The organism is Stenotrophomonas sp. STEN038 (genome assembly GCF_056759895.1).
In genome coordinates this window covers 1-41911 of the sequence record NZ_JBRRDW010000042.1, presented here as the reverse complement: position 1 = coordinate 41911, position 41911 = coordinate 1, and the positions used below count along the sequence as shown (strand labels likewise).

31 protein-coding genes are annotated in these 41911 nt (G+C 63.9%); 17 read left to right on the top strand and 14 right to left on the bottom strand.

From position 1 onward, the window contains the following. Positions 1-174: 174 nt before the first annotated feature. The 6 genes from ACVOLS_RS16030 to ACVOLS_RS16005 all read right to left on the bottom strand — a co-directional run bounded on the left by ACVOLS_RS16030 (position 175) and on the right by ACVOLS_RS16005 (position 10069). The gene (locus ACVOLS_RS16030) at positions 175-1251 is read right to left on the bottom strand and encodes an alpha/beta fold hydrolase (RefSeq protein WP_481546441.1); all 1077 of its coding nucleotides are present in this window, start codon (positions 1249-1251) and stop codon (positions 175-177) included. A 479-nt stretch (positions 1252-1730) separates the two neighbouring features. Next, entirely contained in the window at positions 1731-4583 is a 2853-nt protein-coding gene (locus ACVOLS_RS16025) for a TonB-dependent receptor plug domain-containing protein (protein ID WP_481546440.1), read from the bottom strand. Between the two features lie 239 nt (positions 4584-4822). Next, complete coding sequence (locus ACVOLS_RS16020) at positions 4823-6130, bottom strand: ABC transporter permease (protein WP_481546439.1); 1308 nt, start codon at positions 6128-6130, stop codon at positions 4823-4825. Between the two features lie 10 nt (positions 6131-6140). Next, on the bottom strand, positions 6141-7301 hold the full coding sequence (locus tag ACVOLS_RS16015) for an ABC transporter permease (RefSeq protein WP_481546438.1): 1161 nt from the start codon (positions 7299-7301) through the stop codon (positions 6141-6143). A gap of 11 nt (positions 7302-7312) precedes the next feature. Further along, on the bottom strand, positions 7313-7999 hold the full coding sequence (locus ACVOLS_RS16010; RefSeq protein ID WP_481546437.1) for an ABC transporter ATP-binding protein: 687 nt from the start codon (positions 7997-7999) through the stop codon (positions 7313-7315). Between the two features lie 819 nt (positions 8000-8818). Beyond that, positions 8819-10069, bottom strand: coding sequence for an efflux RND transporter periplasmic adaptor subunit (locus tag ACVOLS_RS16005; RefSeq protein WP_481546436.1), 1251 nt, complete (start codon positions 10067-10069; stop codon positions 8819-8821). 210 nt (positions 10070-10279) lie between these two features. Here ACVOLS_RS16005 and ACVOLS_RS16000 point away from each other — a divergent pair, with 210 nt between their 5' ends. From ACVOLS_RS16000 to ACVOLS_RS15980, 5 genes are all read left to right on the top strand, one after another. Further along, positions 10280-11200, top strand: a complete 921-nt coding sequence (locus ACVOLS_RS16000; RefSeq protein WP_481546443.1) for an ABC transporter ATP-binding protein — start codon at positions 10280-10282, stop codon at positions 11198-11200. Positions 11201-11232: 32 nt separating this feature from the next. Beyond that, positions 11233-11979 (top strand): ABC transporter permease, encoded by a 747-nt coding sequence (locus ACVOLS_RS15995; RefSeq protein WP_481546435.1) that lies wholly within the window; start codon positions 11233-11235, stop codon positions 11977-11979. A gap of 35 nt (positions 11980-12014) precedes the next feature. Then, positions 12015-13220, top strand: coding sequence for a sensor histidine kinase (locus ACVOLS_RS15990; protein ID WP_481546434.1), 1206 nt, complete (start codon positions 12015-12017; stop codon positions 13218-13220). After that, on the top strand, positions 13217-13819 hold the full coding sequence (locus tag ACVOLS_RS15985) for a response regulator transcription factor (RefSeq protein ID WP_481537225.1): 603 nt from the start codon (positions 13217-13219) through the stop codon (positions 13817-13819). Before ACVOLS_RS15990 ends, ACVOLS_RS15985 begins: the two co-directional genes overlap by 4 nt. Positions 13820-14139: 320 nt before the next feature. Next, positions 14140-14892 (top strand): ThuA domain-containing protein, encoded by a 753-nt coding sequence (locus tag ACVOLS_RS15980; RefSeq protein ID WP_481546442.1) that lies wholly within the window; start codon positions 14140-14142, stop codon positions 14890-14892. A 5-nt stretch (positions 14893-14897) separates the two neighbouring features. Here ACVOLS_RS15980 and ACVOLS_RS15975 read toward each other — a convergent pair whose 3' ends face one another. The 5 genes from ACVOLS_RS15975 to ACVOLS_RS15955 form a co-directional block, all read right to left on the bottom strand. After that, a complete protein-coding gene (locus tag ACVOLS_RS15975) occupies positions 14898-15434 on the bottom strand; it encodes a cytochrome b (protein ID WP_481546433.1) in 537 nt (178 codons plus the stop codon). Then, positions 15431-16540 carry a catalase family peroxidase gene (locus tag ACVOLS_RS15970; RefSeq protein ID WP_481546432.1) on the bottom strand — a complete coding sequence of 370 codons (1110 nt, stop codon included), beginning with the start codon at positions 16538-16540 and terminating at the stop codon, positions 15431-15433. The genes ACVOLS_RS15975 and ACVOLS_RS15970 overlap by 4 nt, the downstream gene beginning before the upstream one ends. A gap of 413 nt (positions 16541-16953) precedes the next feature. After that, positions 16954-20073 carry an efflux RND transporter permease subunit gene (locus ACVOLS_RS15965; RefSeq protein ID WP_481546431.1) on the bottom strand — a complete coding sequence of 1040 codons (3120 nt, stop codon included), beginning with the start codon at positions 20071-20073 and terminating at the stop codon, positions 16954-16956. A 6-nt stretch (positions 20074-20079) separates the two neighbouring features. Continuing rightward, positions 20080-23304, bottom strand: coding sequence for an efflux RND transporter permease subunit (locus ACVOLS_RS15960; RefSeq protein WP_481546430.1), 3225 nt, complete (start codon positions 23302-23304; stop codon positions 20080-20082). Between the two features lie 47 nt (positions 23305-23351). Next, positions 23352-24593, bottom strand: coding sequence for an efflux RND transporter periplasmic adaptor subunit (locus ACVOLS_RS15955; protein ID WP_481546429.1), 1242 nt, complete (start codon positions 24591-24593; stop codon positions 23352-23354). 524 nt (positions 24594-25117) lie between these two features. Here ACVOLS_RS15955 and ACVOLS_RS15950 point away from each other — a divergent pair. The 9 genes from ACVOLS_RS15950 (at position 25118) to ACVOLS_RS15910 (ending at position 34157) form a co-directional block, all read left to right on the top strand. Further along, complete coding sequence (locus tag ACVOLS_RS15950; protein ID WP_481546428.1) at positions 25118-26437, top strand: amidohydrolase; 1320 nt, start codon at positions 25118-25120, stop codon at positions 26435-26437. A 45-nt stretch (positions 26438-26482) separates the two neighbouring features. Then, complete coding sequence (locus ACVOLS_RS15945) at positions 26483-27346, top strand: DUF4261 domain-containing protein (protein WP_481546427.1); 864 nt, start codon at positions 26483-26485, stop codon at positions 27344-27346. A gap of 82 nt (positions 27347-27428) precedes the next feature. Next, on the top strand, positions 27429-28238 hold the full coding sequence (gene queF / locus ACVOLS_RS15940) for an NADPH-dependent 7-cyano-7-deazaguanine reductase QueF (RefSeq protein ID WP_481546426.1): 810 nt from the start codon (positions 27429-27431) through the stop codon (positions 28236-28238). 99 nt (positions 28239-28337) lie between these two features. After that, positions 28338-28640, top strand: a complete 303-nt coding sequence (locus ACVOLS_RS15935; protein WP_481546425.1) for a LysM peptidoglycan-binding domain-containing protein — start codon at positions 28338-28340, stop codon at positions 28638-28640. 49 nt (positions 28641-28689) lie between these two features. Continuing rightward, positions 28690-29169, top strand: coding sequence for a hypothetical protein (locus tag ACVOLS_RS15930; protein ID WP_481546424.1), 480 nt, complete (start codon positions 28690-28692; stop codon positions 29167-29169). Between the two features lie 583 nt (positions 29170-29752). After that, on the top strand, positions 29753-31984 hold the full coding sequence (locus ACVOLS_RS15925; protein ID WP_481546423.1) for an NADP-dependent isocitrate dehydrogenase: 2232 nt from the start codon (positions 29753-29755) through the stop codon (positions 31982-31984). 250 nt (positions 31985-32234) lie between these two features. After that, positions 32235-33203 (top strand): hypothetical protein, encoded by a 969-nt coding sequence (locus ACVOLS_RS15920; protein ID WP_481546422.1) that lies wholly within the window; start codon positions 32235-32237, stop codon positions 33201-33203. Next, positions 33200-33748: a GTP-binding protein gene (locus ACVOLS_RS15915; RefSeq protein WP_481546421.1), complete on the top strand. Its 549-nt coding sequence runs from the start codon at positions 33200-33202 to the stop codon at positions 33746-33748. Before ACVOLS_RS15920 ends, ACVOLS_RS15915 begins: the two co-directional genes overlap by 4 nt. Continuing rightward, complete coding sequence (locus ACVOLS_RS15910) at positions 33741-34157, top strand: roadblock/LC7 domain-containing protein (RefSeq protein ID WP_481508298.1); 417 nt, start codon at positions 33741-33743, stop codon at positions 34155-34157. Before ACVOLS_RS15915 ends, ACVOLS_RS15910 begins: the two co-directional genes overlap by 8 nt. Before the next feature lie 88 nt (positions 34158-34245). On the opposite strand, the gene ACVOLS_RS15905 is transcribed toward ACVOLS_RS15910, so the two are convergent. Further along, a complete protein-coding gene (locus tag ACVOLS_RS15905; RefSeq protein WP_481546420.1) occupies positions 34246-34497 on the bottom strand; it encodes a hypothetical protein in 252 nt (83 codons plus the stop codon). Between the two features lie 299 nt (positions 34498-34796). Here ACVOLS_RS15905 and aceK point away from each other — a divergent pair, with 299 nt between their 5' ends. Together aceK and ACVOLS_RS15895 are read left to right on the top strand one after the other, a co-directional pair. Further along, complete coding sequence (gene aceK / locus ACVOLS_RS15900) at positions 34797-36527, top strand: bifunctional isocitrate dehydrogenase kinase/phosphatase (RefSeq protein WP_481546419.1); 1731 nt, start codon at positions 34797-34799, stop codon at positions 36525-36527. A gap of 60 nt (positions 36528-36587) precedes the next feature. Further along, positions 36588-37463, top strand: a complete 876-nt coding sequence (locus ACVOLS_RS15895; RefSeq protein WP_481546418.1) for an energy transducer TonB — start codon at positions 36588-36590, stop codon at positions 37461-37463. A gap of 180 nt (positions 37464-37643) precedes the next feature. Here the strand turns inward: ACVOLS_RS15895 and rho are convergent, their stop codons facing one another. Together rho and trxA are read right to left on the bottom strand one after the other, a co-directional pair. After that, the gene (rho, locus tag ACVOLS_RS15890) at positions 37644-39395 is read right to left on the bottom strand and encodes a transcription termination factor Rho (protein ID WP_481546417.1); all 1752 of its coding nucleotides are present in this window, start codon (positions 39393-39395) and stop codon (positions 37644-37646) included. Between the two features lie 225 nt (positions 39396-39620). After that, a complete protein-coding gene (gene trxA / locus ACVOLS_RS15885; RefSeq protein ID WP_057628040.1) occupies positions 39621-39950 on the bottom strand; it encodes a thioredoxin TrxA in 330 nt (109 codons plus the stop codon). A 196-nt stretch (positions 39951-40146) separates the two neighbouring features. Here trxA and rhlB point away from each other — a divergent pair, with 196 nt between their 5' ends. Then, positions 40147-41811 carry an ATP-dependent RNA helicase RhlB gene (gene rhlB, locus ACVOLS_RS15880; RefSeq protein WP_481546416.1) on the top strand — a complete coding sequence of 555 codons (1665 nt, stop codon included), beginning with the start codon at positions 40147-40149 and terminating at the stop codon, positions 41809-41811. Positions 41812-41911 lie beyond the last annotated feature (100 nt).

The window sequence follows — 41911 nt, the reverse complement described above, 5'->3', positions numbered from 1 at the left end:
GCCACAGCCAGCGCCCGAGCCAGAGCCACAGCCACAGCCACAGCCACAGCCACAGCCACAGCCACAGCCAAAGCATTGGTATTGCCGGCGCTACCAGGAATGCCCCTGCCGAACATGGTTCGGCACTACGGGGTCGCGGGGCCTTGGTGAACCGTCACGAAAACCGTCGGTGACTCAACGACTCGCTGTCACCGTTGATGCACAGCGGCCATTGTCGTCAGCCTGCTCGAACCAGCTGTTCACCGCGCCCGATAGACGATCCAGACGCATCGGTAATGTCAGGTGGTCTTCGGCGGCGACTTCAAGATAGTGCGCGTGCGGCGCGGCCGCGGCCAATGCGCGGCCCTGTGCCACTGGAATGTGCTCGTCGTCGCGGCCGTGTATCAACAGCACGCAGGCGGGAACCTGTGCCAAGGCCTGACCGACGTCCACGCGGTCCAGATTGAGGCCCAGTTTGCGATCAGTGGTGGCGATGGCTTCATCCAAGCCGCGGCCACCGTATTGCCAGCGCGCCAGCGGCAAGGCGACATAGTCGCTCCAGCGTTCCGGTGGCTTGGCCAGCATATGTGGCACCATCGTGCGGATTGCTTCGCCGGCGTTGTCGAAGGATTCCATCGCCACGACGCTGCGCAGCTGCGGGCCCAGTTCACGCGCGGCGAAGATCGCGGTTGCGGCACCGTAGGAAACACCGAGCAGGTGCACCGGGCCGCTGATCTTGCCTTCGCTCTTCAGCGCTTTCAGTGCCGCGACCACATCCTCGCCTTCGCGCGTGCCATAGCCGGACAGTGCATGACCCGAACGACCGTGATTGCGTAGATCCAGCGCGATAGTGCGGTAGCCCTGTTGCGCCAGCTCCAGTGACCAGGGCATCAACGAGCCGCCATCCATCATCCAGCCATGCAGCAGGATCACCGTGCCGCGTGGCTGGATGTGGTTCCCGATGCTTGGCGCCGATGCTTCCAGCGAAAATTCCGGGAACCGTTCGCCTTTGCCTAGATAACGGTAGTCCAACCGGTAATCGCCCGGTTCAAACGACACCCAATGCAGGGCAACGCCATCGCTGCCGACAACGCTGCCCTGCTGATGCGGCAGGCGGGTGAGCAGGGCGTCGATACGTTCGGTGGGGACCAGCGGTGATGTGCCGCCAGGTGCGGCCAGGCGCTCGCTGAGCGACAGCGGGGGGACAGGAGAGGAGAGGGCAAAGCCGGCCAGCATCACGCAGACGCCAGCCAGCGCCAGCGAACGAAGCATGGCGGGATCCGGTTTGGGGAGCCTGCCACGGTAGCCACAAGGATGCGCTGCATCTACCGCGTGGCGATGACAGGTAGATGACCGTTGTGTGGTGTTTGGGTTGCTTGGTGTGCCGGTGTCGGCCGGACCTGGGATCTTGCCCTGATCGAAGCTGGTGAACGTGGAAAACTGCGGCGGTTTGTGGGAGCGGCGTGAGCCGCGAAGCAGACCGTGTACCCGTGATCAACGATTGTGCAATTGCAGCCTGTTCTGTCTTCCGAGCAGTAATGCTGGATTATCTGGTGAAGCGGGTAGAGCTGCCCTCACCCCAACCCCCGCTAAGCGCCCCGGCCCTTGCGCTGGCGCAAGGGCGCTCGAGTGACCGCGAACCTGTGGTTCGCAAGCGGCCCCTCTCCCCCCGCAGGCGGGAGAGGGGCTTCAAGCGCAGCGTGGCGGATGGCTGACTATGTCATCGCCATCCGACGCTGTTGTTACTTGGATCAGAAGCGCTGCTGGTACTTCATGTACATGAAACGACCGATGTCGAAGCCACCGTAGTAGGTGAAGCTGCTATTCGGCTGGCTGTACATGATCGGGCCTTCGTGCTTGAACACGTTGTTGACGCCCAGCGACACGGTGCCGTTCCACGGCATGGCATAACGCACCTGCAGGTCGTGGAAGGTGTTGGAACCCAGCTTGCGGCTCGGCTGCATGTCGGTGTAAGCCGACTGGAAGTCCGGCATGTTGCACTCCGGGCCACCGTCCAGGTCGTAGGAGCACTTCTCCTTCATGCTGGAGTAGTAACGGGTAGTCCAGCTCGCGCCGAAGTTGCCGTTCTGCCAATCCAGCGTCAGGTTGGAGCGCACGCGGAAGTTGCCTTCCCAGCCAGTGAACTGTTCGACCGGGGTGGTCTCGACGTTATCGCTCTTGCGCGACAGGTAGTCCACATACGTGGTGTTCCAACGCAGCGACAGCTGGCCGTACGCCATTTCCGGCAGACGGTAGCGGACACCGAGGTCGTAGCCGGCGGTTTCCTGGAAACCGGCGTTGTTCAACGAACGGTTCATGCCACTCACCTGGCCCTTGTTGGCGCCGGAGCTGTAGCGGGTGAAGCGGTCGCAGGCCGAGCTGATGTTCTGCACGTAGCACTGGTTGAGGATGTCAGTGGCCGACTCGCCGACGATCACGTCATCGATGCGGATCTTCCACCAGTCCAGGCTCAGGTCCAGGCCGCTGACGAAGTCCGGGCTGTAGACCAGGCCGACGGTCCAGGTCTTGGCGGTTTCCGGCTTCAGCGCGGCGTTGGAGCCGGAGGTGAAGTCGGTGACGGCCTGTACGCCGGAGATGGTAGCCAGTTCGCCGTCGCCGGTCTTCTGGCGGAAGTCGGCGCCAAGGCCGGCGGCGCTGCAGCGTGCAGCTACTTCAGCATTGCGTGCGGCTGCACCGAACGAGCGATCGCAGGGATCGGTGACGCGGTCACGGGTGGTGACGGTGCCGCCGTACAGGTCGTCCACGGTCGGCGCACGGAAGCCGGTGCCGTAGGTGGCGCGGACCAACAAGGTGTCGATCGGCTTCCACTTCAGGCCGAACTTGCCGTTGGTGGTGCCACCGAAGTTGTTGTAGTCCGAGTAACGGCCGGCCAGGTCCAGCGACAGTTCACGTGCGAACGGCAGGTCGGCCAGCAACGGTACCTGCACTTCCAGGTAGACCTCGTCCAGCTTGTAATCGCCACGCGTCGGTGCGCCACTGGTGCCGGCGATCTGGCCGTTCTGCACCATCAGGTCCGGGGTGTAGCTGGCCTCTTCGCTGCGGTGCTCCACGCCCATCGCCGCCATGATGTCACCGGCCGGCAGGCTTGCCAGCGAGCCGGAGATGTTGGCGCTGACCACCTTGGTGGTGCTTCGCATTTCATCGGTGAAGCGGGTGAAGATGTAGTCGCGCACCGCCTTGTCGCTGAGCGAGCCGGGGGTGTTGCTGCCTGCCGGTGCCAGCGGATTCCACGGCACGCAACCTTCGATCACGTTGCCGAGGCTGCCGCAGCGGGCAACGCCGCTGGCATCGATGAAGGACGGGCCGACGGCCAGGTTGACGTTCGGCTGGTACATGCTCTGCAGGCTCTGGCGCTCGCCTTCATTGCGGTTGTACATGTAGCTCACGTTCCAGTCCCAGAAGCGGGAGCCGGTCTCGAAGCTGCCTTCCAGGCCAAGGCTGGCGCGCTTGGTGGTCAGCGCGTTGTTGGTCACACGCGGGTATTCCTCGGTGCGACGCGAGAACAGCACGTCCTTGCCCCAATGGTTGAATGCGCTCTCGGCCGAGAGTGCGGCACGTGCGCCGCTGGCTGCCTGTGCAGCCGACACCGAGTACGGGTAACCGGCGAGTTGCTTGGCCGACTCGCGCTCGCTGTACAGAACGTCGGCGACAACGCGCAGATCGTCGGTGATCTGGAAACCACCATTGGCAAAGGCCGACTTGCGCTCCAGCGAGGAGAGCAGCGTCATGTTGGTCTTGGTGTTGGCGTAGGTCGCCGGGTCCGGCTTGTGGAAGTTGGCGACATCGGACGGATCGCCGCCCGGGCCGACGGTGAGCGGCTTGCCGTCGACGGTGACCGAACCCCACTGGGTATTGCCGTTCAGGCCATCGGTCGGATGGTAGGGGCCGTTGGGATAGGCGGTGAATTCGCGGGCGCCACCCAGGACCGGATCTTCCTTGGTCTTTTCGGCGCCAATGCTGAACCAGCCGCGGTCGAAGGTCTTGCCGAAATTGGCGCTGTAGGAGCGCTTCTGGCCGTCGCCTTCGCCGTACTGGCCGACATAGGCGCTGGCGTTGCCGCCGTCGAAGTTCTTGCGGGTGATGACGTTGACGACGCCGGCGATGGCGTCCGAGCCGTACAGTGCCGAAGCACCGTCGGTCAGCACTTCAACGCGCTCGACGATGGCCGAGGGAATCGAACCGACGTCGGAGAAGCCGCCGGCGCTGACGCCCATGCGGCGGCCGTCGATCAGCACCAGGGTGCGTTCCGGGCCAAGGTTGCGCAGGCTGACATACATGCCGCCGTAGTCACGGCCCGACGACAGCGCCGAGGCGCGGCTCAGCGACGGTGCGCCGGCGGCGGTGACGTCCTGCAGGATGTCGGCGACGTTGACGTAGCCCTTCTTCTCGATTTCCGCACGGCTCAAGGCGATGACCGGCTGGGCGGTCTCAACGCTGGCTTGGCGGATGCGTGAACCGGTGATCTCGATGCGGTCCAGGGTGGTGGTGGTCTCGCCCGCATCCTGTGCGAACGCGGTGAGGCTGGAGCTGCCGAGCAACGCGAGGGTGATCGCGGAGCACAGTTTGGTCGACTTCAAATACATCTCTTTCGGTTTTCCTTTATACCAACTACAAAAAAAGCGCCCTTTTTGGGGCGCCGTCACAGATGCATCACCGTTGGGGGAGGGACACAGCATCTGCCATCACAGCTCCGCTGGCCGCCGGGACTTGGGCGGGGGCGCATGATGACCTAAACGGATAGATGCGTGAAGGTAGACTTTCCGCCAACCCACCTGCACGAGGGCAGGTGGGTTGTTTTTTGTGCGGGCTACGCCGTATTCAGTCAGGTTTCGCGCAGTGCTGTTGTGATCGGCAGGCGCGCTGCACGCAATGCGGGAAACAGGCCGCCAATCAGGCCAATTCCCAATGCCCACTTCAATCCGCTCCACAACAGTGGTGGCGAGACCTTGAACTGGAACACCACCTGACTGAAGTTGTTGCCCAACGTGGAAACAGTGAAGTTGTTGAATGCCAACCAGGCGATCGCCCCGCCCAGCAAGCCGCCCAGCAAGGCCAGCAGCATGGTTTCCAGCATCACCGCGGTCACCACCGGCACCCCACGGAAACCAATTGCACGCAGCGTTGCGATCTCGCGCGCACGTGTGGCGACGGCGGCATACATGGTGTTGAGTGCGCCGAACACCGCGCCCACCGCCATGATCGCGCCGATCACCGTGCCCAGCACCTTGAGCAGCTTGTTCAAGCCGCCGCCCTGCTTGCGGTAATACTCGGCCGTGCTTTCGACATCGAGCTTGAGCCGCGGATCGCTGGCGACGGCTGCCTTGAAGCTCTCAAAGCCCTGCTTGCCCTCGGTGCGCACGCTGATCGATTGCCAGGCACTGCGGTTGTAGGTGGTGGCCAGCGTCTGCGCATCGGTCCACAACTCCGAATCATGCGCATCGCCGGACTCGAAGATACCGACCACCGTCCACGCTTGATTGCCAAGCATCAACTCCTTGCCAACCTCCAGGCCCTGGAACTGCTTCTGCGCACCACGGCCGGCGACGATTTCACGCAGGCCGGCACCGAACTTGCGGCCTTCGACCAGCTTTACCTTGTCGTGCACTGCCCAGGCCTGCTCACCGACACCACGGAACTGTGCGTTGACATCGGTGCCGTCGCTGCGTGAGGTGAGGTTGACCACCTGCGAGACCTCAGCAGATACCAACGGCCGGCCATCTTCGCCGCGCTTCACACCTGGCAGGGTTTCCAGCAAGGGCACCTGATCGCGGGTGATCACCGAGTTGGTCTCGGCCTGCGAGCCGCCGCGCAGGACGATTGCGGTGCTGTCATCACCGGTGCTTTCCAGCGTGGCCTGGAAGCCCTGGCCCATCGCCAGCATCGCTACCAGCACGCCGACCACTCCGGCAATACCAATCACGATCACCGAGGAGGACCCCCAGCGTTGCGGCAGACTGGCAAGACCAATCCGGGTTGCAGCCAGTGCCAGCCGCCCGGTGCGTGTGAGCATCAGCCACAGTGCGATCGCCACCGCGAGCACCGCCACCCCTATCCATGGCAGCGCGATCCACACGCCAAGGCCAACCACCAACAGCACGATCACCAGCGCATTCGAAAGAAAATTCTTCATGTCGTTGTCCTCAGCGCCCGGCCAGTGCGTCGACGATCTTCAGGCGCTTGGCCCGCAGTGCCGGCAACACGCCCACCACTAAACCGATCACCACGATCAGCACCAGGCCCACGATCCAGGTCTGTGCCGGCACGTGCGGCGGCAGCAGGCCCATGGTCTGTGGCGCCATCACCGGCAGCGCCAGCGCGGCGAGTCCCAAGCCGATCGCACCTCCCAGGCCGACCAGCACGATGGATTCCACCATCACCAGCATCAGCATGGTGCCGTCCTTGAAGCCCAGTGTTTTCAGCGTGGCAAGTTCGGGTACGCGTTCACGCACGGCCTGGGCCATGGTGTTGCCGGTGAGCAGCAGCAAGGTAAAGAACACCGCACCCATGATCGAGGTGACGATCATGCCGATGTCGGCGAACTGCTTGATGAAGGCCTGCTGGAAGGCAGACTCGGTCTGGCTCTTGGTTTCGTGGTCGGAATTGGCCGAGATCGCATCGATGGCCTGTGCCACGCGTGAGGCGTGATCGGGGTTGTCGAGGCGCACGGTGTACCAACTGACCTGGTTCTTGATGTAGTCATTGGATTCATCGAAGTACTTCCAGTTCATCATCAACTGGCGCTCTTCGTTGGCAGCGGTGGCGGTGTTCTTGGATTTGAAGGTGCCGACCAGCTGCAACGGCCAATCGTTGCTGCCGCCACGCGGGAAGATGGTGGCCTGCAGCGGAATGGTGTCGCCTATCTTCCAACCGAACTGCTTGGCCAGCGATTCACCGACGATGGCACCGGTACGCGTGTTGCGGAACGCGTCCACCTGCTCCTTGGAGATGTCGAACTCGGTCATCAGGTCGAAGTAGTTCGGTGCGACCGAGAAGTTCGGGAAGAAATTCTTCTGGTCCTGGTAGATGCCACCGAACCACATGGCATAGGTGACGTCGTCAACGCCCTCGATCTGGCGGATCTGCGATTCCAGTCGGATAGGCAGTGACTGGGTGATGGACAGACGCGAGGCCACCACCAGTCGGTTGGCTCCGGCCACGGTGCTGCCACCGCTGGCAAAGGCCACGCGTACCGAGTCCAGCATGCCGAACAACAGGAAGGCTGTAACGATGGAGAGCAGGGTGAACAACGTACGCGTGCGGCTGCGGAACAGCTGCGCCCAGATCAATGAGAAGTACTTCATGGCCGTGCTCCTCAGTGCACCGGGGCGTCGACCAGCTCGCCCTTGTCCAGATGCACGGTATGGGTGGCGTACTCGGCGGCCTTGGGATCATGGGTGACCATGATGATGGTCTTGCCGTGTTCGCGGTTGAGCAGCTGCAGCAGTCCCAGCACTTCCTCGGCGCTTTGGCGGTCGAGGTCACCGGTGGGCTCGTCGCAGATCAGGAAAGTGGGGTCGGAGACGATGGCGCGGGCAATCGCAACGCGTTGCTGCTGGCCGCCGGACAGCTCATTGGGCCGATGATCGCGGCGATCCGCCAGGCCGACCAGGGTCAATGCGATCTGCGCGCGGCGCTTGCGCTCACCGGCGTTGAGGTTGGTCAGCAGCAGCGGCAGCTCGACGTTCTTCTGCGCGCTGAGCATGGGCATCAGGTTGTAGAACTGGAACACGAAGCCGACGTGGTGACTGCGCCAGGTGGAGAGCTGGCCGGCGCTGAGCTGGTCGATGCGCTGGTCTTCGATGTTGATCTCACCGCCGCTGGGGGTATCCAGCCCGCCGATCAGGTTGAGCAGGGTGGTCTTGCCCGAACCCGAGGGGCCCATCAGCGCGACAAAGTCGCCGCGGTCGATGTCGAGGTTGATGCCGTGCAGTACCTGCACTTTTTCCGGGCCACGCTGGTAGGTCTTGGTGATGTTGCGCAGGGAGACGAGGGTGCTCATGGATGATCCTCAGCAGTGACGCGGTGGTGTGTAGTGTGTGATTCGTGATGTTGGAATGGTTGGCTTTGCTTCTGGCCCCCTCTCTTTGCTGAAGGCAAGGGGACGGGTTGGGTGGGGGCTTTGGCCGTAGTTTTGGCTCTGGCTCTGGCTCTGGCTCTGGCTGTGGCTCTGGCTCTGGCTGTGGCTGTGGCTTTGGCCGTTGCTGTGTTGTGGTTTTTGTTGTGGCTTTTGCTTTCCCCTCTCCCGCCAGCGGGAGAGGGGTAGGGGTGAGGGCAGCTTTTGCTCCTGCCGTTGGCTTCTGCAGTGCCTTTGCTTCATGTGATGCCGTGGTCGCCAAGAACAGCAACGGTTTTCACTCCCCTGCGGGGAGCGAGTCACTTTGACCAGCCATTCGGCTGTTAAAGAGCTCTTCTTTGCTTGTGCATAGAACAAGTAACCAAAAGAAACACACCCTGCCTCCGCGCCCACGATGCTCCGCATCGCGGGTCCACTCCGCTGCCGGGATTTTTCGACGAGACATCCCTGTCTCGTGGAAAAACGACGTGCATCCATGCACGTCGCCCCGTTGGGGTCTTATCCGTCAGCTCCGTCGCTGCGGAAGGGGCCCCGATAAGGCAAGAGCTAAAGCTGCCCTCATCCCAACCCTTCTCCCGCAGGCGGGAGAAGGGCTAAAGCAACAGCTGAAGCAATGGCTAGAGCAACAGCAAAAGCAAAAGCAAAAGCAAAAGCAGCAGCAGCAACAGCAACAGCAACAGCAACAGCGCTACTTCAGTGCATCAGGTGGTTCGTGCCAGCGCAGCAAAGATCACAAGCCCGCGCTTACTTCTCTGCGCCTTCCAATGCCACCTTGTCGCCATCCTTCAATTCAGCAGCTGGGCTGAGCACTACCGTCTGTCCGGCACTCAATCCCGATAGCACCTGCTTGTCCTTGGCCAATACCTGGCCTACTTCCAGTGCCTGCTGTTTCACCTTGTCATCGGCCTGCACCACAAAGGCGACCGGCTTGCCCTCACGTTCGAAAATCGCAGCAGCCGGTACGCGCACACCCTTGGGTCCTTCAGTGCCAGCAGCAGCGGCCTTTTCAAGGAAGCTCACGCGTACGCCCATCTCCGGCACGATGCGCGGATCCTTGGTCTCCAGTGCAACGCGCACCTTTACCGTGGCCTTGCCGCGATCAGCAGTGGGAATGATGGCGATCACATGGCCCGGAATCTTCCAGTCCGGATAGGCGTTGAGCACGGTTTCTACCGGCATCTGCGGCTGTACGCGGCCGATGAAGGCTTCGCCTACTTCCACTTCCACTTCCAGTGAATCCATGTCGACGATGGTGCCGATACCGGTACGGGTGAAGCCACCGCCGGCCGACAGCGGCGACACGATCTCGCCCGGCTGTGCGGCCTTGGCCGTCACCACGCCGGAGAACGGCGCGCGCACCACGTTGTTGTCCACGCCCAGGTCGGCGATGGCCAGTGCGTCCAGCGCCACCTTGGCGTTGTGACGGGCGGTCTGCAGCTGCGCGCGCAGGCTGTCACGTGCGGCCACAGCCTGGTCGTACTGCGAGCGGGAGACAAGTTGCTGGCCTACCAGCGATTGCAGACGGCTGGCCTCAGCCTCGGCCTGGCGCAGCTGCGCCTGCAGGCCTTCGGTCTGGCTGCGGGCGGCGTCGAGCTGGGCGGCGTTGAGGCTGCGCTGTGCATTGGCGTCGATCGGGTCCAGTGTCGCCATGATCTGGCCTTCTTCGACCCGCATGCCTTCCTCGATCATCACCTCGCGGACTTTGCCGGTGATCTTGGCCGACACGGTTGCCATGCGCCGGGCCACCACGTAGCCACTGGCGTCCAGCACCGAACTGTTACCGGCACCGGCCTGGTTCATCGCCACTACCGGCGCGGTCTGCACCGTCATCGGCGGTTTACCGCCCACCATGGCGCCAATACCAAGCGCTACCAGCAGGGCCACTACCAGCCCGATCACCAACCACAGCCAGCGCCGCGACGGCGTAGGGCCGCGCGGCGGCGGGGCGGAGCGGTCGATGCGGAGTTCCTTCAGCAGTTCAGCAGATGCATTCATGGGTAGCAGGACGGCGTGGGAGGGAGAATGTGACCGCAACTTACCGCAATCCGTCGCGGTCGGCAGCGATGGTTCGGCTTGGACGAATCATAGGCAGCGCCTGCCCGGCGCGCAGGTGACGGCTGTCATGCGCTTTGCCTGATCGCCTGCACTGCGGGAATCGGCGTCAGCGGCCTAACGTGGCGCCATCCCCGGAAGGAAGCGATGGCAATGGAACGATACGGCGAGGTACTGGCAAGCCTGCAGGGCGTGCACAAGCATTACGGCGCGGTGCGCGCACTGGACGGCGTCGATCTGGAGCTGAAGGCGGGGCAGGTGCTGGCCTTGCTCGGCCCCAATGGCGCGGGCAAGACCACGGCCATCGGCCTGCTGCTTGGCCTGCTGCGTGCTGATGCTGGCCAGGTGCAGCTGTTCGGGCAGGATCCACAGCGGCTGTGCGCACGTCGCGGCATCGGTGTGATGCTGCAGAGCGCGGCGCTGCCGGAGACGTTGAGCGTGTCCGAACTGATACGGCTCTCGGCCAGCTATTACCCGGCCCCGCGTGTCCTGTCGGAGACTGCTGCACTGGCTGGTATCGAGGATCTGCTGCAGCGCCGCTACGGCAAGCTGTCCGGCGGGCAGCAGCGGCGGGTGCAGTTCGCCCTCGCCATCTGCGGGCGGCCACGGCTGCTGTTCCTGGACGAGCCGACGGTTGGCCTGGACCTGCCGGCCCGGCAGCAGCTGTGGGCGACGGTGCGCGCCCTGGTCGGCGAGGGCGCGGCGGTGGTGCTGACCACGCACTACCTGGAGGAAGCCGAGCGTCTGGCCGATCGTGTCTGCGTGTTGTTGCGTGGTCGCATCGTCAGCGACGGCAGCGTCGATGCACTGCGTGCGCGGGTCGTCCATCGCAGCATCCGCTGCGTCAGCACCTTGGATGTGGCGGTGCTGGCGTCCTGGCCGGGGGTGGTGCAGATCAGCCGGGACGGCGACTACCTGCAGCTGCGCAGCGACCGCGTCGAAAGCGTGGTGCGGCAACTATTGCAGGCAGACCCTGCGCTATCCGGACTGGAGGTGCAGCCGGCTGGCCTGGGCGAAGCCTTCACCGATCTGACTGCGGCCGATGCTGCGCAAACACAACGTGAGGCAGCCTGATGAACAGCCAATACGAATCCATGCTGCCTGTGATGTCGTCCCGCCAAGTGCTGGGTGCCTATCTGCAGGAGAGCCGTGCCGAATGCCTGCGCTATCTGCGCTACCCCGGTTTCGTGTTGCCGACATTACTTTTCCCGGCGGTGTTCTATCTGCTGTTCGCGGTGCTGCTCGGCCACACGCAGCCTGCCCAGGCCGCCCGCTTCCTGCTGGGCAGCTATGTCACCTTCGGGGTGATGGCGCCGGGCCTGTTCGGCTTTGGCATCGCGCTGGCGTTGGAGCGTGACAACGGCCTGCTCACCCTCAAGCGCGCGATGCCGATGCCACCGCTGGCCTATCTGCTCGGCAAGATGGTGATGGCGATGCTGACCGCGCTGGCCATCGTGGTGATTCTGCAGCTGTTGGCCACCACCGTGGCCGGGGTGCAGCTCAATGCCTCGCAGATGCTGCGGCTGACCGCGGTGGCAACCCTGGGCACATTGCCGTTCTGCGCGCTGGGTTTGCTGCTGGGCACGTTGGCCAAAGGCAATGGTGCCGCTGCGGTGATCAACCTGGTCTACCTGCCGATGGCGGTGCTGTCGGGGCTGTGGTTCCCGCTGAAGGTGCTCCCGCCGCTGCTGCGCGACCTGGCGGTGATCTGGCCCAGTCATCATCTGAACATGCTGGCGCAGGGCGCGCTCGACTTCGAGGTGGGCAGCGCCTGGCCGCATGTGCTGTGGTTGCTCGCATTCACCGTGGCCGTCACAGCGGTGGCTGGTTGGCGACTGCGCCGCCACGGCTGATGGCATCATTACCGCATTGCATAGGATGAACGCCGATGGGATTGCAGCGCCCTGAATGGTTGAAGCCGGCACCGGATTCGGTGGTGGCCGACAACATCAAGCTCGGCAAATGGCCATGGGTCGACGCCGTGCATCTGCTGTGGACGGTATGGGTGTTCATCACACCGATGTTCGGTGCGGGCTACACCCTGCGCTGGGCGCTGATCACACTGTGGTCGTTCCCGCTGTTCATCCTGTTCTACATGTTGACGCTGACAAGCGCGCGGCGGCATGCGCCGATCTTCGCGCTGGCGATGATCGTGTTGTCGATGGCCTTGCTGCCGATCTATCCCTCCGGCATGAACTACTTCGTGTTTGGTTGCGTGATGCTGCGGACCAACCGTTGCATCAGCACGCGGCAGTACATGTTCGAACTGGCGCTGCTGAACCTGGCGTTCCTGTCGCTTGCCTGGTGGATTGGCTACCCGTGGCAGGTGATTGCATGGATTCCGGCATTGGCGGTGATCATCGGTTTGATCGTCAATGTAGAGCGCTCGAGCAGCGAGAAGGACGCCGCGCTACGGCTCTCGCACGAAGAAGTGCGGCGCTTGGCGGCAACCGCGGAGCGCGAGCGCATTGGGCGTGATCTGCATGACTTGTTGGGTCATACGCTTTCACTGATCACCTTGAAGATGGAGTTGTCGCGCAAGCTGTTCGAGCGTGACCCGCAGCGTTCGCAGCGGGAGCTGGCCGAGGCCGAGCAGATCGCGCGCGATGCACTGGCCCAGGTACGCAGCGCGGTTACCGGCTTCCGCGCTGCGGATCTGGCAGCCGAGCTGGCGTCTGCACATCTGCTGCTGGAATCCTCGCGGGTGCACCTGCGCTATGCACCGCCGCCGGCGATGCCCGCGTGGATCGAGGCTGGCTTGTCGATGGTGCTGCGCGAGGCAGCCACCAACATCGCCCGCCATGCGCAAGCCAATGAGTCACTGATCAGCATCAACGTATTGCCGGAGGCGGTGCTGATGGAGGTCGTCGACGATGGTCGCGGTGGCGTTTCGGCCAATGGCAACGGATTGGCTGGAATGCGCGAGCGCGTCTTGGCATTGGGTGGTGAACTGCAGATCGAGTCGCCGAAGGGGCAAGGCACCCGGTTGAAGGTTCGCATTCCGATACAGGAACAACGGATGGTCTACGAATCCGTGCCGAACACCGCGCAGCTTGATTCGGCAAACCTGCCGGCGCAGGGAGCGGGCGCATGATCCGTATCCTGCTGGCCGAGGATCAGGCGATGGTGCGCGGTGCACTGTCGGCCTTGCTCAATCTTGAAACCGATATCGAAGTGATAGGCACCGCCGCCGATGGTGAGATCGCCTGGCGCGAACTGCAGCGGCTGAAGCCGGACATCCTGGTCACCGATATTGAAATGCCATTGCTGACCGGGTTGGAATTGGCGCAACGCGTGCAACGTCATCAGCTGCCAATCAAGGTGGTGATAGTCACCACGTTTGCCCGCAGCGGCTTCCTGCGACGCGCATTGGATGCGGGCGTGCAGGGCTACCTGCTCAAGGACGCGCCAGCTGAAAAACTCGCCGATGCCCTGCGTCAGGTGCAGCGCGGTGGTCGCGCGATCGATCCGCAGTTGGCGGTGGAAGCCTGGTCCGAGGCCGATCCGTTGAATGACCGTGAGCGGCAGGTGTTGCGACTGGCAGGTGAGGGCCGCTCGGCCAATGAGATCGCCGAGCAGCTCGGCCTGTCGCACGGCACCGTGCGTAATTATCTTTCCGAATGCATCGGCAAGCTCGGCGTTGCCAACCGCATCGAAGCGCACCGCGTAGCACGCCAAAAGGGCTGGCTGTAGTGCCGAGCCATGCTCGGCAGGGGCTTCCCCAACAAATCCAACCTACGTAGTGCCGAGCCATGCTCGGCAGATGCTTTCCCAACAAAGCCAACCAACGTAGCGCCGAGCCATGCTCGGCAGACTGGTTACGCGCGAGCCGGATCCCATTGCATCGGGCACGTTGCGTGCTTCGCGGCTTACGCCGCTCCTACAAACGGGTGGCGGTATGCCTTTATCCGCAGGAGCTATGAAATTTCAGCAACGCCGCCGCTGGCGCATCGACAGCACACTATGCTCGCCGCAACCCCGGGCAGGAACTGGACATGCGACGTAGATGCTGGATGTTGGTGGTAATGCTGTTTGCCTGCAGCCCGGCCTGGGCGCAGCAGTTCAAGGTACTGGTCGCTGCAATCCCCAATCAGTACCACCATGACTACATCCCGGTGGCCAAGCCGCAGTTCGAGGCGCTGGCGCGGCAACACTACTTCGCGCTGACCTGGGCGTGGAACACCAGTGCGTTCGATCAGGATCTGGCGCAGTACGACGCCATCGTGCTGCTCAACACCCCGGCCACCGAGCTGTCGCCCGCGCAGCGCGAGAAATTCCAGCAGTACGTGCGCAATGGTGGTGGTGTGGTCGCCGTGCACAAGGCGTTCGCGATACGGCGCGGTGAGTGGGCGTGGTACGACCGCATGATCGGCCGCTCATTCCGCACTCATCCCTACCTGCAGACCGCCATGGTCGATGTGGTCAACCGTGATTTCCCGGCGACCGCAGGTCTTCCGCAGCGCTGGCTGTGGAGTGATGAGTGGTACGAGTACGACCCGCCGTACAGCGATGAACTGGTCACGCTGCTGGCGGTCGATGAGCGCAGCTACGATCCCACGCTGATCTGGCCGGGCCAGGTTGCCAAGGGCATGGGCAGGGATCATCCAGTGGCCTGGTATCACCGTTTCGAAGGCGGCCGCATATTCGCCACCGCGTTGGGTCATCAGGCCGAGGCCTATAACGATCCACGCTATCTGGAGCACCTGTACGGCGGCATCTATTGGGCCGCTACCGGCAAGGGCGAGGGCAAGCCGCCCGCGCCCTGAATGCATCAGCGGCGTGGGCCGCGCGCCATCGCCTGGAACACGCCATCGCGGCGCACCCAGGCGTGGAACAAGGCGGCACCCACATGCATCAGCACCGTGGCGAACAGCAGGTAAGCGAGCAGACTGTGTGCATTGCGCAGCAGCGCATACAGCGATGGCGTATGCGGCGCGATAGCCGGCAGCTGCACGCCGCCCCACAGCACGATGGGATAGCCGCCTGCTGACAGCATGGCCCAGCCGATCAGCGGCATCGCCAGCATCAATGCATACAACAGCCAATGCGATGCGGTGGCTGCCCATGCCTGCCATGCGGGCAGATCAGCGGGTAGCGGCGGTGGTCGGTGACGCAGGCGGTTGTACAGGCGCAACAGGACCAGCACGAAGATCAGGATGCCGAGCGGTCGATGCAGGTTGATCAGACCAGGACGCAGATGCACCGAGGAAACCATGGTCACGCCGATGAACAGCATCGCCAGGATAAGCAGAGCCATGCTCCAGTGCAGCACGCGCGCCAGCAGGTTGAAGTGTCCGTTGCTGCTCATGGCTGCACCTGTGCGTTGTCACGCGCAGCTTCGCCGGTCGCGCGCTCGCGTTCGCGGCGATTGAAGGATTGCGAGTACACCGCCGAACGGGCGGCGAGGATAGGGTCGTCGCTGCCTTCGACGCCGTCGGGCAGGATCAGCGGATCGAAGTTGAGGTCGTTGCAGCTGCCTTGTTCCTGCGGTTGCATCCGGTCGATGCTGAGTACGCCAGCGACGACTTGTTCGCGCTCGGCCGGCCATGGCACCGACGGGTCATTGATCGCGTCCTGTGAGCTGGCAAGCGTTACCACCAGATTCCAACGAACCGGGCCCAGTGCGAGCCGCTGCTGCAGATCCTGGCTGAGGAAATCCACGTCGGCCTGTTCGCGGCTGGCGGCATCCAGTTCACGCGGCGTGACCTGTGGCTGCCAGCGCCAACGCACTGCACGGCGTTGCCCCTGCGCGTTCGTGAACCAGAAGCTGTTGACGCTGTTGAACTCGGTGCTGGCCCAGCTGTCGGTCCACGGCGCGGTCTTGGCCCATTGGGTGAAGGCACGGGCGCTCGGATATTTTTCCTGGATCGCGGCCAGCTTGGCCGGGTCCGGCTTGCCGGTGGCCGGGTCGGGGATCTGCGCGCGGGTCTGCTCGTAGAAGGCTTCCGGTGTGGCCACGGCGAGGAACGGGAAGCTGTTCATGGCCATGCGCCATTGCTGGCCGTCGTCGCTGCTCAGCTGCACGGCAATGCTGCGAACCCGGGCATTGTTGTCGGCGCCATGTGGGTTGCCGCCGCCTATCGACAAACGGCCGAGCACTGGCACGCGTTGTTGTTCGAACATGCGGGCGTGTGACAGCTGTGATGCCTGTGCGCTGGGTTCGAACCAACCGCTGACGCATACGCCTTTGCTGTGGGCGCGACGAAAGCCGGGGTGGTTGGCGCCGGTGGCTTCGATAGCGTTGGTGAGGTTCTGCGCGGTCAGCCGATCGCGACCGATCCAACCGGCAAGCCAGGCAAAGCCGAGTGCGACTGCGCCGAGGATCAGCGCGATCAATGCGATCCAGGGCAGGGGAGAGTGCGGCTGGCTGCCGCGCGCTTGCCCGCCGTGGCGGGTGAATTTGAATAGGGGCATTGCGGTACCAGTCGTGTCTGACGGGAGCGTGGTGCCGCTATACGGTGGCAGAAGTGGCTGCGGAGGGCCAGCTTTGCGCTTTGCTCCCTTCCTTGCGCGTAGCGCAGAGGCTTTCAGCTCCCTCCCTTGCACGCAGTGCAGGGGAGGGTTGGGGAGGGGTGAGCTTTTGCGCTATTTCTTTCGCTTTTTTCGCTTAGATCGCAGTGCGCAAAAAAGCCAAAGCCAAAGCCAAAGCTCCCCTCATCCCAACCCTTCTCCCGCAGGCGGGAGAAGGGCTAAGGCAACGGCTGAAGCCAGAGCAACAGCCAAAGCCAAAGCCAAAGCCAAAGCCAAAGCCAAAGCCAAAGCCAAAGCCAAAGCCAAAGCACCCCTCCCCAGCCCTCCCCTGCGCTGCGCGCAAGGGAGGGGCAGGATCACGCGCGGGCCAGCTTACGTAGGCGCTTGCGCTCTTTGCTGCGTGCGCGCCAGTTGCGCCAATGCTGCTGCAGGCAGGAGAAGATCACATACAGCGCCGGCGTGCTGAGCAGGGTCAGGCTCTGCGAGATCAGCAGGCCGCCGATCATCGCGATGCCCAAGGGGCGACGCAGTTCCGAGCCTTCACCCAGACCAATCGCCAGCGGCAGCGCGGCAAGGATGGCGACCATCGTGGTCATCATGATCGGGCGGAACCGCACGATGCAGGCTTCACGTACTGCATCGGCCGGCGATTTGCCGTGCACGCGCTGCGCGACCAGCGCGAAGTCGATCATCATGATCGCGTTCTTCTTGACGATGCCGATCAGCAACACCAACGCGATCATCGAGATGATCGATAGATCTGTATTGGTTACCCACAAAGCCAGCAGTGCGCCCATGCCCGCCGCCGGCAACGTCGACAGGATCGTCACCGGATGCACCAGGTTCTCGTAGAGCATGCCGAGCACGATGTAGACCGTGGCGATGGCGGCGATTATCAGCATCAGCATCGCGACCGGGTCCATTGCCTGACGGAAGCCGCCGGGTGCGGCCTGGCGGATATCGCCGGGCATGCGCAGGCCTTCGATCACCGATTTCACGATGGCATCGCCTTCGCCGCTGCTTACGCCCGGTGCCAGGTTGTAGCTCAGGTCCATCACCGTGTACTGGTTCTGGTGGGTGACCTGCGACGGCGCCAAACCGGGCTCCTGATGGGCGAGTGCGGTCAGCGGAATCATCTGCCCGCTCTTGGACGGCACGTACAGGTCTTCGATCGCGGCCGGGCTGCCGGTCTGGCTGGGCAGTGCGTTGACCACGACGCCATATTGGTTGAGGTCGGCGTAGATGGTGGAGATCTGGCGTTGGCCGAAGGCACCGTATAACGCGCCGTCGATGGCACCAATGGTCACGCCCAGACGAGACGCCTTCTCGCGGTCGATGACGATCTTCTGCATCAGCCCGCCCTTGTCCACGTCCGAGCCCACATCACGGAGCTGCGGATGTTGCTTCAATGCGGTGACCAGCTTGGGCAGCCACTCGGCCAGCTGTTCGGCGTCGTTGCCCTGCAGGGTGACGCGGTTCTGCGCGCCCTGCGAGCCGCCACCGCCGCCATCGGACGGCAAGTCCTGGATTGCGCGCAAGCGCACATCCAGATCCGGGAACTGCGCGGCTTTGGCGCTGAGCCGGCTGACCACCACATTGGTGGGCTCCTTGCGGCCTTCCTTCTCGGTATGCAGTTCGATGTTGAACTGTGCGCTGCTGCCCTGACGGCTGGAACCCAGTCGCGAGCCAACCATCTTCACCGCCGGGTCGGCCAGGAAGGTATCGCTGAGTCGGCGCTGACGTTCGGCCATTTCCTGGAACGAGACGGTGGCGCTGGAGCTGGCGCGGCCCCAGATCAGGCCGGTGTCCTGCTCGGGGAACTGGCCCTTGCTGACCGAGCCGGCCAGGTAGAACGTGGCCACGATCAGCAGCAATGGCGTCAGTGACAGCAGCAGGGCGTGGCGCAGCGAGAAATCCAGTGCGACCGTGTAAACCTTGAGCATCCCCTCATGCACGCGGTCCAGCATGCGGTTGGTGCGGGTGTCGCGTGCGCCTTCGGCATGCGGATGCAGGAAGCGTGCGCACAGTGCCGGGGTCAGGGTCAGCGAGACCACTGCCGAGACCATGATCGCCGCAACCAGGGTAAGCGTGAACTCGCGGAAGAACGCACCGATCATGCCCTGGGCGAAGATGATCGGCAGGAACACCGCGATCAGCGAGGCGGTGATCGAGACGATGGTGAAGCCGATCTCGCGCGCACCCGCCATCGCCGCTTCACGCCGTGGCATGCCCTCGTCGAGGTGGCGCATGACGTTCTCGATCACCACGATGGCATCGTCGACGACGAAGCCAATCGCGATCACCAGCGCCAGCAAGGTGAGGTTGTTGAGGGTGAAGTCCAGCGCATACATCACCAGTGCGGCACCGGCCAGCGACAGCGGGACGGTCACTGCGGCAATCAGCGTCGGCGCCAGCCGGCGCAGGAACAGCGCCATGGTCAGGATCACCATCAGCAGGCTGATCATCAAGGTGATCTGTACTTCGGCCAGCGAGGCGCGGATGGTCGGCGTGCGGTCGAAGTAAGGCGTCAGCGTGCTGCCGGCATCCAGATAACCGGTGAGCGAGGGAATGGCCGCCTTTACCCGATCAACCGTGGCGACAAGGTTGTCACCGCTGCGCAGGTAGACATACATCAGCACGCCGCGCTTGCCGTTGAACCACGCGGCTTGATACGCGTCCTGCTGGCCATCGTAGACCGTGGCCACGTCTTTCAGCCGGACGACTGCGCCGTCATGGGTTGAGATGGCGACGTTGGCGAAATCCGAGGCCTTGCGGATCTGGTCGTTGAGGATGATCGCGGTCTGGTTGCTGCCATCGCTGAGGAAGCCCAGCGGCGAAGCAACGTTGGCCGCGCGCATCGCATTGCGCAGGTCATCCGGGCTCAGGCCCAGCGCGGTCATCGCGCGCAGGTTGAGGTCCACGCGCACCGCGGGCGTGGAGGCGCCGGCGATATCCACCTGCGAGACACCGGGCAGTTGGCGCAGGCGTTGCGCCAACAACGAGTCGGCGGTGTTGTACAGCTCGGCAACCGACTGCGTGTCCGAGGTCAGCGCCAGCGCGATCACCGGATCGTCGTTGGGGTTGGCCTTCTGGTACGTCGGCGTGTTGATGCCGGCCGGCAGGTCGGCCATGGCCGCATTGATCGCAGCCTGCACGTCCTGTGCAGCCGAATCGATGTTGCGGCTGGTGTTGAACATCAGGAACACCATGCTGCGGCCATCGCTGCTGCTGGAGCGCATGGTGTCGATGCCGGGCACCTGGCCCAGGTGCCGTTCCAATGGCGCGGTGACCGTGGCTGCCATGGTGTTGGCGTCGGCACCGGTGTTGGAGGCCTGCACGAAGATCACCGGGATGGCCAGATTGGGCAGGGCAGCAACGCCCAGCCGCAGATAGCAGACCAGCCCAGCGAAGAACAGTCCGATCGCCAGCAGGGTGATGCCGATCGGGCGCGAGATGAAAGGCGCGGAGATGTTCATCCGCGCTTACCGTGCCGTCTGCAGGCGTGCAGCGGCGCGTTGCTCGCGGCGTTTGGCCGCCCACTCGGACAGACGCTCGAAGTACAGGTAGATCACCGGCGTGGTGTACAGCGTGACCAGCTGCGACAGCAGCAGGCCGCCGACGATGGCCACACCCAGCGGACGCCGCAGCTCCGAACCGATGCCGGTGCCAAGTGCCAGCGGCAAGGCGCCGAGCATGGCAGCGGCCGTGGTCATCATGATCGGGCGGAAACGCAGCAGGCAGGCACGGCGGATCGCGTCATAGGCGTTGGCGCCGGAGCGCTGCGCGTCCAGCGCGAAGTCGATCATCATGATCGCGTTCTTCTTGACGATGCCGATCAGCAGCACGATGCCGACGATGCCGTCCACCGACAGGCTCATGCCGCACAGGTACAAAGCCAGCAGCGCACCGACGCCTGCTGGCGGCAGGGTCGAGATGATGGTCAGCGGATGGATCCAGCTTTCGTACAGCACGCCCAGCACGATGTAGATCACCGCGATCGCGGCCAGCAACAACAGGATCACATCGGTCTGGCTGCTGGAGAACTCGGCGGCGGTGCCGACGAACTGCGCTTGCATCTGTTGCGGAAGCTCCAGCTCGGCTACTGCCTTGTTGATCGCATCCACGCCTTCGGACAGCGAGTAACCCGGTGCAAGATTGAACGAGATCGTCGCCGACGGCAGCTGCTGCTGGTGGCTGACGATCAGCGGTGCGGTGCCCGGTTTGGCGCTGGCAATCGCCGACAGCGGGATGCTGCCGCCTGCGCCCAGAGCGATGCCGGTATTGGCACTGCCGATGCCGGTTGCGGTGGACGAGTTGCTTGAGGTCACCTGGCCCAGGGTGGTGGCATTGCTGCCGCTGAGCGTGCCGCTGCCATTGCTGCCGATCGCCAGCTGGTTCATCAGCGCATCGCTGGTGCGGAACTCCGGCGCCACTTCCAGCACCACGCGGTACTGGTTGAGCTGGGTGAAGATGGTCGAGATCTGGCGCTGGCCGTAGGCGTCGTACAGCGTGTCGTCGATGGTCTGCATCGGCACGCCGTAACGGCTGGCCTTGTCACGGTCCACTTCCACATGCAGTGCGCGGCCATGGTTGGCCAGGTTGTCGTCGACATCGGCCAGTTCCGGCAGCCGTCGCAAGGCGTCGGTGACACGCTCGGTCTGTTTGGCCAGCTCGGCGCTGTCCATGTCCGACAGCGAGAACTGATAAGCGGTGGCGGCCACGCGCGTATCCAGGGTCACGTCCTGTACCGGCTTCAGGTACAGCGCGACGCCGGGGATGTGAGCGGCGGCGGCCTGCAGGCGCGGCAGGATCACATCCAGCCCGTCACGATCACCACGGTCCTTGAGCACGATGCTCAGCTGGCCTTGGTTGAGCGTGGGATTCATGCTGCCAGCGCCGATGTAGGCAGCTACACCGGTAACCGCTTCATCGCTCTGCAGCGCGGCGGCCACGGCTTGCGTGCGCTGCTGCATCTGCTCGAAGGCGACGTTCTGGTCGGCGATGACCACGCCGGTGATCATGCCGGTGTCCTGGTCGGGCAGCAGACCCTTGGGGATCACCATGTACAGCACTACGGTCAACGCGACCGATGCAAGGGCGATGCCCAGGGTCAGCGGCTGATGGTGCAGCACCCAGTCCAGCGTGCGCTCATACACGCCGACCAGGCGTGACCAGGCGGTGACCTTGCCTTCCGCTGCGGTCCGCTCATGCGCGTCGTCGCCTTCCGGCAGTGCATCGGGCTTGAGCAGGTAGGCGCACATCATCGGCGTCAGCGTCAGCGAGATCACCATCGAGATCGCCACTGCAATCGACAACACCCAGGCGAACTCATGGAACAAGCGGCCAGTGACGCCCGGCATCAGGATCAGCGGCAGGAATACCGCGATCAGCGACACCGTCAACGACAGCACGGTGAAGCCAATTTCCTTGGAGCCGATCTCCGCTGCCTCCTGGCCGTCCTTGCCCTTCTCGATGTAGCGCACGATGTTTTCGATCATCACGATCGCATCGTCGACCACGAAGCCGGTGGCCACGGTCAGCGCCATCAGCGACAGGTTGTCCAGCGACATGCCGGCGAAGGCCATCACCCCGAACGTGCCGAGCAGGGACAGCGGCACCGCCACCGACGGGATCACCGTCGCCCACAGGCGGCGCAGGAACACGAAGATCACCGCCACCACCAGGCAGATGGTGAGGACCAAGGTGAACTGCACGTCATGCACCGAGGCGCGGATGGTCACCGTGCGGTCGGAGAACACATCGAGCTTTACATCGGCTGGCAGCATGCCCTGCAGGTTGGGCAGGATCTGGCGGATGTTCTCCACCGTCTTGACGATGTTGGCACCGGGCTGGCGGCGCACTTCCAGCAGCACCGCCGGCTTGCCATCGGCCCAGGCGGCGAGCTGGTCGTTCTCGACGCCATCGACCACCTTGGCGACGTCGCGCAGACGTACCGGAGCGCCGTTCTGGTAGCGGATGATGATGTCGTTGTAGTCGGCTGCGTCGCTGAGCTGGTCGTTGGTGGACAGCGTATAGCTCTGCGTCTTGCCATTGAGCGAGCCCTTGGGCGCGTTGACGTTGGCCTGGGTCAGCGCACTGCGCAGGTCTTCCAGGGTCATGCCCATGTTGGACAGCTGCGCCGGGTTGACCTGGATGCGCACAGCCGGCCGCACGTTACCGGCGATGGAGACCAGGCCGACGCCGTCGGTCTGCGACAGGCGCTGGGCCAGGATGGAGTCGGCCAGATCGTTGACCTCACGCAGCGGGCGTGTGTCCGAGGCCAGCTTCAGGGTCAGGATCGGCGCATCGGCCGGATTCACCCGGTTGTAGACCGGCTGGTAGGGCAGCGAGCTGGGCAGGGTGGCCTGGCGGATCGCCGCCTGCACGTCCTGCGCGGCGGTATCCAGATCGCGTTCCATCGAGAACTGCAGCACGATGCTGGACAGGCCTGCCGACGAATCGGAGGTCATCATGTCCAGCCCGGAAATCTGCCCCAGCTGCCGCTCCAGCGGCGTGGTCACCAGCGAGGCCATGGTCTGCGCGCTGGCACCCGGATACTGGGTGGTCACCACCAGGCTGGGCGCTTCGATCTCGGGCAGGGCCGCAACCGGCAGACGCTGGTAACCGAGGATGCCCAGCAGCATCAAACCGATCATCAACAGGGAGGTGGCGATCGGGCGCCGGATGAAGATAGTCGAAAAGCCCACGGTCGGTTCCTGGTGCGAGGGAGGGGAGGCGGGTGCCGGCCAGCGCGTCAGCGCGGCGGGCCACTCCGTCCACCACGGTTGCCCTTCTGGCTGGCCGCCTTGAGCTGTTCTTCAGTCGGTGCCGGCGGTGCCTGGCCCGGTGCCAGTGCGTTGACCTTGCTGCCTTCCTTCAAGCGGAACTGGCCTTCGGTGACGACCTTGTCGCCGGCCTGCAGGCCCTTGCTGATCACCACGTGGCTGTCATCGACCTGGCCACCCTGCACCACATCACGCAGGGTGACGGTGTTGTCGGCCTTCACCAGGTAGACGAAATCGCTGGTGCTGCTGCGCTGCACGGCTTCCGCCGGCACCACGATCGCGCCCGGCAGCACGTTGAGCTTCATCTGCACGTTGACGAACTGGCCCGGCCACAATGCATCGTTGGCATTCGGGAACTGCGCACGCAGGCGGAAGGTGCCGCTGCTGCTGCTGATCTGGTTGTCCACTACCTGCAGCACGCCGTCGGCATTGACCACACTGCCGCCTTCGCGGTCCATGGTCGAGGTCTGCAACGGACCGGCAGCCTGCGCGCTGCGCACCGCGTCGAGCTGCTGCTCGGGCAGGTTGAACAGCACATAGGCCGGCTGCAGCTGGGTCACGGTGACGATCTGGCTGCCGGCGCTGACCACATTGCCCGGGTCGACCGCGCGGATGCCGGCGATGCCGTTGATCGGCGAGGTGATGCGGGTGTAGTCCAGCTGCACCTTGGCCTGCGCGGCCGATGCCTGCGAGGCGGCCACCGCGGCCTGGTACTGGCTGACCTGGTTGCGCAGCGTGGTCAGGTCGGTCTGGGCGACGAACTGGCGGTATTCCGGCGAGTTGGAGCGCGCGTAATTGGACTGCGCGGTGGCCAGCAGGGCTTCGTTCTGGCGCTTGCTGGCGACGGCCTGGTCGTACTGGGCCTGGAAGGTGCGCGGGTCGATCTGTGCCAGCAGATCACCTTTCTTGACCGCCTGGCCTTCGCTGAAGTTGACGCTGAGCAGCTGGCCGCCGACCTGCGGACTGACCGTGACGGTGTTGAACGCTGTCACCGTGCCCTGTGCGGTCAGGTAGACCGGCACGTCTTTCTTCTCGGCGCTGACCGCGGTGACCGGCACCGGGTCCTTGTCCTGCTCGCCCCGGCCGCCCTGGTTCATGCCTGCCGCCGCCGCACCGGCCTTCTGCTTGCCGCCCCCCATCACCCGATAGCCGATACCGGCCACCAGCAGCACTGCAATGACCAGCAGTACGATCTTCCAGAAACGCGACATGCGAAAACTCCTGAGGAACCGATAGGGGAGGGCAAACAAGGCGCAGAGGATACCGCCGTGCCTGTTGTCATGGAGGCATGACCGATGGGCCACGCATACAGACCCGTGCAGGTGATGAACGTTCCATCGCGGCATCGGTTGACTCGATTTCGTAGTGCCGAGCCATGCTCGGCAGGGGCCTTCCCAGCGTCGCATCAACCTGCAGGAATGCTGTGGGAGCAGCGTCAGCCGCGAAGCGGACACCTTCGGAACCACCAGTTGGTCTTTGGTCTGGTTGTTTTGTAGGAGCGGCGTGAGCCGCGAAGCCGACACATTGGGAACCACCAATTGCTCTGTGATCTGGTGAACCACCAGCTTCGCGGCTGACGCCGCTCCCACAAGTCGGTGGCTGCGAGGAAGGCTCTTGCCGAGCATGGCTCGGCACTACGGCGTATCACCTACATCGTGTCGGTTCCCTGCCGACAGGCGCTTGGCCCATGATTGGCCTACATTCACCCTGTCCCCGATTGGAAGGAGAGTTGCTGATGGCCCGTAAGACCGTGTTGCTGTCCGCCTTGCTATGCGCCCTTGCCCCGCTGGCGCAGGCACAGGATGCCGCCCAGCGTCCGGAGGTGGCAGCTGCCGCCACTCGCCTGCAGCAACAGGTGGTGGATTGGCGCCGCGACTTCCACGCCCATCCGGAACTCTCCAACCGCGAAGAGCGCACCGCCGCCAAGGTCGCCGAGCGCCTGCGTGCGATGGGCCTTAGCCCGAAGACCGGCGTGGCCGTGCATGGCGTGGTCGCCATCATCAAGGGCGGCCTGCCCGGGCCGAAGATCGCCCTGCGCGCCGACATGGACGCCCTGCCGGTCACCGAACAGACCGGCCTGCCGTTCGCCTCCAAGGCCACTGCCGAGTACCGCGGCGAGCAGGTCGGGGTGATGCATGCCTGTGGCCATGACGCCCACACCGCGACGCTGTTGGGTGTGGCCGATGCGCTGGTCGCCATGCGCGACAAGCTGCCCGGCGAAGTGATGCTGATCTTCCAGCCGGCCGAGGAAGGCGCGCCGCCGCCGGAGCAGGGCGGTGCCGACCTGATGCTGAAGGAAGGCCTGTTCAAGGACTTCAAGCCGGAGGCGGTGTTCGGCCTGCATGTGTTCTCCAGCGTGCAGGCCGGCCAGATCGCCGTGCGCGGCGGCCCGCTGATGGCGGCCTCCGACCGTTTCGGTATCACCGTCAATGGTCGCCAGACGCATGGCTCGGCGCCGTGGAACGGTGTTGACCCGATTGTCGCGGCCTCCGATCTGATCGGTACCGCGCAGACCATCGTCAGCCGCCGCGTCAATCTATCCAAGCAGCCGGCGGTGGTCACCTTCGGCGCGATCAAGGGCGGCATCCGCTACAACATCATTCCCGACTCGGTGGAGATGGTGGGCACCATCCGCACCTTCGATCCGGTCATGCGTCAGCAGATCTTCGCCGACCTGCGCAACGTCGCCGAGCACACCGCCGCCGCCCACGGTGCGACGGCTGTCACCGACATCTATGAGAAAGACGGCAACCCGGCCACGGTCAACGACCCGGCCCTGACCGCGCGCATGCTGCCCAGCCTGCAGGCGGTGGTGGGCAAGGCCAACGTCTATGAGCCGCCGTTGCAGATGGGCTCGGAGGACTTCTCGCTGTACGCACAGCAGGTGCCGTCGATGTTCTTCTTCGTCGGCTCCACCGGTGCCGGCATCGACCCGGCCACTGCGCCCAGCAATCATTCGCCCAAGTTCCTGCTCGACGAAAAGGCACTGGATGTTGGCCTGCGCGCGCTGTTGCAGGTGTCGCTGGATTATCTGCACGGTGACAAGGCAGGTTGAGTCCGGGTAGTGTCAGGGGCTTACCTACAAGGAAGAAGGCGCTCCATGACAGCCAGCCTGGCCATGCTGCTGCAGTCGCAGTTCGACCCTCAGCTCACCGCCGAAGCCCTGCTTGCGCAGCTACGCAGCGATTGGCCCGACCTGGACCAGTCGCTGCTGCGGTTGGGCGAAGCAACGACGGATGACACCGTCAACAAGGATGCCGATGACGACGATTCGCCGATGCTGTGCCTGGAGTACGCGGACTACCTGATCGCGTTGATGCCCATCCCGGTGCAGATCGGCGATGACGTCGCGCAGATCTGCACGCACAGCCGGCTGTGGCCGGATGCCACGCCGGCGCCAGTGGACTACGCCGCACACACCATCGTCACCGTGATGCGTTTCAGCGACGACGGGCAGGAAGCCAATCTTGTCGCACAGGCGGCACTGCTCAGTCGTGTGCTGGCGTCGGCTGTGGCCGTGTCCAACAGCATCGAGGCGGTCTACTTCGGCAGCGCCAATCACGTGGTGCTGCCAAGCCTGTTCCGCGAGCTGACCCAGGCCACCCTGCCCGAGCCGCTGCCGATCGCCTGGGTGGCGATCAATGTCGGCCAGCGCCCGGACGGGGTGATGACCGGGCATACCCGCGGCATGGACATGCTGGGCCTGATGGACATCGAGATTCCCGAGACCGGGGACACCGCCGAGGGCGTGTTCAGCCGGCTCACCGGCATCGTTGATTACCTGATCGAAAACGGTATGGTCATCAGCAATGGCGATACCCTCGGGGCGACCGAGGAGGAACGCATCCGTGTGGTCTACGGCCCCTCTGCGCTGGACCCGGAGCGGGAAGTGATGCGGCTGGTGAGTGAGGAGATCCCGCAGGCCAAGACCAGCAAGTCGTGGTGGGCGCGGCTGCTGAACTGAAGCTGCGCCAGATACCGGTTTTCCTGAGAATGAGCGCCTCGGTATATCCGGCGCTCAAGCTGGCGCAACTACAATGGCGGGGATGAACACTCCCCAAGATTCCAGCCTCGGCCGTGAGGTCGACTACCCCCGCCAGTACGACGCCAGTCTGCTGTTCCCGATCCCGCGCGCCGGCGCCCGTGCCGAGATCGGCCTGGGCAGCGAACTGCCGTTCGTCGGCGAGGACCGCTGGCATATCTATGAGCTGGGCTGGCTGGACGCACGCGGCAAGCCCTGCGTGGAGACCGCCACCTTGTACGTGCCGGGTACCTCGCCGAACCTGATCGAGTCCAAGTCGCTCAAGCTGTACCTGAACTCGCTCAATGGGGCACGTTTCAACCGTGCCGAAGCCGTGCGCGAGCGCATTGCCACCGACCTGTCGGCCTGCGCCGGTGCCGATGTGCGGGTCGAGTTCGGCCTGCCAGAGGTGGCCCAGGCGCCGGGCGAGAGCATCGACCACCTCGATGTCGCCATCGACAGCTATGGCCCGCCTGATGCGAACCTGCTGCTGGCCGATGCCGGCACCGTGGTCAGCGAGACTTTGGTGTCGGCCCTGCTCAAGTCCAACTGCCCGGTGACCGGCCAGCCGGACTGGGCCAGCGTCAGCATCCGCTACCAGGGCCCACGCATCGACCGCGAAGGCCTGCTGCGCTATCTGGTCAGCTACCGCGACCATGCCGAGTTCCACGAACAGTGCGTGGAGCGGATCTTCCTGGAGCTGAGCCAGCGCTGCCAGCCAGCCACGCTGGAAGTGGAGGCACGCTATACCCGCCGTGGCGGGCTGGACATCAACCCGCGCCGGGCCAGCCCTGGCTTGGCCGACAGCGTCCCGATCCGCGACCTGCGTCAATAAACATTCAGCTGCGTACGCAGGTTTTTACGTCGGCGCGATGAAACCTTAACAGGCCTCATGCAATCGTTGCTCCCTGTCAGTCACGGAGGAGCAACCTGGATGAGCAGTACTGAAAAGAAAGCTGATTTTTCTGGTGTCACCGGGACCGTCACGAGCACCGAACAGATCGTGGAGAAAGCGGATTTTTCCGGTGTCACGGCTACCGTGACCAGCACGGAAGAGATCGTCGGCGAACAGCACTACACGGTGCAGAGTGGCGACAACCTCTCAAAGATCGCCAAGAACCTGCTTGGCGATGGCAATGCGTGGAAGAAAATCTTCGACGCCAACCGCGACGTACTCGACGACCCGGACAAGATCCGTCCTGGCCAGACACTGAAGATTCCTGCACGCCAGGGTTGATCCCCGACGTCGCCATGTACGTATTTTCAAACCAGATTCGGAGCAATTCATGAAGAAGACTTCACTTAGCAGTGCCTTGATGATCGCTGTGGTCGGTGCCGTCGCACTGGTTGGTTGCAAGAAGAAGGAAGAAGAGGTCGCGCCACCGCCGCCGGTTGCTGCTGCCCCGGCACCGATGGTCGAGTCTGCGCCCGCAGCGCCCGTTCTCGCAGTGACCGCGGTGACCGTTGGCAACGCGGCTGCGGCTGATCTTTCGGTGGCGCCGGTTGCCGTGTTGGCTGCCAAGGACAAGATCATCGTCTCGGTCAAGACCAGTGGTGCCGCCAGCAATGTGCCGGTGGCCGCCAAGTTGACCTATCAGGATGGCCAGGTGGCCGGTGAGCAGAGCGCCACGCTCAACGCCACCGACGCTGGGACCACCAACATCGAATTCGCCAACAGCAAGCCGTGGCCGGCTGGCAAGTACACCGCCGACGTCACAGTCGACGGCAAGGCTGCCGGTACCCAGCAGCAGTTCGAGGTGAAGTGAGCAAGGCGTAAGCCGGCGAACTCTCTCCCGCCGGTGATACGCATGGGCGCAGCCACCAGGCTGCGCCTTTTTTTATTCGCGCGATCCGCAAGGCTATTCGCTTGAGTATTCAAGCCATCCAGAATTCGATGTCAGGTATCGGGCAGCTGATTTTTCTTGTGGGAGCGGCGTCAGCCGCGAAGCAGGGACATCATCAGGCGGGGATTTTGAGGCAACCTCAGCTTCGCGGCTGACGCCGCTCCTACAGACAACACAACATTGCGCGCGGACCTTGATTTGCGCACTGTCTGCACCCGCCCGTGTACAGCACGGGTGGTTGCAGCTGAGACCACCGCTGCTGCAATCGGCATGAGCAAGACAGCACAAGGCCTGCGCCATCTCCTAGCGCAGATGGCGTGCCGCTCCCTACCTTGGCGTATGGATTTGCTTTGCCCGCTCCCGTCGAAAACGCGACAATGCGAGGGTTTCCTCATCCGGCAGCCGGGTAGGGATTGCGCGCAGGCCCACTGGATGGCCGTGCGCCTGCCCCATCGCCGCTGCCATTCCACGCACCGCATCCGTCAGCAAGAGAGTTTTTGCCCCCATGTCGAATACGCCGAAGATCATCTACACGCTCACCGACGAAGCTCCGTTCCTGGCCACGCAGTCGCTGCTGCCCATCGTCGATGCCTTTACCGCGACCGCCGGCATTGCCGTCGAAACCCGCGATATCTCGCTGTCTGGCCGCATCCTGTCGCAGTTCCCGGATTTCCTGAAGGACGAGCAGAAGATCAGCGATGATCTGGCCGAACTGGGCGAGCTGGCCACCAAGCCGGAAGCCAACATCATCAAGCTGCCGAACGTGTCGGCCTCGGTGCCGCAGCTCAAGGCCGCGATCAAGGAGCTGCAGGAACAGGGCTACATCCTGCCGAACTACCCGGACGCACCGACCGACGACGTGTCGCGCGACATCCAGGCCCGCTACGACAAGATCAAGGGCAGCGCGGTCAACCCGGTGCTGCGCGAAGGCAATTCCGATCGCCGCGCACCGCTGTCGGTGAAGAACTACGCCCGCAAGCACCCGCACCGCATGGGCGCCTGGACTGCCGACTCCAAGTCGCACGTCGCGCACATGGACGGCGGTGACTTCTACGGCAGTGAGAAGTCGGCCACCGTCGCCAACGCCGGCAGCCTGAAGATCGAACTGGTGCAGAACGACGGCAACACCGTTGTGCTGAAGGCCAAGACCGCGGTCAAGGCCGGCGAGATCGTCGACGCCTCGGTGATGAACCGCAAGGCGCTGGCCGCCTTCGTTGACGCACAGATTGCCGATGCCAAGGAGCAGGGCGTGCTGTTCTCGCTGCACCTGAAGGCGACCATGATGAAGGTCTCCGACCCGATCATGTTCGGCGTCGTGGTCGACGAGTTCTACAAGGACGTGCTGGCCAAGCACGCTGCCAGCCTCGCCCAGATTGGTTTCGATTCCAACAACGGTATCGGTGACCTGTACGCGCGCCTGTCGCAGCTGCCGGAAGCCGAGCAGGAAGCAATCAAGGCCGACATCGCTGCCGAGTACGCCAAGCGTCCGGCCGTGGCCATGGTCAACTCGGACAAGGGCATCACCAACCTGCACGTGCCGTCGGACGTGATCGTCGACGCCTCGATGCCGGCGATGATCCGTGACTCCGGCAAGATGTGGAATGCCGAAGGCAAGCTGCAGGACACCAAGGCCGTCATTCCGGACCGCTGCTACGCCGGCGTGTACCAGGCCGTTATCGAAGACTGCAAGGCGCACGGCGCGTTCAATCCCGCCACCATGGGTTCGGTGCCGAACGTCGGCCTGATGGCACAGAAGGCCGAAGAATACGGCTCGCACGACAAGACCTTCCAGATCGCTGCCGATGGCGTGGTCAAGGTCACCGATGAAGCCGGCAACGTGGTGTTCGAACACGCCGTCGAAGCCGGCGACATCTGGCGCATGTGCCAGACCAAGGACGCACCGATCCAGGACTGGGTGAAGCTGGCCGTCAGCCGTGCCCGCCTGAGCAACACCCCGGCGCTGTTCTGGCTGGATGCCAAGCGTGCCCACGATGCGCAGGTGATCGCCAAGGTCGAAAAGTATTTGAAGGACCACGACACCAATGGTCTGGATATCCGCATCCTGTCGCCGGAAGAAGCCACCGCCGTGTCGCTGGAGCGCATCCGCAAGGGCGAGGACACCATCTCGGTGACCGGCAACGTGCTGCGTGATTACCTGACCGACCTGTTCCCGATCCTGGAGCTGGGTACCAGCGCCAAGATGCTGTCGATCGTGCCGCTGATGGCCGGCGGCGGCCTGTTCGAAACCGGCGCCGGTGGTTCGGCACCGAAGCACGTGCAGCAGTTCGTCGAAGAGGATTACCTGCGTTGGGATTCGCTGGGTGAGTTCCTGGCCCTGGCCGCGTCGCTGGAACACCTGGGCCAGCGTTACGACAACAAGGGCGCCGCGGTGCTGGCCAACGCGCTGGATGCTGCCAACGGCAAGTTCCTGGACAACGACAAGTCGCCGTCGCGCAAGCTGGGTGGCATCGACAACCGCGGCAGCCATTTCTATCTGGCCATGTACTGGGCGCAGGCGCTGGCCGAGCAGAACGACGACGCCGCGTTGAAGGCAAAGTTCGCACCGCTGGCCGAGGTGTTGACCAGCAACGAGCAGAAGATCGTTGACGAGTTGGCAGCAGTGCAGGGCAAGGCCGTGGACATCGGTGGCTACTACCGTCCTGACCTGGCCAAGGCTGGCCCGGCGATGCGCCCGAGTGCCACGCTCAATGCCGCGATCGCCAGCCTCAAGGGCTGATCAATCGTAAGAGCAGTAGCGGCGTGTTGTAGCTGCCGTTACACATCGAAAGCCTGCGTCCGTCATGGACGCAGGCTTTCTTGTTTTGGTGTGATGGCCGTGTGTAGATACGACCAAGGTCGGGTGTTGAAAGGTCCACTGAAAAATCGAATTGTGGGTCCAATCACCCTTTCACATGCAGCTTCTGGAATAGCCTCATCCGACACGCAGGGAATCGCATGACGCGAGCGCGTCAAAAAGGGGAAGAGGCATGACCAGGGTGCTGGTAGTGGGCTCGGACACCCGGGAGGAGCAGACGCTCCTCGGGCGATTGAGGGAGATTGCAGGGTTACCGCCGGAGGGCCTGCAACGCTGTGTCGATCTTGACCAGTGTGATCTGCTCCTGGTCCGCGATACCCCGGCGTTGCGCAGCGCAGCCCAACACATGGCCAGCAAGCGGCCGGCGATGCGGCTATGGCTGCACGATGATGCTGGCGCCGTACACGATGGCCGCAGTAGCGGCGAACTGCATCTGGATCGGGCGCAGATCCAGCATGCGCTGGCCCCGCCACCCACGCCAACCACCACTGATGGTCTGTATCTGGCCAGCGGTGCCAAGCAGGTAACCCGTCTGCTACGGCAACGCCTGCAGGAAAAGCAGGGGCGTGCGGTGCTGTCCTTGCAGGGCCAACCGCAACTACTGATTGATTTCGAGCACGATCAGATGGTTCCGCTCTACGTGCATCCAATGCAGGGGCCTAGCCTGGCCCAGCAGCTGGGTGATGTATTCGAGCTGCTTGCGCTGCAGGAGTTGTCGCTGGCGCGTTTCCAGGCATTGGCGGAGAACCTGTCGCGGCAGCCGCTGCGGCCGCTGCTATGGCAGATGGCACAGTACGGCGACAACTGGACCGACTTTGATCGACGTCTGCAACAGAACGCGCGCGTGAGCCTGCTGCGCTGGCCGGACTTCCGTGTGCTCGCCCATCAACACGATGGTTTCAGGTTGTGCTCGCTGCTGCTGAAGAAGCCCTGCACTCTGACCGAGTGCACCGAGCTGCTGGAACTGGACGGCAACGCAACCCGCGCCTTCATGCGCTCGGCCTACCTGTGTGGCTATGCCACGGTGCAGCTGCCAGAGCCCGCCGCTGGGCCGCCGACGGTGCCGGGCAAGCTTGGTGCCAGCGCCTTGCTGGCACGCATGTGGCGCAGCGTCCGCCAACGTACAGGAACCCATGCATGATCGAACACAAGGTAGTGATTCTGGGCGCCATGGGGGCAGGGAAGTCGACGCTGGTGCGCGCTGTAGCGGGCGGCACCGTCATTGATACCGACGTACTCAATACCGATGCCAGTTCCTCCAAACTGGCAACCACGGTGGCGATGGACTATGCCGACGTGAGTCTTCCCAATGGCGATCGGCTGCGCCTGTACGGCACACCGGGGCAGGAGCGGTTCTCCTTCATCTGGCCGGTGCTGCTGCAAGGCGCGCGTGGCGTGGTGATCCTGGCTGACGCCTCCAGTCCCGACGTGGCGCAGGAAATGGAACGTTACCTGCTGGCCTTACGTGAACACGCCGGGACGGTTCCGGCGGTGATTGGCGTATCCAAATTCGATCTTGTGCCGGACGTGGATCTTGATGCCTGCCTGCTGCAGGCACAGAAGACCGCCGGCCGGCCGTTGCCATTGGTGCCGTTCGACGCACGCTCGGAGGATGCGGTGATGCTGCTGATGGATGTACTGATGGGTGAGGTCGAAGCTGCAGCCCTGGTGGGTGTCCATGACTGAGGCCAAGGCGATTGCACTGCTGGAAGACTGGGAGGTCGCTGCGATAGACCAACGGCTGCAGGAGTTCACCAGTTCGGTGGATGGCGTGCGTGCCGCCGTGGTGGCCAGCATCGATGGCTTTGTCCTGGCACAGGCAGCCACGGAGACCTCGAGCGGCGAGCGTCTGGCAGCCATGACCAGTGCCATGCTGGCGCTGGCTTCGGCGGTTGGCCGCGAGCTGGCCTTGGGCACGATGGATGTGCTGATGCTGGAGGCGAGCGAAGGCAAGGTGTTGATGCAATCGATCCAGTTGCCGCGTGGTTCGTTGTTGTTGATGGCCGCTTGCGGCCAGCGCAGTGTGATCGGACATGTGCTTTGGAGTGCGCGCGAGTGTGGGCGCAAGATCCAGGCGGAGTTGTCCGGGGAGTGAGGTTGGCGGTAGCTGCGGCTGCATTGGAGCCCAAAGCATAAGCTCCCCTCATCCCAACCCTTCTCCCGCGGGCGGGAGAAGGGCTAAATCAAAAGAAAGAAGCCAAAGCCAAAGCCAAGGCCAAGGCCAAAGCCAAGGCCATGGCCAAGGCCAAAGCCAAAGCCAAAGCCAAGGCCAAAGCCAAGGCCAACGCCCAGGCCAAAGCCAAGGCCAAAGCCAAGGCCAAAGCCAAGTCCAACGCCAAGGCCAAAGCCAAGGCCAAAGCCAAGGCCAAAGCCAAGGCCAAAGCCAAAGCCAAGGCCAAGGCCAAGGCCAAGGCGAAGGCCAAGGCCAAGGCCAAAGCCCCCCTCCCCAACCCTCCCCTGCGCTGCGCGCAAGGGAGGGGGGGCATGGCCGTCTGCCGACAACCAACAGGGCGCGAATGCGTGCTTCGCTCCCTCCCTTTTGCGTCGCAAAGGGGAGGGTTGGGGAGGGGGGCTTTTGGCGCAAGACCCGCACTCCACGAGCTGCCCCGTGCCCAGACCTGTCCCCAACAGCAGCCAGTGGCGTATGGTCAGCGCAACTCCCCGGTGTTCTCCGCATGCGATTGCCCCGTACCTGCATTGACCCAGCACCTCGGCAACGTCAGGTCATGCCGTCATGACCGAGTCGGTGACAGACAGCACGTTGGCCGCCAGCATCGCCAGCTGCATCGCGCAGGGCTTCGAGGATTACCATCGCGACTTCGCCCAGATCAGTCGGCGTGCACGCGAGCGCTTCCAACGTCGCGATTGGGCCGGTGCCAAAGCCGATGCAGTAGAACGCATCGAGCTGTATGACGTCTGTGTCGCGCAGTGCCGCGCGCAGCTGGATCAGCTGCTGCAGGGCGGTGGCGAGTTGCAGCTGTTGTGGCGGCAGGTCAAACAGGACTTCGCCGGGTTGATCGAAGGCCGCATCGACGGCGAGCTCTACAAGACCTTCTACAACACGCTCACCCGCCGTCTGTTCGCCACTCACGGCGTGGATGACAGCATCGAGTTCATGGCGCTGGACATCGAACCATCCGATGCCATTACCCATCCAGTTGCGAGGCATGTTTACGCGGTGTCCGAGGCGCGCCCAGCCGAAGCGTTCTCACGCTTGTTGGCGGACTATGCGTTCGACCTGCCTTACGCGCACCAGTTGCGTTGTGCGGCGGCCATCGCGGTGCGGCTGCAGGATGACCTCGCCCATTGGGGGCCGTACCCGGTACGCGCGATAGAGTTGCTGCAGACCGTGTTCTACCGCGAGCGCCGCGCCTATCTGGTCGGGCGGGTGTTCGGCGAGCATCGGTTCTCGCCGTGTGTGATTGCGCTGGTCAATGATGAGAACGGCATCCGCGTGGAGGCGGTGCTGAGTCGTCGCCGCGATGTGGCGCATCTGTTCGGCGTCTCACGTAGTTACTTCCAGGCCGACCTGCCGACCGTGGCCGATGCAGTGGTGTTCCTGCGCAGCATCCTGCCGGGCAAACCGGTGGACGAGATCTACACGGTGCTGGGCCGGGCCAAGCAGGGCAAGACCGAGCGTTACCGCACCTTCTTCAGCCACTTCCAGCAGCACGACAACGAGCAGCTGGTGCACGCTGATGGCACGCCCGGCATGGTGATGACGGTATTCACCCTGCCCAGCTACCCGCTGGTGTTCAAGCTGATTCGTGATCGTTTTGCCTGGCCGAAAACGATGAGCCGACAGGACGTGGAGGGCAAGTATGCGCTGGTGTTCAACCTGGATCGTATCGGTCGCCTGTTGGATGCCCAGCCGTATCGCCATCTGCGTTTCCCGCGCCAGCGGTTCGCGCCGGCGCTGCTGCAGGAGTTGGTTGACGAGTGCAGCCAGAGCGTGCGGGTCGATGGCGACGAGGTCGAGATTGCGCTTTGTTACGTGCAGCGTCGGTTTCGGCCATTGAATCTCTACCTACGCGAGCAGGGTGCAGAAGCGGCGCGCGCTGCCGCGCTGGACTACGCGCAGGCGATCCGTGACATGGCCTGCAACAACATCTTCCCAGGCGACATGCTGCTGAAGAACTTCGGCGTGTCGCGGCATGGTCGTGCGGTGTTCTACGACTACGACGAACTGTGCCTGGTGACCGAGTGCAATTTTCGTGCATGGCCACAGCCGCGCAGCGAGGAGGAAGCGATGGCGGCCGAGCCCTGGTTCCATGTCGCGCCCAACGATGTCTTCCCTGAGCGCTTTGGGCTGTTCATGGGCTTGCCGCGGTCGTCGCTGGAGCTGGTGCAGGAGAAGTTTGGGGAGCTGTTTGATCCGGCCTGGTGGCAGGGGCTGCAGGCCGGGTTCCAGCAAGGGCTGTACCCGGACACCCCGCCCTATCCGCGTGCGCTGCGTCTGGCCTGAGGCTTGTGGTGGTCAATGGGCTGCGCTCTAATCCGCTTTCCGGACACAAGGAGAAGTGCAATGCGGCGTGTATTTGCAGGCATGGTTGTGGCTACGTTGATGACGGGTGGGGCAATGGATGTCCATGCTGCCAGCGGTGGTATCAGCGCGGTTCGCGAACGGATTGAAAGCAGTATGCTGATCAGTGGCCAGGTCAGTATTGAAACTGACGGTTCGGTCTCGGCAATACAGCTGGAGAAGGAGGAAGCGCTACCCGCCGGGGTGGTAAGCGTGGTGCGCAATGCAGGCTTGAAATGGCGATTTGAGCCCATTCTCAAGGATGGCGTCGCGGTGCGCGCGTTGGCCCCCATGAGTCTGCGGGTGATTGCCCGCAAACTGGACGATGGTCACTATGAGGTCAGCCTGCGTGGCATCAATTTCACCCGCTTTGACCATGACGATCCGGAGAACATTGCGATCATCAGTTCGAAGCCACCGAGGTATCCCCGGCAGGCATTCGACGCTGGCGTGTCAGGCAGTGTCTACCTGGTGCTCAAAGTGGGCAGGGATGGCAAGGTGGAAGATGTGTTTGCCGAGCAGGTAAACCTTGCATTCCTCAGCAAGGAGGGCGAGCAGCGGCGTGCCCGCGCGATGCTGGCAACGAGCGCCGGGAACAGTGCCAGGGAATGGACCTTCCGCGTTCCCACGCAGGGCCCGTCGGCCGCGCTGCCGTATTGGACTGTGCGCGTGCCGGTGAGTTACTCGTTGAACAACAGTGCCCCTGAAGGAAACGAGCAGGGGCGTTGGGTGAGTTACGTCCCAGGTCCGCGTGAAAGTGCACCGTGGCTTGATGACCGCGAGCAGCTCGGATTTTCGCCGGACGCGCTCGCCGATGGCAGCATCAATCTGGTCGACAACAACGGCCCGCAGCTGCTGACCCCGCTGCAAGGTAGCTGAGGCGCAAGTTGTAGTGCCGAGCCATGCTCGGCAGCAGCTTCACCGGTAATGCCCCAGGCGAGCATGGCTCGGCTCTACAGGTGGGGCGCAAGCCGCGCAGCCGGCAGCGCTGGCCCAATCAACACACAACAAAAACCCCGCTTTCGCGGGGTTTTTGTCTGCAGCCAATTCCAACCGGAATCAGCGCTTCATCGAGCCGAAGAACTCGTCGTTGGACTTGGTGTTCTTCATCTTGTCGAGCAGGAACTCCATCGCGGCGATTTCGTCCATCGGGTGCAGCAGCTTGCGCAGGATCCAGATCTTCTGCAGCAGCTCCGGTTCGATCAACAGGTCTTCGCGGCGGGTGCCGGAACGGTTGATGTCGATCGCCGGGTAGACGCGCTTCTCGGTGATGCGCCGGTTCAAATGCACTTCGCTGTTGCCGGTGCCCTTGAATTCTTCGTAGATCACTTCGTCCATCTTCGAGCCGGTCTCAACCAGCGCGGTGGCGATGATGGTCAGCGAGCCGCCTTCTTCAACGTTACGTGCAGCACCGAAGAAGCGCTTCGGGCGGTGCAGGGCGTTGGCGTCCACACCACCGGTCAGGACCTTGCCGGAGCTCGGTACGACGTTGTTGTAGGCGCGGGCCAGGCGGGTGATCGAGTCGAGCAGGATCACCACGTCCTTCTTGTGCTCGACCAGGCGCTTGGCACGCTCGATCACCATTTCGGCAACCTGGACGTGGCGCGCGGCTGGTTCGTCGAAGGTGGAGGAGACCACTTCGCCGCGCACGGTGCGCTGCATTTCGGTCACTTCTTCCGGGCGCTCATCCACCAGCAGCACGATCATGTGCACTTCCGGATGGTTGGTGGTGATGGCCGTGGCGATCTGCTGCATCATCATCGTCTTGCCCGCCTTCGGCGGCGAGACGATCAGGGCGCGCTGGCCTTTGCCCTGCGGTGCCATCAGGTCGAGGATACGGCCGGTGATGTCTTCCGAGGAGCCGTTGCCGCGCTCAAGCGTGAAGCGCTTGCGCGGGAACAGCGGGGTCAGGTTTTCGAACAGCACCTTGTTCTTCGAGGCTTCGATCGGTTCACCGTTGATGGTGTCCACGATCGACAGCGCGAAGTAGCGCTCGCCGTCCTTCGGGAAGCGGATGCGGCCCGACAGGTGGTCGCCGGTGCGCAGGTTGAAGCGGCGGATCTGGCTGGGCGAGATGTAGGTATCGTCCGGGCCGGCCAGGTAGCTGGCTTCGGCCGCACGCAGGAAGCCGAAGCCGTCCGGCAGGATTTCCAGCACGCCGTCGGCGGCAACGCCGTCGCCATGACGGGTCAGCACCTTGAGCAGGGCGAAGATCACGTCCTGCTTGCGGGCGCGGGCGACGCCTTCGGAGATCTGCAGTTGTTCGGCGATTTCCAGCAGCTTCTGCGCCGGCATCCGCTTCAGGTCGCTCAGCGAATAGACCGGGAAGCCTTCCGGCACGCTCGGCATCGAGCGCGGGACGAAATTGTCGTTGCCGCCGTCGTTGCCCATGCCGTTGTCGTCACGCTGACGGTTGCGGTCACGGTCGCGACGGTTGCGGAAACGGTCGCGGCGGTTGCCCTGACCTTGGCCTTGGCCCTGCTGATTGTTCTGGCCGTAACGCTGCTGGTTGTTGCCTTCGCCGCTGTCCTGGCCACCCTGCACGGCGTTGTCGCCGGCAGAGGTTGCGGCCGGGGCCTGGCCTTCATTGCTGGACGCGGGCGCGACGGGCGCGGGGGGCGGAGCAACCGGGGCAGGTGCCGGTGCGGCGGCTACCGGAGCCGGAGCGGCTGGCAACGGAAGAGCTGGCTGGGCGGGGGCAGAAGCACCGCTGTCGGCGCTTTCAACGGCTTTGGCAACACGCGGCTTGCGCACGCGCTTCTCGACAGGAGCGTCGGTGCTCCCGGTTTCGGAAGGAGTGTTCTCGGACAAGTGCTTGATTCCTCTCGCTTGGATGTGCGAGCGCCCTGCGGGGCTGCGAACTGGTTGGGATGGTCCGGACGAGAACCCGTCCAGAGGGTGCGGCACGCGAATGCTGCCGGATGTAGCGACACTAACACCGCCAAACGTGGCGGCGCAAGCGCCTGCAAAACCCCGTTGGGCCGCGGTCAGGCTGGCCCGGTGGCCGGCGGCACGGGGCCGCCGGACCGTGCTGGATCAGACCAGCGCCTTGTCGATCATCTGGCTCAGCTGGCCCTTGCCGACTGCACCAATCTGGGTGGCCTGGATCTGGCCATCCTTGAACAGCAGCAGCATCGGGATCGAGCGCACGTGGTACTTGATCGCGGTGGCGCGGTTCTCGTCCACGTTGACCTTGGCGATCTTCAGCTTGCCGTCATAGGCGTCAGCCAGTTCGTCCAGGACCGGGGAAATCATCTTGCACGGGCCGCACCATTCAGCCCAGAAATCCACCAGGACCGGTTCGCTCGATTGCAGGACGGCGCTGTCGAAGTCGGCGTCGCCGACGTGTAAAACCTTATCGCTCACTTGGAGTCTCCTGGTGCAATGCGACTGCCCATGCCGGGTTGGCGGTCGCATTGCGGTAAACTGGGGCATTGCGCGGACAGTGGGCAGGGCCCAGGTGTCGCGCGACCCGGCGCAGGGGCCGCAGTGTGCGACGGTGCCCGAATCGATGCAAGCTGCCCGGCCACACTGACCGGCTGGCACTACAAAGACGAAACCAATGAGCGACAAACCGCTAACCGACGTAACGTTTTCCTCCTTCGACCTGCAGCCTTCGCTGCTGGCAGGCCTGGAAGGGGCGGGTTTTACCCGCTGTACCCCCATTCAGGCGCTGACCCTGCCGGTGGCTTTGCCGGGCGGCGACGTCGCCGGCCAGGCCCAGACCGGCACCGGCAAGACGCTGGCCTTCCTGGTCGCCGTGGCCAACCGCCTGCTGACCCGTCCGGCGCTGGCTGACCGCAAGCCGGAAGATCCGCGCGCGCTGATCCTGGCACCGACCCGCGAGCTGGCCATCCAGATCCACAAGGACGCGATGAAGTTCGCCGCCGACACCGGCCTGCGCTTCGCGCTGGTCTACGGTGGCGTGGATTACGACAAGCAGCGCGAGCTGCTGCAGCAGGGCGTGGATGTGATCATCGCCACCCCCGGCCGCCTGATCGACTACGTCAAGCAGCACAAGGTGGTTTCGCTGCACGCCTGCGAAATCTGCGTGCTGGACGAAGCCGACCGCATGTTCGACCTGGGCTTCATCAAGGACATCCGCTTCCTGCTGCGGCGCATGCCGGAGCGCACCACGCGCCAGACCCTGCTGTTCAGCGCCACCCTCAGCCACCGCGTGCTGGAGCTGGCCTACGAGCACATGAACGAGCCGCAGAAGCTGGTGGTGGAGACCGAAAGCATCACCGCCGACCGCGTCCGCCAGCGCATCTACTTCCCGGCTGACGAAGAAAAGCTGCCGTTGCTGATCGGCCTGCTGTCGCGCAGCGAAGGCGCGCGCACCATGGTGTTCGTCAACACCAAGGTATTCGTCGAGCGCGTTGCGCGCGCGCTGGAACGCGCCGGCTACCGCGTTGGCGTGCTGTCCGGCGACGTGCCGCAGAAGAAGCGGGAGAGCCTGCTCAACCGCTTCCAGAAGGGCCAGCTGGAAATCCTGGTGGCCACTGATGTGGCCGCACGCGGCCTGCATATCGACGGCATCAAGTACGTCTACAACTACGACCTGCCGTTCGACGCCGAAGACTATGTGCACCGCATCGGCCGCACCGCACGTCTGGGCGAAGAAGGTGATGCGATCAGCTTCGCCTGCGAGCGCTACGCGATGAGCCTGCCGGATATCGAGGCCTACATCGAGCAGAAGATCCCGGTCGAAGCCGTCACCACCGAACTGATGACTGCGCTGCCGCGTCCCGAACGTGCGCCGCTGCCTGAAGGCGAAGAAGGTGAGAGCGTTGGTGCCATCTTCCGTGAAGCCCGCGAGCAGAAGGCCGCTGACGAAGCCCGTCGTGGTGGTGGTCGCAGCGGCGGCAAACCCGGTGAACGTCGTGGCGAGCGCAGCGGCGACGGCAAGCCGCGTCCGCCGCGCAAGCCGCGTGTCGAAGGCACCCCGGCCAATACCGAAGGCACGCCCAAGCCGCCGCGTCCGGCCGCCGAAGGCGCACCGAACGCCGCCAACAGCCCGGCAGTGGAAGGCGAGCGCGCACCGCGCAAGCGTCGCCGCCGTCGTCACGGTCGCCCGGTCGAGGGTGCCGAGGGTGCAGCACCGGCAGTGGCCAACAACAACGGCCCGGTGCAGGTACAGGCCAAGCCGATGCGTGCTGGCAACGACAGCGATTCGTTCCTGACCCGCCTGGGCCGCAAGATCCGCCGGATGTTGTCCGGTAGCTGATCGCCGCGAGCCTGTAGTGGGGGGGGCGCGGCCGCCGGGGGCGGGAGGGAGCTGTAGCCAACCGCCGGCGCTAGGCGCTCAGACCGCCCCCCACGCCAAA

Bases quoted from the DNA above. Each gene is read 5' to 3' on its own strand.
- ACVOLS_RS16030 (WP_481546441.1), bottom strand. From the start codon at position 1,251: ATGCTTCGTTCGCTGGCGCTGGCTGGCGTCTGCGTGATGCTGGCCGGC.
- ACVOLS_RS16025 (WP_481546440.1), bottom strand. From the start codon at position 4,583: ATGTATTTGAAGTCGACCAAACTGTGCTCCGCGATCACCCTCGCGTTG.
- ACVOLS_RS16020 (WP_481546439.1), bottom strand. From the start codon at position 6,130: ATGAAGAATTTTCTTTCGAATGCGCTGGTGATCGTGCTGTTGGTGGTT.
- ACVOLS_RS16015 (WP_481546438.1), bottom strand. From the start codon at position 7,301: ATGAAGTACTTCTCATTGATCTGGGCGCAGCTGTTCCGCAGCCGCACG.
- ACVOLS_RS16010 (WP_481546437.1), bottom strand. From the start codon at position 7,999: ATGAGCACCCTCGTCTCCCTGCGCAACATCACCAAGACCTACCAGCGT.
- ACVOLS_RS16005 (WP_481546436.1), bottom strand. From the start codon at position 10,069: ATGAATGCATCTGCTGAACTGCTGAAGGAACTCCGCATCGACCGCTCC.
- ACVOLS_RS16000 (WP_481546443.1), top strand. From the start codon at position 10,280: ATGGAACGATACGGCGAGGTACTGGCAAGCCTGCAGGGCGTGCACAAG.
- ACVOLS_RS15995 (WP_481546435.1), top strand. From the start codon at position 11,233: ATGTCGTCCCGCCAAGTGCTGGGTGCCTATCTGCAGGAGAGCCGTGCC.
- ACVOLS_RS15990 (WP_481546434.1), top strand. From the start codon at position 12,015: ATGGGATTGCAGCGCCCTGAATGGTTGAAGCCGGCACCGGATTCGGTG.
- ACVOLS_RS15985 (WP_481537225.1), top strand. From the start codon at position 13,217: ATGATCCGTATCCTGCTGGCCGAGGATCAGGCGATGGTGCGCGGTGCA.
- ACVOLS_RS15980 (WP_481546442.1), top strand. From the start codon at position 14,140: ATGTTGGTGGTAATGCTGTTTGCCTGCAGCCCGGCCTGGGCGCAGCAG.
- ACVOLS_RS15975 (WP_481546433.1), bottom strand. From the start codon at position 15,434: ATGAGCAGCAACGGACACTTCAACCTGCTGGCGCGCGTGCTGCACTGG.
- ACVOLS_RS15970 (WP_481546432.1), bottom strand. From the start codon at position 16,540: ATGCCCCTATTCAAATTCACCCGCCACGGCGGGCAAGCGCGCGGCAGC.
- ACVOLS_RS15965 (WP_481546431.1), bottom strand. From the start codon at position 20,073: ATGAACATCTCCGCGCCTTTCATCTCGCGCCCGATCGGCATCACCCTG.
- ACVOLS_RS15955 (WP_481546429.1), bottom strand. From the start codon at position 24,593: ATGTCGCGTTTCTGGAAGATCGTACTGCTGGTCATTGCAGTGCTGCTG.
- ACVOLS_RS15950 (WP_481546428.1), top strand. From the start codon at position 25,118: ATGGCCCGTAAGACCGTGTTGCTGTCCGCCTTGCTATGCGCCCTTGCC.
- ACVOLS_RS15945 (WP_481546427.1), top strand. From the start codon at position 26,483: ATGACAGCCAGCCTGGCCATGCTGCTGCAGTCGCAGTTCGACCCTCAG.
- queF (WP_481546426.1), top strand. From the start codon at position 27,429: ATGAACACTCCCCAAGATTCCAGCCTCGGCCGTGAGGTCGACTACCCC.
- ACVOLS_RS15935 (WP_481546425.1), top strand. From the start codon at position 28,338: ATGAGCAGTACTGAAAAGAAAGCTGATTTTTCTGGTGTCACCGGGACC.
- ACVOLS_RS15930 (WP_481546424.1), top strand. From the start codon at position 28,690: ATGAAGAAGACTTCACTTAGCAGTGCCTTGATGATCGCTGTGGTCGGT.
- ACVOLS_RS15925 (WP_481546423.1), top strand. From the start codon at position 29,753: ATGTCGAATACGCCGAAGATCATCTACACGCTCACCGACGAAGCTCCG.
- ACVOLS_RS15920 (WP_481546422.1), top strand. From the start codon at position 32,235: ATGACCAGGGTGCTGGTAGTGGGCTCGGACACCCGGGAGGAGCAGACG.
- ACVOLS_RS15915 (WP_481546421.1), top strand. From the start codon at position 33,200: ATGATCGAACACAAGGTAGTGATTCTGGGCGCCATGGGGGCAGGGAAG.
- ACVOLS_RS15910 (WP_481508298.1), top strand. From the start codon at position 33,741: ATGACTGAGGCCAAGGCGATTGCACTGCTGGAAGACTGGGAGGTCGCT.
- aceK (WP_481546419.1), top strand. From the start codon at position 34,797: ATGACCGAGTCGGTGACAGACAGCACGTTGGCCGCCAGCATCGCCAGC.
- ACVOLS_RS15895 (WP_481546418.1), top strand. From the start codon at position 36,588: ATGCGGCGTGTATTTGCAGGCATGGTTGTGGCTACGTTGATGACGGGT.
- rhlB (WP_481546416.1), top strand. From the start codon at position 40,147: ATGAGCGACAAACCGCTAACCGACGTAACGTTTTCCTCCTTCGACCTG.